Genomic DNA, 55,605 nt, shown 5'->3' with positions numbered 1-55,605 from the left:
GCCGCCGCGCACACCGCGCGGGCGATCCGTGCCACGTCCGCGTCCTCGGTCACATACGGCGGCATCGTGTAGACGAGGTCGCGGAACGGCCGCAGCCACACGCCCTCGCGCACCGCGGCCCGCGTCGCCGCCGCCATGTCCACCGGGTGGTCGAGCTGGACGACCCCGATCGCGCCGAGGACCCGTACGTCCCGCACCCCGGGCAGGGCCGCCGCCTCGGCGAGCCCCTCCCGCAGCCCCTTCTCGATCCGCTCGACCCGCGAGGCCCAGTCCTGGTCGAGCAGCAGGCCGAGCGAGGCGCAGGACACGGCGGCGGCCAGCGGGTTGCCCATGAAGGTGGGGCCGTGCGCGAGCACCGGCACCTCGCCCCGGGAGATCCCCTCGGCCACCCGAGGCGTGCACAGCGTCGCGGCCATGGTGAGGTACCCACCGGTCAACGCCTTGCCCACGCACATCACATCCGGTGTCACCGCCGCGTGATCCGCGGCGAACAGCGCGCCGGTGCGCCCGAACCCCGTGGCGATCTCGTCGAAGACGAGCAGCACGTCCTGCGCGTCGCACACCTCGCGCAACACCCGCAGATAGGCGGGGGAGTGGAACCGCATCCCGCCCGCGCCCTGCACCACCGGTTCGACCACCACCGCGGCCAGTTCGTCCGCGTGCCGTTCGACCAGCGCGCGCAGATGGTCCGCGTACGCCTCCTCGTACGCGGCCGGCGGCTCCTTCGCGAACACCTGCCGGGGCAGGACACCCCGCCACAGCTCGTGCATCCCGCCCTCGGGATCGCACACGGACATCGGATGCCAGGTGTCGCCGTGATAGCCGCCGCGCCAGGTCAGCAGGCGCTGCTTGCCGGGGCGGCCGAGCGAACGCCAGTACTGCACACACATCTTGAGCGCGACCTCGACCGCGACCGAGCCGGAGTCCGCGAGGAAGACATGCTCGAGCCCCTCGGGGGACATGTCGACAAGGAGCTTGGCGAGCCGGACGGCGGGCTCATGCGTGAGCCCGCCGAACATCACATGGCTCATCCGCTCCATCTGCGTGCGCACGGCGTCGTTGAGCACGGGGTGGTTGTAGCCGTGGATCGCCGACCACCAGGACGACATGCCGTCGACCAACTCCCCGCCGCCGTCCGCGAGTCGCAGCCGCACACCGCTCGCCGACTCCACGACGAGCGGCTCCTGGCGTCCGGGCATGGGGCCGTACGGATGCCAGACATGCCGCCGGTCCAGGGCCAGCAGCTCCTCCAGGGGCAGCTCAGGCATTGGGCGCGAGATCCGTTCCGGCACCCCGGCGCCGTACGGCGACCAGATCCGTACGGGCCTGGCCCGCCTGCGCGTCGGGGACGGCGGCGGAAGCGCAACTTCCGTCACCTTCGGCCGATTCGCACCCGCCCGCCGCCCGATGCTCCGGCAGCGTCACCTCATCCATGCCCTCCACCTCGAACCCGGCGTCCGCGATCATCTCCAGATCGGCGTGGCCCGCCTGGCCCTCGCTGGTGAGGTAGTCACCGAGGAAGATCGAGTTGGCGAGATGGAGGGCCAGCGGCTGTAGCGTCCGCAGGTGCACCTCACGCCCGCCCGCGACCCGCACCTCGACATCCGGGCACACGAACCGCACCATCGCCAGGATCCGCAGACACCGCTGCGGGGTCAGATTCCACTCCTTCCCGAGCGGCGTGCCCTCGAAGGGGATCAGGAAGTTGACCGGGACCGAGTCCGGGTCCAGGGCGCGCAGCGCGAACACCACGTCCACCAGGTCCTCGTCGCTCTCGCCCATGCCCGCGATCAGCCCCGAGCAGGGAGACAGCCCGGCCGCGTGCGCCTTGCGCACGGTGTCGACCCGGTCGGCGTAGGTGTGGGTGGTGCTGATGTCGCCGTAGGTCGCCTCGGACGTGTTGAGGTTGTGGTTGTAGGCGTCCGCGCCCGCGGCGCGCAGCCGCTCGGCCTGGCCGTCGGAGAGCAGGCCCAGACAGGCGCACACCTCGACGCCCTCGTTCCGCTCCTTGATCGTCCGGATCGTCTCGGAGACCCGCTCCACGTCCCGGTCGGTGGGCCCCCGGCCGCTCGCCACCAGACAGACCCGCTTGGCCCCGCCCGAGACACCGGCCGCCGCGGCCTTCGAGGCGTCGTCCGGCCCCAGCCAGGTGTACTTGAGGATGTCCGCCTTCGAGCCGAGCCGCTGGGAGCAGTAGGAGCAGTCCTCGGGGCACAGACCGGACTTCAGGTTGACGAGATAGCTGAGCTTCACCCGTCGTCCGAACCAGTGACGGCGCACCTTGCCGGCCGCCGCCACCACATCGAGTACGTCGTCATCGGACGTGGCGAGAACGGCGAGCGCCTCCTCGCGGGTCGGCGCCTCACCGCGCAGCCCCTTGTCCACCAGCGTGTTCAGCAGGTTCATGAGAGCCGATCCTGTCCTACGGAGATGCCTCGGGCCAAGGAGACTTCGTACAACAGACGCCGTTCGACGTGTGAGGTATTGCCACATCCTGGGGGGTGTGTCCGGGCGCTAGGGTCTGTGGACTGCCCACAAACACCCGGAGGTGCCATGGCGTTCGGCTGGATCGAGGAGCAGGCGCGGGCGCGCCGCCGGGCCGGGCTGGTCCGGGCCCTGCGCCCGCGCGCCGCGGACTCCCCGCTGCTCGACCTCGCGAGCAACGACTACCTCGGCCTCGCCCGCCACCCCGAGGTCATCGAGGGCGCCGCGGCGGCGGCCCGACGGTGGGGCGGCGGCGCCACGGGCTCCCGGCTCGTCACCGGCACCACGGAGTCACACACTCAACTGGAGCGCGAACTGGCCGAGTTCTGCGGCTTCGAGGCGGCCCTCGTCTTCTCCTCCGGGTACGCGGCCAACCTCGCGGCGCTCTCCGCGCTCGCCCCGCACGGCTCCCTGATCGTCTCCGACGCGGGCAACCACGCCTCGCTCATCGACGGCTGCCGCCTCGCGCGCGGCACCACCCAGGTCGTCGCCCACGCCGACCCCGAGGCCGCCCACAAGGCCCTGCTCACGCACCGGGGACCCACCGTCATGGTCACCGACACCGTCTTCTCGGTGGACGGCGACGCGGCTCCGCTGGCTCAACTCGCCGCCGTCTGCCAGGAGTCCGGAGCCGGAATGGTCGTCGACGACGCCCACGGCCTCGGTGTCCTCGGACCCGGCGGCCGGGGCGCCCCGCACGCGGCCGGGCTCGCGGGCGCGCCGGACGTCGTCGTGACGGTGACGCTGTCGAAGGCGCTGGGCAGCCAGGGCGGTGCGGTGCTCGGCCCGGCGCCGGTGATCGACCATCTCGTCAACACGGCCCGGACGTTCATCTTCGACACCGGGCTCGCCCCGGCCGCCACCGGCGCGGCCCTCGCGGCGCTGCGCGTGCTGCGCCGCGAGCCCGAGCGCGCCGCACGCGCCCGTACGGTGGCGGCGACCCTGCACGCCCGCCTCGCGGCCGAGGGCCACGAGGCGGTGCGACCGGACGCCGCCGTCGTCTCGGTGCGGGCGCCCTCCCCTCAGCAGGCCGTGGCCTGGGCGGCCGACTGCCGCGCGGCGGGCGTCGCCGTCGGCTGCTTCCGCCCGCCGTCGGTGCCCGACGGCGTGTCACGGCTGCGTCTGACCGCCCGCGCGGACCTCACGGACGAACAGATCGGGCACGCCGTACGCGTGATCGGCGAGGCACGCCCGTGAGCCGACACCCGTAGCCGGGGACACGGCGCGGGCGGGCTCAGCGGACCCGCCCGTACCACACGCTCTTCGTCCAGATCTTCTGGAGCTTGACCACGTCCCCGGTCTTCGGGGAGTGCCAGATCTTTCCCTTCCCGGCGTAGATGCCGACGTGGTAGACGTTCCGGCCCGAGTGGAAGAACACCAGGTCGCCCGCCTTGCGGTGCGCCCCGGAGACATGGTGTGTCTTGTTGTACTGCGCCGAAGCGGTACGGGGCAGATGCTTGCCCGCCTTCTTGTACGCGTAGAGCGTGAGCCCGGAGCAGTCGAAGCGATGCGGTCCGCTGGCGCCCCACTGGTAGGGCGACCCCTTCTCGGCCGCCGCGATCCGCAGCGCCTTCGTCGCCACCGTGCCGGAGGCCGCGTGGGCGGTGGCCCCGGGGGCCACGATGCTGCCGCCGACGGCGGCGATGGTGAGTGCCGAGGCCGTACCGGCCCGGGTCAGCAGCGATGGGACACGATTGAGCGCAGTCATGCGTCACCCTTCGTCAGCCGCCTGTGAAGGATGACCTGTCGGATTCGGGCTGGCGAAGTAGCCCGGCCGCTCGCGCGGCTTCACCCCAAGGACCTCCGGATCGCTCCGGTGGCCCGCCTTGCCGGGTCCTCCACTCCTGCCGATCCACTTCCGTCGACCGGTCGTCCGGGCGGCGGCAGGACTCGGCGTCCGCCCGGACCGCCCCGCCGAGGTGGCGGGGGCTTGTCGTCAGGAAGGGATCTTCACGCAAGGAAGTCGGAAAATCACAATGGAATCGTGATTTTGTGGCGTTCCTCACCACCCACCCGTTCGGGTGGACACTGCTGCGCTGGAGGGACCCTGACGGGGTGTACGACGCCCGGACCTGCACCGCAGCACCCCGCGCCGCCTCACGGACAGGCGAGTCGGGCGGCTCGTCCGGGCTCACGGACGGAGGACGGCCTCCACCGCTCGGGGGTAACCCGATCGGTCCGTTTCACCGCGGACGTGTCGTGCTACACGGAGGGTTGACCCGCCGTCAGTGCGCTTCGGGTGGTACCGCGAGACGGGCCGTACGGCGTTCGCCGTCGAGCACCCGCAGGGCCCGCGCGAGCGTCGGGGCGTGCAGCTCGCTCTCCCCGCGCTCGTGCATCAGCGTCAGCGCCTCGCGCAGCGCCATCGCCTTGCTCACCAGGGCCTGGGCGGCGCGCAGCCCTCCGTAGGTGGGCCCGGCCTGTGCGGGGTTGATGCGGCCGAGCAGATCGACCACGTCGAGGTATCGGTCGATCAGCTCCGCCTCGGCGCGGGTCAGCGCGGGCAGCGGGGGAAGTTCGGGCAGCACCGGGGCTCACCTCGCGTCGGTCGTACGGGACGCCCTGCGGTTCGGTACGACATGGTCGACCAGCCCGTACGCGACCGCCGCCTGCGCGTCGAGGATCTTGTCGCGCTCGATGTCGGCGGTGATCCGCTCGCGGCTCTGCCCGGTGTGCCGCGCGAGCATCTCCTCCAACTGCCCCCGCGTACGCAGCAGTTCCTCGGCCTGGATGGCCAGATCACTGGCCTGCCCCTGCACGGGCTCCGCGAGGGACGGCTGGTGGATCAGTACGCGCGCGCCGGGCAGGGCGAGCCGCTTGCCGGGGGTGCCCGCGGCGAGCAGGACGGCCGCGACCGACGCGGCCTGACCGAGACAGATCGTCTCCACGTCGCACCCCACGTACCGCATCGTGTCGTAGATCGCGGTCATCGCGCTGAACGAGCCGCCGGGGGAGTTGATGTACAGCGAGATGTCCCGGTCCGGGTCCAGGTACTCCAGGTGCATGAACTGCGCCATCACGTCGTTCGCCGAGGTGTCGTCGACCGGCGCCCCCAGGAACACGATCCGCTCGTCCAGCAGCTTCGCGTACGGATCAAGGGTCCGGTGTCCATAACCGGTGCGCTCGGTGAACTCGGGCAGCACATGGCGGGCGGACGGTCGGATCATGGCTCGCGCCTCCTCGGGATCGCTCGGTATCGCTCCGGATCGCTCTGTAAAAAATGTACAGGACGTACGTTCTCGCGGTCGAGCTTTCGCGATCTTTCGCGGAGAAGGGCTGGCCAGAGCCTCGGTCTAAGCTGGGGGTATGGCCTACGAGATTCCGGTGACGCAAGCCAGGGCTGAACTTGCCGATCTGATCAACCGCGTCGTGTACGGCGACGAGCGTGTCGTCGTCACGCGGCACGGCAAGCCTCTCGTCGCCCTGGTCTCCGCCGCCGACCTCGAGCGGCTCGCCGAGCTGGACGCCGCGGAGGAGCAGGTGGTCAGCTCGGTCTCCAGCGTCCGCGAGGTGGCCCCGGCCCCGCAGGAGCGCCGCCGCTTCGGCATCGCCGCCGAGCACCGGGGAACCGGCGCGTCCTGACGGTGACCGCGCCCGGTCCGCGCCGTTCCAAGGCGCGTCAGACCGATGTCAACAGCGTTGTGCGAGAGGGGACTTGACCCTCGTTCCGCTCAACGCGCCTTCGTGTACCGGTTATCGGATTGGTAAAGAAGCCAGGTCCCCCTCTGTTCCGTTGACCTGACAACAGACAAGATCCCCCGTATCTATCGAAACGATGTGCGGGGAGGTCCCTCTTGAGGGGAATCAGAGCGACGAGGCGAGCGACCGCGCTCGGCTCCGCGGGGGCGCTCGTGACGGCCACGCTGATAGCCGGCGCCCTGGCGCCGTCGGCCGCCGCGGACGCGGGCCAGGGTCAGGACCGAGAGGCGCGCGGCGCCGCGATCGCCGCCGAGCGGGCCGCCAAGGCCGGGATCGACTGGAAGGACTGCCCGGCCGACTGGGGGCTGGCGACGCCCATCCAGTGCGGCTGGGTCACCGTTCCGCTCGACTACGCGCACCCGGACGGCCGGAAGATCAAGCTCTCCGTCGACCGCATCGGGAACACGGGCAGCAAGGCGGAGCGCCAGGGCGCCCTCGTCTACAACCCCGGCGGCCCCGGCGGTTCCGGCATGCGCTTCCCGACGCGTGTCACCACCAAGAACGCGGTCTGGGCCAACGCGGCGAAGGCGTACGACTTCGTCGGCTTCGACCCGCGCGGCGTCGGCCACTCCGCGCCCATCTCCTGCGCGGACCCCCAGGAGTTCGCGGCCGGTCCCAAGGCGGACCCGGTGCCCGACTCCGAGGCGGACAAGCTGGCCCAGCGCAAGCTCGCCCGTGAGTACGCGGAGGGCTGCGCCGACCGCACCGGCCTCGCGATGCTGCAGCAGATGACCACGCCCAACACCGCGCGCGACCTGGACGTCATCCGTGCCGCGCTGGGCGAGAAGAAGCTCAACTACCTCGGCGTGTCCTACGGTACGTACCTCGGCGCCGTCTACGGCACGCTCTTCCCGGGCCACGTCCGCCGCATGGTCGTCGACAGCGTCGTCAACCCCTCGCGCGAGAAGGTCTGGTACCAGGCCAACCTCGACCAGGACGTCGCCTTCAACGGCCGCTGGAAGGACTGGGAGAACTGGGTCGCGGCCAACGACGCCACCTTCCACCTCGGCACCACGCAGCAGGCGGTCGAGGCGAAGTGGCTCGACCTGCGCGCCACGGCGAAGAAGAAGCCCCTCGGCGGCCTCGTCGGCCCCGCCGAGCTGATCAACTTCTTCCAGAGCGCCCCGTACTACGACTCCTCGTGGGTGCCGGTCGCGACCGTCTTCAGCAAGTACGTCGCCGGTGACACGCAGGCCCTCGTCGACGCCGCCGCACCCGACCTGTCGGACACGGCGGGGAACATCTCGGACGAGAACGGGAACGCGGTCTACACGGCCGTCGAGTGCACCGACGCCAAGTGGCCCACCAACTGGCAGACCTGGAACCGGGACAACACCCGGCTCCACAAGGACTACCCGTTCATGACCTGGGCCAACGCCTGGATGAACCTGCCGTGCGCCACCTGGCCGGTCAAGCAGCAGAACCCGTTGAACGTGAAGACGGGCAAGGGTCTGCCGCCGGTCCTGATCGTGCAGTCCACGCGTGACGCCGCGACGCCCTTCGAAGGCGCGGTCGAACTGCACAAGCGGTTCAAGGGTTCCCGCATGATCATCGAGAAGGACGCGGGCTCCCACGGCGTGACCGGTCTGGTCAACCCGTGCATCAACAGCCGGGTGGACACCTACCTGTTGACCGGCAAGACGGACGGCTCCGACGTGACGTGCACGCCGCACGCCACCCCGAAGCCGTAAGTCACCGAGTGACGTGAGAGGGGCGGCCGGATCTCCGGCCGCCCCTCTTCTCCGTCCCGGCCCGTCTCATATGTCGTCCTCCCGCTCGAAGAACAGGGGTTGCTCGGGGGACGGGGTCTCATCGGACGGGTGACCGCGCTCCTGCTCCTGCTGATGCTGGAGTTCCTGCCGTGCCTGCTCCTGGGCGCCGAGGGTCTCCTCGGTCATGTCCCTGATGTGGCCCGAGTCGTCCATCTGGCGATCACTTCTCCGGTCGGTCATGTCGGCTCACTCCTCGATGACGATGCGGGCGTCGTCAGACGGGCCGCGACCCCCGTCCACGAGGCCGGGCTGTCCTGGAGCCCGATGACCGCGGCTGCCAGTTCCCGGCTCACGCGCTCCGGCGGGGCCTCGCCCGCCACCGCGTCCACCAGCTCCTGCGCGACCCGGTGCAGCTTGGTGTTGGTCTTCTGGGAGACGGTGACCAGCACGCTCCAGGCCTCCCGGGCGCTCAGCGTGAAGGAGGCCATCAGGACGCCGCGTGCCAGGTCGATCACCGGCCGCGTCTGCATGGCGCGCCTGAGCTGGACCAGCTCGATCCGCAGATCCCGCTCGGGCTCGTCGGCCCGCGTGTCCTCCGGCGCGGAGACCTGCGCGGGGGCCGGGGGGATACGGGGAACACAGTGGTGTCCCCGCATGGGGAGCCTGGGCGCGCTGTCGCCCGCGCCGCCGGCCAGATCGAACAGGGAGCGCGTACCGGTCAGCGAGAGCAGCCTGCCGACCGCCGGACCGGTCGCCGTGAGCGCGAGCGTCTTGGCGTCCCGCAGCGCCCGGCGGCGTACGAACAGCAGAGCGTTGAGGCCGGAACAGTCGCAGAAGTCCACTCCGGCGAGATCGAGGTCGACACCGCTGGCCGAGACCCGCAGGGCGTCGTGCAGGGCGTCCCGCAGTGTCTGTTCCGTGCCGATGTCGAGTTCACCCGCGACCAGGACGGACGTCCGGTCGCCCGCGCCGTGCGACTCCACCGTCAGACAGGGCGATGGCAGGCTCGGCGGGGGAAAGGCCCGTGCGGTACGAGGGGCTGCCCCGCAGGGCCCGTCGAACCGGGGAAGTAGGCGCTTGACCATGAGAGCCTCCCGAGCTCTTTCGCTCGCACGCCCCCTTGTCAGGCTCGACCCCTCCCGCATCGGATGTCAAGGGATACCTGAATTCCGATTCGTCCCTTTCGATTCGTGAATGACCGCGCCTACCCTCGAGAGCATGGGTGGAGTATCCGAGCCGCGCATCGGATGGACGTTCCTCACCAACCACGCACGCGTGCTGGTCACGATCGCCGAGGGCCGAAGAACCCGTATCCGCGACATCGCGGCGCACTGCCGACTGACGGAGCGGGCCGTCCAGAAGATCATCTCTGATCTGGAGCAAGGCGGTTACCTCACGCACACGCGAGTGGGGCGCATCAACACGTACCGTATCCAGGCGGACACGCACCTGCGGCATCCGGCCGAGGAGGGCCTGACCGTCTCCGATCTGCTGACCCTCCTCGCCCGGCGCGACGCGCGGTCCCATCACCGTGACCCGCAGCCCGATCACCGCGATGCGCAGCCCAACCACCGTGACCCGCAGCCCGGTCACCGGCCGGCGCAGGCCTGACCGGGGCGACCGGGGCCTCGCGACCCCGGAGAACTCGCCCCGGTACTCAGGGAGTTCAGGCCGTCAGGACCTTCTCCAGCGCGCCCAGCGCGGACCGGATCTCCTCCTCCGTGACCGTCAGCGGAGGCGCGATGCGGATCGTGGAGCCATGGGTGTCCTTGACCAGGATGCCCTCGCGCATGAGACGTTCGCTGATCTCGCGGCCCGTACCGACCGCGGGGTCCACATCGACGCCCGCCCACAGCCCGCGCGCGCGGAAGCCCACGACACCCTTGCCGACGAGCGCTTCGAGCCCGTCCCGCAGCACCACACCCGACTCGGCGGCCTTGCGCTGGAACTCGCCCGTCCGCAGCAGGTCCACCACCGCCGAACCGACCGCCGCGGCCAGCGGGTTGCCGCCGAACGTCGACCCGTGCTCGCCCGGCTTCAGCACCTCCATGACCTCCCGGCGCGCGACGACCGCCGACACCGGCACGATCCCGCCGCCGAGCGCCTTGCCGAGCAACAGGACGTCCGGCACGACCCCTTCGTGGTCCACGGCCAGGGTCCGGCCCGTGCGGCCGAGGCCCGACTGGATCTCGTCCGCGATGAACAGGCACCCGGCACGGCGGGTGAGGTCGCGGACGCCGGTGAGATAGCCCTCGTCGGGAATGATCACACCGGCCTCGCCCTGGATGGGCTCGATCAGCACGGCGGCCGTCGTCTCGTCGACCGCCGCCTCCAGCGCGGCGAGGTCGTTGTACGGCACGACCCGGAAGCCGGGGGTGAAGGGGCCGAAGCCCGCGCGGGCCGTCTCGTCCGTCGAGAAGCTGACGATCGTCGTCGTACGGCCGTGGAAGTTGTCGGCCGCCACCACGATCGTCGCCTGGTCGGCGGGCACGCCCTTGACCTCGTACGCCCACTTGCGGGCCACCTTGACGGCGCTCTCCACCGCCTCCGCGCCCGTGTTCATCGGCAGCACCATGTCCAGCCCCGTCAACTCGGCCAGCGAGGCGGCGAATTCGGCCAGCCGGTCGTTGTGGAAGGCGCGGGAGGTGAGGGTCAGCCGGTCCAACTGGCGGTGGGCCGCCTCGATCAACACGGGGTTGCGGTGCCCGAAGTTGAGGGCCGAGTACCCGGCGAGCATGTCGAGATAGCGGCGGCCCTCGACGTCCTCCACCCAGGCGCCCTCGGCGCGGGCGACCACCACCGGCAGCGGATGGTAGTTGTGCGCGAGCACCGGCTCCTCGGCCCGGATCAGCTCGGCGGACGACTCCGTACGGACGGGTGCGGTCATCAGCGGATCTCCTGTGTGCAGCACTTGATGCCTCCGCCGGCCTTGTGGAACTCGGAGAGGTCGACGGGGACGGGTACGTAGCCCCGGTCCGCGAGCCGGTCGGCGAGGGCGGTCGCGGTCGGGGAGATGAAGACATGCAGTCCGTCCGAGACGGAGTTGAGGCCGAAGGCCAGCGCGTCCTCGCGGGTGGCCAGCACCGCGTTCGGATACAGCCGCGCCAGCACCTCGCGGCTCCCGGGCGAGAACGCGTCCGGGTAGTAGACGATGTTGTCGTCGTCGAGGACGAACAGCGCCGTGTCGAGGTGGTAGAAGTACGGGTCCACCAACTGCAGGGTGATCACCGGGACTCCGAAGAACTCCTGGACCTCGCGGTGCGCCTGCCAGGTCGTACGGAAGCCGGTCCCGGCCAGGACATGGCGGCCCGCGGGGACCAGGTCGCCCTCGCCCTCGCACACCGACTCCGGGCGGTGGACATCGAAGCCCGCCGCCTTGAACCAGGTGTCGTACGCGGTGGACTCGGGGCGGCGTTGCGCGGCGTGGAAGAGAGAGCCGAAGACCCGGCCCTCGAGGACGAGCGCGGAGTTGGCCGCGAACACCATGTCCGGCAGACCGGCCACCGGCTCCACGCTCTCCACGGTATGGCCGTGGGCGCGGTAGGCGCCGATCAGCGCCTGCCACTGGTTCTGGGCGAGATCGAGGTCGACCCGGGCGTCGGGGTGCATCCACGGATTGATCGCGTACTGCACATCGAAATGCCTGGGCTCGCAGACGAGGAAGCGCCGCTGACGCGGCGCACGGGTCTCGGGCACAGAAAGGCTCCTCCACTTCCTGCGGTGACTGCGCGGATTGACACCACGGTAGGAACTGAGGGAGATCGCCGACAAGCGACGAAAGCTGCGTATGCGCGCACGATCGCTGCGTAGTTGCCGAGGTCAGCGCACGTCTGCTGCGTGCCCCGGCGTGTCCTGCGGCGCGGGCTGGCTGGCGCCCGCCTCCGGGCTCTCGGGCAGCAGATGGGTCAGCACCATGTAGCTGACCGTCTTCCGGATGAACGGCTGGGTACGGATCCGCTCCAGCACCTCCTCGAAGTGCTCCACGTCCGTCGCCCGCACATGCAGCAGCGCGTCCGCGTCACCGGTCACCGTCATCGCCGCCGTGATCTCGGGGTGGTCGCGCACGACCTCCGCCAGCCGCCGGGGCGGCGCCGCGCCCTCGCAGTACACCTCGACATACGCCTCCGTGCGCCAGCCCAGTGCCGACGGTTCCACCGTGGCCGTGAACCCGGTGATCACCCCCGTCTCGCGCAACCGGTCCACCCGGCGCTTGACCGCCGTCGCGGACAGCCCGATCAGCGCGCCGATCTCCGCGAAGCTGCTGCGCGCGTTCGCCGTCAACGCGGTGATGATCTTGCGGTCGAGTTCGTCGAACGCGGTCAGCCTGCTGCTCATGGCGGAACTGTAACGACAGCCCGGCCACCACGGTCACACAGCGACAACGTCCCTGTCCCGCGCATGTGCAGACGTACGGATTGCTCCTACACTCCACGTTCATGCTGCGCGCCCTTGCCGTCGACGACGAACGTCCCTCGCTCGAGGAACTCCTCTATCTGCTGAACGCGGATCCCCGGATCGGCAGCGCGGAGGGCGCGAGCGACGCGACCGAGGGGCTGCGGCGCATCAATCGCGCCCTGGAGTCCGGGCCCGACGGCCCCGACGCGATCGATGTCGTCTTCCTCGACATCCACATGCCCGGCCTCGACGGACTGGAGCTGGCCCGGCTGCTCACCGGCTTCGCCAAGCCACCGCTGGTCGTGTTCGTCACCGCCCACGAGGGCTTCGCCGTACGGGCCTTCGACCTCAAGGCCGTCGACTACGTCCTCAAACCCGTACGCCGCGAACGGCTCGCCGAGGCCGTACGCCGCGTCGCACACCTGAGGGACGCGGCGCAGCTCATCCCGGTGCACGAACCCGACCCCGACCACATCACCGTCGAACTCGGCGGCGTCAGACGGTTCGTGCCCGTCGAGGACATCACCCATGTGGAGGCCCAGGGCGACTACGCCCGGCTGCACACCGCCCAGGGCAGCCACCTCGTCCGGATCCCGCTGTCCACCCTGGAGGAGCGCTGGCGCTCGCGCGGGTTCGTCCGCATCCACCGCAGCCACCTCGTCGCCCTGCGCCACATCGAGGAACTCCGCCTGGACACCGGCGCGGTGAGTGTCCTCGTCGGCCCCGTCGAACTCCAGGTCAGCCGACGGCACGCCCGCGATCTGCGGGACCTGCTGATGCACCGGACCACGGGACGGTGAGACCGGCCGTGTCCCAGGACCCCGGCGACCGCCGTGTCGTCGTCACCGGGCCGCCCCGGCGCAGCCGCCGCACCTCCGGCTACTACCGGCCCCGTACCGAGATCGACGAGCAGACCACCCTCGGCCACACCTACGTCCGCTCCCTGATGCGCAGTCAGCTCAGGGCCGCGCTCACCGTGTCGGCCGTACTCGTCCTGCTGGTGGGCCCCCTGCCCCTGCTCTTCGCCGCCACCCGGAACGCCGGGCTGCAATGGACCGTCCTCGGCTGCTGCCTCTACCCGCCGCTCGTCCTGCTCGCCCGCTGGTACGTACGCCGCGCCGAGCGCAACGAGCGGGACTTCGTCCGTCTCGTCGAGGACCGCTGAGGCACGACCGTGAACCAACTCGCCGTTCCCGCGGTCGCCCTCGTCGTCGTGGCGACCGTCCTCGTGGGCGCCTTCGGCCTGCGCATCTCCCGCACCACCTCCGACTTCTACGTCGCCTCCCGGACCGTCGGCCCCCGCCTGAACGCCGTGGCCATCAGCGGCGAATACCTCTCGGGCGCCTCCTTCCTGGGCATCGCGGGGCTCGTCCTGGTCCAGGGCCCCGACATGCTCTGGTACCCCGTCGGCTACACCGCCGGCTATCTGGTCATACTCCTGTTCGTCGCCGCCCCGCTGCGCCGCTCCGGCGCCTACACCCTGCCCGACTTCGCCGAGGCCCGGCTCGCCTCGCAGCCCGTGCGACGGCTCGCCGGGGCCTTCGTCGTCGGGGTCGGCTGGCTCTATCTGCTGCCCCAACTCCAGGGCGCCGGGCTCACGTTGGCCGTACTGACCGGGGCACCCGACCCGCTCGGCGGGATCATCGTCGCCGTCGTGGTGGTCGCGACCGTCGCCGCGGGCGGCATGCGCAGCATCACCTTCGTCCAGGCCTTCCAGTACTGGCTCAAGGTCACCGCCCTGCTCGTGCCCGCGCTCTTCCTGGTGCTGGCCTGGCAGAGCGACGGAGCGCCACGCGGCGCCTTCGCCGAACCGCCGACCTTCCGTGACCACCGCGTCGTACGGATCGACGACCGCCTCGACCTGAGGCTGTCCCGCCCGCTCGACGCCACGGCCACGGGCACGATCGACGGCCGCCGCTACCGGGGCGAGCGCGTGGACCTCGCCCCGGGCGTCCACCGCCTCGACCGCGGCACCCGGCTGACCTTCGCCCCCGGTGACCCCGTCCCCACCGCCACCCACGGCAGCAACGGCGGCATGTCGACCTCGCTGGCCTCCGGACGCCAGGAGCGCCCGCTGTACGCCACCTACGGACTGATCCTCGCGACCTTCCTCGGCACCATGGGCCTGCCGCACGTCGTCGTCCGCTTCTACACCAGCCCGCACGGCGTCGCCGCCCGCCGCACCACCGTCGCCGTACTCGCGCTGATCGGCGCCTTCTATCTGCTGCCCCCGGTCTACGGCGCGCTCGGCCGGCTCTACGCCCCCGAACTCTCCCTCGCCGGGGACGCCGACGCGGCCGTCCTGCTGCTGCCCCAGCGGATGATCCCGGGGCTCGGCGGGGACCTGCTCGGCGCGCTGGTCGCGGGCGGGGCCTTCGCCGCGTTCCTGTCCACCGCCTCCGGGCTGACCATGGCGGTGGCCGGGGTGCTCACCCAGGACGTCCTGCCGTCCCGTGGTGTGCGGCACTTCCGGCTCGGCACGCTGATGGCGATGGCGGTGCCGCTCGCGGCGAGCGTGCTGGTGGGCGGGCTGCCGGTCGCCGACGCGGTGGGCCTCGCCTTCGCCGTGTCCGCGTCGTCGTTCTGCCCGCTGCTCGTCCTCGGCATCTGGTGGCGGCGGCTGACCCCGCCCGGCGCGGCGGCCGGGATGCTCGTCGGCGGCGGCTCGGCGTTCGTGGCGGTGACGGCGACCATGGCGGGCTGCCCGGTCGACGGCACCCTGCACGCCCTGCTCGCCTGGCCCGCGCTCTGGTCGGTGCCGCTCGGGTTCCTCACCATGGTGCTGGTCTCCCTGGCCACACCGGGACGGATACCGGCCCGCACGGCGGCGATCCTCGCGCGGTTCCATCTGCCCGAGGAAGTACGTGCAGAAGTACGGGCGGACGTACGGGCGGACGTACGGGCAGAAGTACCGGCGGACGTACGGGCAGAAGTGCGCGCGGACGGACGGGCGGAGGCCAAGGGATGAGCGGCTTCCTCGCGGGCCTGTGCGTGGCCGTCCTCCCCCTGCTGGCGGCCGGCTTCTGGCTGGGCCGCCGCACCGCACGCCCGGAGAGCCTCGGCGGGCTCGGCACCCCCGTCGAGCACGCCACCTTCCAGACCCTGCACACCGCCTCCCTGGCCGCGCCCCCGCTGCGGGCCGGACTCACCGAGGAGACCGCCCGCAAGTCCGCGCGGCGGCTGCGCACCCTGCTGGGCACCGACGCGCTGTGCCTCACCGACCGGGAGGCCGTACTGGCCTGGGACGGCGTGGGGGAGCACCACCGCGAGGAGGTGCTGCGGCGGCTCGCCGGGCCCTGGGAGACCGGCCGCGGCGAGGCCTTCCGGCTGAGCTGCGACACCCCGGACTGCCCGCTGCGCTGGGCCGTCGTCGCCCCGCTCACCGTCGACGACCGGGTGCACGGCGCGCTGGTGGCCTGCGCGCCCCGCGAGTCCGCCGTCCTCGTCCGGGCCGCGGGCGAGGTCGCCCGATGGGTGTCCGTGCAACTGGAGTTGGCGGACCTCGACCGCTCCCGTACGCGGCTGATCGAGGCCGAGATCAAGGCGCTGCGGGCCCAGATCTCCCCGCACTTCATCTTCAACTCCCTCGCCGTGATCGCCTCGTTCGTACGAACCGACCCCGAGCGCGCCCGCGAACTCCTCCTGGAATTCGCCGACTTCACCCGCTACTCGTTCCGGCGGCACGGCGACTTCACCACGCTCGCGGACGAGTTGCACGCCATCGACCACTATCTGACGCTGGTACGGGCCCGCTTCGGCGACCGGCTCTCGGTCACCCTCCAGATCGCGCCCGAGGTGCTGCCGGTCGCCCTGCCCTACCTCTGCCTCCAGCCCCTGGTCGAGAACGCCGTCAAGCACGGCCTGGAGGGCACCGTCGACAAGCGGCACATCAGCATCACCGCCCAGGACGCGGGCGCCGAGGCCCTCGTGGTCATCGAGGACGACGGCGCCGGAATGGACCCCGCGCTGCTGCGCCGTATCCTCGCGGGCGAGGTCAGCCCCTCCGGCGGCATCGGCCTGTCCAACGTCGACGACCGGCTGCGCCAGGTCTACGGCGACGACCACGGGCTCGTCATCGAGACGGCGGTGGGCGCGGGCATGAAGATCACGGCGCGGTTGCCGAAGTACCAGCCGGGGGTGCACTCGGCGGGACGGCTGCCCCGGGACTGAGGCTCAGGTGTGGTCGGAGACCACCATGCCGAGGGTGAGCAGGCCGAGGACGGCCCAGCCGAACCACAGCCAGCCGTTGCCGCCGAGCGCCACCGTGTAGGCCGTCACCGCGACGAGTCCGCCGATGGTGAGCACCCCCATCGCCTTCGTCGAACCGGGCATCGCGACACCCTCCTCAGGGTTGGTTCCCCTCATGGTGCCCCGTTTCGCACCCGCTGCACTCGACAAGTCACAGGCTCGTCGCACCGGTTGCCGCGCCCGACCCCCCGGCGCCGCACAACACGAAGGGGGCCGCCCGGCTCCTCGGCCGGGCGGCCCCCTTCGCGCGATCTCAGTGGCTGCGCGCGTTGAGCGAGGCCAGATAGGCGTTGTACGCCTTGAGTTCCTTGTCGCCGTCGCGATCGGCGGCCCGGTCCTTGCGCCGGGCCTGCCGCTGCTCGGAGCCGTGCCACTGGTACAGCAGCGCGATCAGCACGAGGACGGAGGGGATCTCGCTGAACGCCCAGGCGATGCCGCCCGCCGCGGTCTGGTCCGCGAGGGCGTCGATACCGAGCGAGGCGGCCGGGTTCTGGTAGGTGCCGATCATCGGCGTGGTCGCCATCATCAGCGCGATACCGAAGAACGCGTGGAACGGCATGCCCGCGAACAGCTCCAGGATCCGCATCAGATGGCTCGGGCGGTTCGGGCCCGGGTCGACGCCCATGATCGGCCAGAAGAACACCACGCCGACGGCGAGGAAGTGGATCATCATCGCGATGTGCCCGGTCTTGGACTCCATCAGGAAGTCGAAGAGCGGCGTGAAGTACAGCACGTAGAGGCTGGCGATGAACATCGGGATCGTGAACAGCGGGTGGGTGATCACGCGCATGTAGTGGCTGTGCAGCAGCATCAGCAGCCATTCACGCGGGCCCTTGTGACCGCGGCCCGCCGTCGGCAGCGCGCGCAGCGCCAGCGTGGTCGGGGCGCCGAGCAGGACCAGGATCGGCGAGAGCATGCTGATCACCATGTGCTGCACCATGTGCACGCTGAACATGACCATGCCGTAGTCGTTCAGCTTGGTGCACATGACGAGCATGATCGTCAGGACGCCGAGGACGAACGCGACCGTACGGCCCACCGGCCACTTGTCGCCGCGCCGGGTGAGACGTACGACACCCCACCCGTACAGACCGAGCCCGAGCAGACAGGAGATGAGGAAGAACCAGTCGGGGGACCACTCCATTCCCCGGCTCAGCGTGAACGGCGGCAGATCCGTTGTCATCCCGTGCATGCCATGCATGTCATGCGCGCTGTGATCCATCCGCCAGCTCCTGTTTCATGGGTGTTGTGGACTGTTCTGTCCGCAGCAGAGTAGAACCGCCCCCCAGAGTAGAACCGCCCCCGGTCGCGGCTACGACCGGGGGCGGGTGCGTACGCCCGTCAGGGGCGCGCTATGTCACAGGGCTTCGGCGCTGTCACAGCACGCACTCCGCCTCGGCGTACCGCTCGTCGGGGACCGTCTTCAGCGTCTGGACCGCCTGCGCCAGGGACACCATCACGATGTCGGTGCCGCGCAGCGCGGTCATCATGCCGAACTCGCCGCGGTGCACGGCCTCCACGGCATGCCAGCCGAAGCGCGTGGCGAGGACGCGGTCGTACGCCGTCGGGGTGCCGCCGCGCTGGACATGCCCGAGGATCACCGGCCGCGCCTCCTTGCCCAGGCGCTGCTCCAGCTCCAGGGAGAGCTGGCGGGCGATCCCCGCGAAGCGCTCATGGCCGTAGACGTCCCGGCCGCCCTCGTCGAAGTCCATCGTCCCCGGCCGGGGCTTGGCGCCCTCGGCGGCCACGACGATCGCGAACCGCTTGCCGGCCGCGAACCGCTCGCCGACGCGCGCGGTCAGCTCCGCTATGTCGAAGGGCCGTTCGGGCACGACGATCGCGTGGGCGCCCGCGGCCATGCCGGAGTGCAGCGCGATCCAGCCGGTGTGGCGGCCCATGACCTCCACGATCAGCACCCGCTGATGGGACTCGGCGGTGGTCTTCAGCCGGTCCAGCGCCTCGGTGGCCACGCCCACGGCCGTGTCGAACCCGAAGGTGACGTCCGTGACGGCGATGTCGTTGTCGATGGTCTTCGGTACGCCGACGATCGGCAGCCCGTGGTCGGACAGCAGCCGGGCCGCCTTGAGCGTGCCCTCGCCGCCGATCGGGATGATCGCGTCGAGGCCGAGCTGCGCGACATGGTCCCGCGCCCGCTCCACCCCGTCGCGCAGATGCTCGGGGCGCACCCGAGAGGAGCCGAGGATCGTGCCGCCGAGCGCCAGGATGCCGCCCACCGCGTCGAGGTCGAGCTTGAGGTGGTCGCCCTCCAGAAGGCCCTTCCAGCCGTCCCGGAAGCCGATGACCTCGTCGCCGTGGTCGACGACGGCACGGTGCACGACGGACCGGATGACGGCGTTCAGCCCGGGGCAGTCTCCGCCGGAGGTGAGCACGCCAATGCGCATGGACCCAGGATCCCTTCTTCACATGGGCCGGGGCCGGACCACGCTGTCCGGATCGATCCCCGCCACCCTACGGCGGCAGGCGGCGGGACGACACCGTTCGTCCGACTGCTGGACGCCCCCGCTCAGGTGTGCGGACGGGGCGTCAGAGGGGCACCGGTCGCCCGGTGTTACGCGGTCTGCTGCTGCGCCGCCGCGATGCGCTCGTCGCGCAGCGCCTCGTACCAGCGGTCGTCGACCGGCGGCAGGGCGTTGACGTCCAGCGCCAGCTTCAGCAGCAGATCGGCGATCAGCGGGTTACGGGCGAGCACGGGCCCGTGCATGTACGTACCGAAGACCGTGTCGTTGTACGCGCCCTCCGTGCCGTCCCCCGTGCCGTTGCCCCGGCCCTGGCGGACCTGCGCGAGCGGGCGGGCGGTCGGGCCGAGGTGGGTGACGCCCTGGTGGTTCTCGAAGCCGGTGAGCGGCGGCAGGCCGAGGCGCGGGTCGATGTCGCCGAGGACGTCACCGACGCAGCGCTCGCCCTCGCCGCGCGACGAGACCACGTCGAGCAGGCCGAGGCCCGGCTCGCGCTGCCCGAGGTCGTTGATGAACTCATGGCCCAGGATCTGGTAGCCCGCGCAGACGGAGAACACGATCGCGCCGTTCTGCACGGCCTGGTACAGATGCCCGTCGCGGCGCAGCCGCTCGGCGGCGAGCCGCTGCGGACGGTCCTCGCCGCCACCGATCAGATAGATGTCGCCGGAGGTCGGGACCGGCTGGTCGCTGCGCACGTCGAGGCGGGCCACGTCGAGACCGCGCTGCCGGGCCCGGCGCTCCACGACGAGCGCGTTGCCCTGGTCGCCGTAGGTGCTCAGGAGGTCGGGGTAGATCCACACCAGCCGGAGGCTGCTGTCACTCATCGATGATCGTCCTTCAGGGGTCGGTGCGGTGATCAGTTGCCGACGCGGCGGCGCAGGTCCTGGAACGCGGTGTAGTTCGCGATGACCTCGATCCGCCCGGGCGGGGCCTGCTGGACGGCCTGGTCGAGGCTGTCGCAGACCTGGAAGTGCTGGTTCGCGACCTCGAGCCGCACGGCGAGGTCCAGCTTGCGGTCGCCGAGGACGAAGATCGGGTGGCCGGTGAGGCGCGTGTAGTCGACGTCCCACAGCCAGGAGGTGTCGGTGCCGTCGGCGCCGCGCGCGTTCACGGCCAGGATCACCGGGGTCGGCGGCGGGTCGATCAGCGAGAACGTCTCCAGCCAGCCGGCCGGGTTCTTCGCCAGCAGCAGCCGCAGATCGCGCTCCATGAACTGGACCACGTCATAGCGCCCGGCCACCGCCTGCACCTGGTACATGCGCTCCAGCGCGACCTGCGGAGGCACCCCGAAGACGGCGGCGACGGCCGTGGAGCTGGCGGCGTTGGCCTTGTTGGCGCGACCCGGCAACTGAAGGTGGATCGGCCAGGCCGAGCCGTGCGGGTCGAGGACGTGGTCGCCGGACAGCGCCCAGCTCGGGGTCGGCCGGCGGAAGCCGCACTCGCCGCAGTACCAGTCGTCACCGGGGCGCTGCATCACACCGCCGCAGGACGGGCAGGACCAGGCGTCGTCCTTCCACATCTGCCCGGCGGCCACCCAGACCACGTTGGGCGAGGAGGACGCGGCCCACACGATCAGCGGGTCGTCGCAGTTGGCGACGATGACGGCCTTGGAGCCCGACAGGCCCTCGCGCCAGTTCTCCGCGAGCATCCGGGTCTCGGCGGCGCGGTCGAGCTGGTCGCGGGAGAGGTTGAGCAGCGCGATGCACCTCGGGGCGGTGTCCCGGGCGACCCGGGCGAGATACTTCTCGTCCACCTCTATGACCCCGAACTTGGCGTCCGAGCCGCCCGCCAGCGCCGAGGTGATACCGGCGGGCATGTTGGCGCCGAGCGCGTTGGAGACGACCGGGCCCGCGGCGCGCAGCGCCTCCGCGATCAGCCGGGTCGTCGTCGTCTTGCCGTTGGTCGCCGAGACCAGGACGACGTCCAGGTGCGTGGCGAGCCGGGCGAGAAGATCGGGGTCGAGTTTGAGCGCCACTCGGCCGCCGATCACTGATCCGCTGCCACGTCCCGCTGCGCGCGATGCCGCAGCGACCGCCTTGCCCGCGGTCACGGCCAGCTTGGCCCGCGGCGTCAGCGGGTCCGAGTTGCCTGCCATCAGTTCCCGATCCTCCTTGCGTACGGCGCGCAGCCCTGTCCCGGCAACGTGCGGATCTCAGCCTATCGAGATCCGGTCACACTCCCGAATCGCGGCACCGGCCCGGTGCCCGCGCGACATGCGAGGACCGTACCCTTGCCGCCATGCGACACCGTTCCATCCCGGGCGCCCACGGGCGAGTCCGGCCCCTCACCCTGCTCGGTGACCGTGTTCTGCACAAGCCCTGCGAGGAGGTCACCGCCTTCGGCCCCGAACTGGCCCGGCTCGTCGAGGACATGTTCGCCACGATGTACGCGGCGCGGGGCGTGGGCCTGGCCGCGAACCAGATCGGGGAGGCGTCGCGGGTGTTCGTGTACGACTGCCCGGACGACGAAGAGGTACGCCATCTGGGACATGTGGTCAACCCACGGCTGGTGTCGGCGGACGGTGTGGTGGTGCGCGGACCGGAGGGATGTCTGTCCCTGCCGGGTCTCGAGGCCGGGACGGAACGCTACGACGAAGCGGTCGTCGAGGGCTTCACGGTGACGGGTGAACCGGTGCGGGTGCACGGCACGGGGTGGTTCGCGCGGTGTCTCCAGCACGAGTGCGACCATCTGGACGGCGGTCTGTACGTGGACCGGCTCGACGACCGCCGCCGACGCCGGGTGATGCGCCAGGCGGCCAAGGCATCCTGGCACCGCGAGGACGCGTCGCGGCGCTGAGGGTGCGTCAGAACCCCGGACCGCCCGCGCGGTCCCCGGCGACGGCCAGCCGCCCCCACAGCAGATCCGCCAGGCTGTGCACCAACTCGGCCCGCGAGCAGGGCTGTTCGCCGAGCCACCAGTCCCCGGCGGCATGCATCATGCCGACGATGCCGTGCCCCCATACCCGGGAGAGGCGGCGGCTGTCCGGGCCGAGGTCCACCCGCTCCTCGATGACCTCGGCCAGCTCCTCGCCCATGCGGCGCAGCAGCGGAATGGAGTGGCGGCCCGTGTCGAAGCCCTGGTCGCTCGGTGCGCCGCCCTCCGCCGGATGCATCAGGAAGCGGTACACCTGCGGCCGTGCCTCGATCGCCGCGAGATAGGTGTCCAGCGTGGCCTCGACCCGCTCGCGCCGGGCGGCCGGGGCGTCCAGCGCGGCCCGCAGCGAGTCGAGCAGCGCGTCCGTGTGGCGCTTGGCGAGCGCGGCGTACAGCCCGCCCTTGTCGCCGAAGTGGCGGTAGAGGATCGGCTTGGTGATGCCCGCCTCGGCGGCGATGGCGTTCATCGAGGCGCCGGGGCCGTCGCGCAGCACCACCCGGTCGGCGGCCTCCAGCAGCTCGCGGCGCCGCTGGTCGGCGGACCGCTGCTGATCGGTCCGCTGCCTGGTATCCATATCTCTCCCCACCCGTGGTGATCACTGACGCCTGCGCAAACTAACACCGAAGGTCGGGGCGGCAGCGAGCGAGCTGCCGACTCCGCCGACGGGCGCTCATGGACGGTCCGGGAGTTGACTTCTCCTACTGGCCGGTAACAGACTGCGGTTACCGCAAGTAACATGCTAGCGCAGCACTGGAGGGGACATGGCCGAGTTCACCATGGAGCTCAACGACGAACAGAAGGAGGTCCGGGACTGGCTGCACGGCTTCGCCGCCGATGTGATCCGTCCCGCCGCCGCCGAATGGGACGAGCGTGAGGAGACTCCCTGGCCGGTCATCCAGGAGGCCGCGAAGACCGGCATCTACTCCCTCGACTTCTACGCCCAGCAGTACTTCGACCCCACCGGCCTCGGCATCCCCACGGCCATGGAGGAGCTGTTCTGGGGAGACGCGGGCATCGCCCTGTCGATCGTCGGGACCGGCCTCGCCGCCGTGGGCGTCCTCGCCAACGGCACCGACGAACAGATCGGCACCTGGATCCCGCAGATGTACGGCGACGTCCAGGACGTCAAGGTGGCCGCGTTCTGCTCCTCCGAGCCCGACGCCGGCTCCGACGTCGCCTCGATGCGCACCCGCGCCGTGTACGACGAGGCCAAGGACGAGTGGGTGATCAACGGCACCAAGACCTGGGCGACCAACGGCGGTATAGCCAACGTCCATGTGGTCGTCGCGGTGGTCGACCCCGAACTGGGCTCCAAGGGCCACGCCTCCTTCATCGTCCCGCCGAACACCCCCGGCCTCACCCAGGGGCAGAAGTTCAAGAAGCACGGCATCCGCGCCTCGCACACCGCCGAGGTCGTCCTCGACGGCGTCCGCGTCCCCGGCTCCTGCCTGCTCGGCGGCAAGGAGAAGCTGGACGAACGGCTCGCCCGCGCACGGGAGAAGGCGAAGAAGGGCGGCGGCGAGAGGGTGAAGAACGCGGCGATGGCCACGTTCGAGGCGTCCCGTCCGGCCGTCGGCGCGATGGCCGTCGGCACCGCCCGCGCCGCGTACGAGGTCGCCCTCGACTACGCGAAGACGCGCGAGCAGTTCGGCCGCCCGATCATCGACAACCAGGGCGTCGCCTTCCGACTCGCCGACATGCGTACCCAGATCGACGCAGCCCGGCTGCTGGTGTGGCGCGCCTCCTGGATGGCCGTCAACGGCAAGCCGTTCACGGCGGCCGAGGGCTCGATGTCGAAGCTGTTCGCCAGCGAGACCGCGAAGAAGGTCACCGCGCAGGCGATCCAGATCCTCGGCGGCAACGGCTACACCCGCGAGTACCCGGTGGAGCGGATGCACCGCGACGCGGCCATCTACACCATCTTCGAGGGCACGAGCGAGATCCAACGGCTCGTCATCGCCCGGACGTTGTCCGGGATGCCGATCCGCTAGCCGCCTCGGACCCCCGCCCGCGAGCGCTACCGGTGCCGCAACGGCGTGAGTTGCTCGATGTCGTAGCGCCTGCGCAACGCCTCGATCGCCGCCAGATCCGGCGGGCCCCCGTCGCGCAGGATCTCCAGCAACTCCTCGAAGTAGCGCTCGTGGTCCGGGGGAGGGGACGCCTGGAAGAACATCTTCGCGGGGGCCTCGGTGGGGTTCGCGAACGCGTGCGGACAGCCGGGGGGTACGACGATGACCGTGCCGGGCGTCGCCCGTACCACCCGGTTGCCCGACCGCGACTCCCACGTCTGCCAGCGGTCGGGCGTCCGCACGCGCGGCTCGAAGGCGAGCACGTCCAGTTCGCCTTCCAGTACGTAGAACAACTCCTCGCTGCGCGTGTGCACATGGGCGCCGACATCGAAGCCCGGGGGCACCAGCACCTCGAACGTGGACGAGATGCGTGAGTGCGAGCCGGTCACCTTGAACGTCACCTGCTGGGCCGGCGTCTGCACGACCCGCCCGTGCCCCGGCGGCACGAGCAGGCCCTCGACCGCCGCGAGCCCTTCCGTCGCCGTCATCGGTCGCTCACTTCTCCGGCCGGGCGCTCTGGGCGACCTGCCAGCGGCCCAGCGCCATCTCCGCGGTGATGCCCGGCCCGAACCCCGCGAGCAGCCCGCGCGAGGTGTGTTCGGCGCCGCCCGCCTCGAAGAGCCGCCGCAGCGCGTCCAGGACGACCGCGCTCGCGATGTTGCCGTACTCGGTGAGCGTGGCCCGGCTGAACCGGAAGGCCTCCGAGGGCACCTCCAGGAACGTACTCAGATCGTCCAGGATCCGCGGCCCACCGGCGTGCACGATGTAGAAGTCCAGGTCGGACGCGTCCCAGCCGTGGTGTCTGGCCAACTCCCGCAGGGCCGGGGCGAGCGGCTCCATGGTGCCCGGCACCCGCTTGTCCAGGAGGAAGTGGAACCCGGTGGCCCGCACGTCGTACATGATCCATTCTTCGGTCTTGGGGATCAGATACGAGCCGTTGAGCTCCAGCCGGACGCCGGTGCCGCCCTTGCCGCGGACCACCGCCGCCGCGATGCCGTCGCCGAACAGGCCGTTGGACAGCAGCGATCCGATGCCCAGGTCGGTGGGCTGGTAGCACAGCGAGCAGAACTCGCAGGCCACGATGAGCGCGTTGGCGTCCGGGTAGGCGGTGCAGAAGTCATGCGCCCGGTTGATGGCCGCACCGCCCGCGGCACAGCCCAACTGGGCTATCGGTATCTGCCGGGTGTCGCTCTTGAAGCCCATCGTGTTGATCATCCAGGCGGTCAGCGAGGGCATCATGAACCCGGTGCACGACACATAGATGATCACGTCGATGTCGGAGGGCCGCAGTTCGGCGTCGTCCAGCGCCCGCTGGACGACCGCGGGGACCCGGGCCTTCGCCTCGGCCTCGTAGAGCTTGTTGCGGTCCTCGAACCCCGGGTGCTTCAGGGTCTCCTCGATGGGCTGCACGATGTGCCGGGTGACCACCCCGGTGTTCTCGATCAGCCGTAGCGCCAGCGGGAGTTGGGGGTGGTCGGCGTGGCGGGAGCGCGCCAGGTCGAGCGTCTCCTCCATCGTGATCACGTGTTCCGGCACGGAAACCGCGGGTCTGCACAGAGTCGCCATGGAGCGCGCCTTCTTTCGCCTTGGCGGAGGACTTCCCGTCCCCCGGCGGAAGGGTGGGTGACCCCTCTTCGGGTGACCCACCCACGATCACCCCGGGGCGCGCGGATATCTCGTCGGACTACTCCACTTCAGCGATCCACCCAGAGTGAGGTCCCCGGTACGCGAGCGGTGCGCGTACGTCCCGGCCCGGCGCGGCGAGCGGTCAGCGCAGCGAACTGTGCGCGATGCACGCGACGTCGATCCGATCGGCGAGCTTCGCCAGCTCGATCGTCAGCGCGGCCACCGTGTCCTCGTCGAGCCCGTCGTCCCCGTCCTCCACGAGGCGCAGCCACCGGCCGCCCACCGTGCGCAGCAGCTTGCTGACATCGGCCGCCGCCACTTGCAACGTGCCGCGGTCGTCCACGATCAGCGGTAGGGTCACTTCGCGGTTCACAGGAGCGATCGTAGCCGCGGAACGCTCACGCTCCGTGCCATATGGTGGTGATGTTGCAGAACTCCCGGATTCCGTGCCCGGACAGCTCGCGGCCGTAACCGGACCGCTTGACGCCGCCGAAGGGGAGGGCGGGGTGCGACGCGGTCATCCCGTTGATGTAGACACCGCCCGCCTCCAGATCCCGTACGAAGCGGTCGAGCTCGGTGCCGTTGTGCGTCCACACGTTGGAACTCAGCCCGAACGGCGCGTCGTTCGCGATCGCCACCGCCTCGTCCAGGTCCGCGGCCCGATAGAGGGTGGCGACCGGGCCGAAGGCCTCCTCGTGGTGGATCCGCATGGGCGGGGTGACGTCGGCGAGGACGGTCGGCGGGTAGTACCACCCCGGCCCGTCGGGACGCTCGCCCCCGCACAGCACCGTCGCGCCGTTCTCCACCGCGTCGACGACGAGCTCCTCCAGATCGGCCCGGCCCCGCTCGCTGGAGAGCGGCCCGACGTCGGTCTCCTCCGCCATCGGGTCGCCGGTCCGCAGCGCCTTCATCCCGGCCGTGAACCGCTCGGCGAAGGCGTCGAACACATCCGCGTGCACGATGAACCGCTTGGCCGCGATGCAGGACTGCCCGTTGTTCTGCACCCGGGCCCGCACCGCGACCTCGGCGGCCTGGTCGAGGTCCGCGGACGGCATGACGACGAAGGGGTCGCTGCCGCCCAGCTCCAGGACCGTCTTCTTGACCTCGTCCCCGGCGACCGACGCGACGGCGCGGCCCGCCGGTTCGCTGCCGGTGAGGGTGGCGGCCCTGACCCGCGGGTCGCGCAGCACCTTCTCCACCGCGCCCGAGCCGATGAGCAGGGTCTGGAAGCAGCCCTCGGCGAAGCCCGCCCTGCGGTACAGGTCCTCCAGATACAGCGCGGTCTGCGGGACGTTCGAGGCGTGCTTGAGCAGCCCCACATTGCCCGCCATCAGCGCGGGCGCCGCGAACCGGACCACCTGCCACAGCGGGAAGTTCCACGGCATCACGGCGAGCACCGGGCCGAGGGGCCGGTAGCGCACGATCGCCCACGCCGCGCCCGAGTCCTTCACGTCCTGCTCGGCGGGCTGCTCGTCGGCCAGCAGTTCCTCGGCGTGCTCGGCGTACCAGCGCATCGCCTTGGCGCACTTCGCGGCCTCCGCGCGGGCCTGCCTGATCGGCTTGCCCATCTCGGTGGTCATCACCCGGGCGACGTCCCGCTGGTCCTCGTCGAGCAGGTCGGCGGCCTTGCGCATGCGCAGCGCCCGTTCGGCGAACGTGGTCGTGCGATGGGAACGGAACGCGCTGTCGGCGGCGGCGAGCCTGCGTTCGATCTCCTCCGCGCCCAGGGCGTCGTACGTCGCGAGCGTCTCGCCGGTCGCCGGGTTCACGGTGGCGATGGGCATGGGCCGACCTCCTGGGAACGGACTCTGCTTCGACCTTCCCGCGCGACGCTTACCGGCGCAACGCGACGGTGTTCCCGTCCGCGTGCGCGACGCTGCTTCCGCTCGTCTGCGCGGGGCGCTTCCGTCCGCCTGCGCGGGCTGTTCCGGTCCACGTGCGCGGCGGTGCTGTGCCCGTCTGTGCGGGGTGTTCCGGTCCGCGTGGGTGGCGGTTCCTTGTGTCCGTCTATGCGGGGTGCTCTCGTCCGCGTGCGTGGCGGTGATTCCGCTCGCCTGTGCGGGCCGTGGCGACGCCCCGGTGTCCCGGCCTCGTCCCGGTCGCCCTGCTGGTGGCGGGTCTTCCGTCCGCCTGCGCGACGGTGCTCGTGCCCGTCTGCGCGGAGTGCTCCCATCCATCTGCGTGGGCGGCGCTTCCGCTCGCCTGTGCGGGGCGCTTCCGCCTGCCTGCGCGGGTGTGCTCGCGCCCGCGTGTGTAGCGGTGTTTCCGCCTGTCTGCGCCGGGTGCTCCCGTCCGCCTGGTGCGGCGGTGATTGTGCCCGTCTGCGCGACGGTGCTTCCGTCCGTCTGCGTGGCGGTGCTTGTGCCCGTCTGCGTGGGGCGCGTCCGTCCGTCTGTGTGGTGGCGCTCCCGCCTGCCCGCGCGGGTGTGCTCGCCCGCCTACGTCGCCGCGCTCAGGTCGCGTGCTCCGGCAGTCGGTCGAGAAACGCGGCCTGTGCGGACACGATGACCTGCCGGGCCCGGTCGAGCCCCATCCACTCCACCCGGTCCAGCTCGGGGAACTCCTGGGCGCGCCCCGACCTCGGCGGCCACTCCATCGTGAATGTCCCGGGCGTCACCGCCGCCGGGTCGAGGTCCGCCTCGAGTGCCCAGACCGTGACGATCTTGCCGCCGGTCTGGCGCACCTCACCGAGCGGTATGGCTTCCCCGGCGGGCGGCGGCAGCCCCAGCTCCTCCTGGAACTCGCGGCGCGCCGCGTCCCACGCGGACTCCTCGGGGTCGTACTCGCCCTTGGGCACGGTCCACGCGCCGGCCTCCCGGCGGGCGAAGTACGGGCCACCCATATGACCGAGCAGCACCTCAGTGCCACCGTGCTCGGTGCGCCGGAACAACAGCAGCCCGGCGCTGTGCCTGCCCCGCTTGCTCATGACCGCCACGCTAGCTGGCGCCGTGCGACCTGTGCAGGACCGTTCCGTAACGGCAAGCGACCGCTTAGTATGCGAGCGACCCCGCTCCGACGCAGCAGTCCCGTCCCGTGGAGGCCCCGTAATGCAGGCATGGCGCGTGTACGAGAACGGCGAGCCGAGCGAGGTGATGCGGCTCCAGGAGGTGGAACGGCCCACGCCCGCGGACGGCCAGGTCCTGCTGCGGGTACGGGCCGCCGCCGTCAACTTCCCCGACGCGCTGCTGTGCCGCGGCCAGTACCAGATCAGGCCGTCGCTGCCGTTCACACCGGGCCTCGAGGTCTGCGCCGAGACCGAGGACGGACGGCGAGTGATCGCCAACCCCGCGCTGCCGTACGGCGGTTACGCCGACTACGCCGTCGCCGACGCCGCGGCCGTCCTGCCCGCGCCCGAGGCGTTGGACGACGCGGAGGCCGCCGCTCTGCACATCGGCTACCAGACCGGCTGGTTCGGTCTGCACCGCAGGGCCGCGCTGGAGCCGGGCGAGACCCTGCTCGTCCACGCCGCCGCGGGCGGGGTCGGCAGCGCGGCCGTACAGCTCGGCAAGGCGGCGGGCGCGACCGTCATCGGCGTGGTCGGCGGGCCCGACAAGGCCGCCGTCGCCCGAGCGGCGGGGTGCGACGTCGTGATCGACCGGCGCGCCCAGGACGTCGTCGCCGCGGTGAAGGAGGCCACCGGCGGCCGGGGCGTGGACGTCGTCTACGACCCGGTGGGCGGTGCGGCCTACACCCAGTCCACGAAGGTCATCGCCTTCGAGGGGCGGATCGTCGTCGTGGGCTTCGCGAGCGGGTCCGTACCCAGCCCGGCCCTGAACCACGCCCTCGTGAAGAACTACTCGATCCTCGGCCTGCATTGGGGCCTGTACCACGCCAAGAACCCGAAGCTGGTCCAGCACTGCCACGAGCAGCTCACCGAACTGGCCGCCCGGGGTGCCGTCAAGCCGCTGGTGAGCGAGCGGGTGCCGCTGGCCGACGCCGCGAACGCCGTGCAGCGTGTGGCCGACGGGACGACCACGGGCCGGATCGCCGTGCTGTCGGAGAACGGAGACGCCGTATGACCGATGCCACCGAACTGCGCGCACGCACACGGGAGTTGCTGACGGCGTACCCTCCCGCCACCACCGACCGCCTCGACTTCCTCAGGGCCCGCTTCGACGCCGGACTCGCCTGGGTGCACTTCCCCGAGGGCCTCGGCGGCCTTGGCGCCCCGCGCGCCCTCCAGGCCGTCGTCGACGCGGAGTTGGCGGCCGCGGACGCACCCGACAACGATCCGCGCCGGATCGGCATCGGCCTCGGCATGGCCGCGCCGACGATCCTCCGCTTCGGCACGGAGGAGCAGAAGCGCCGCTTCCTCAGGCCGCTGTGGACTGGGGAGGAGGTGTGGTGCCAGCTCTTCAGCGAACCCGGCGCCGGATCCGACCTCGCGGCGCTCGGCACCCGGGCCGTCCGCGACGAGGGGACCTGGGTGGTCAACGGCCAGAAGGTGTGGACGTCCAGCGCCCATGCGGCCCGCTGGGCCATCCTCATCGCCCGCACCGACCCGGACGTGCCCAAGCACCAGGGCATCACCTACTTCCTCTGCGACATGACCGACCCCGGCGTCGAGGTCCGGCCCCTGCGACAGATCACCGGCGAGGCCGAGTTCAACGAGGTCTTCCTCACCGACGTCCGCATCCCCGACTCCCGCCGTCTCGGCGAGATCGGCGACGGCTGGCGGGTCGCCCGGACCACGTTGATGAACGAGCGCGTGTCCATCGGTGGTATGCGCCTCCCCCGCGAGGGCGGCATGATCGGCCCCGTCGCGCAGACCTGGCGCGACCGCCCCGACCTGCGCACGCATGACCTGCACCAGCGCCTGCTGGAGCTGTGGGTCGAGGCCGAGGTCGCCCGCCTCACCGGCGAACGGCTACGCCAGCAGCTCGTCGCGGGCCAGCCGGGCCCCGAAGGCTCCGGCATGAAGCTCGCGTTCGCCCGCCTCAACCAGGAGATCAGCGGCCTCGAAGTCGAACTCCTCGGCGAAGAAGGCCTGTTGTACGACGACTGGACCATGCGCCGCCCAGAGCTGGTGGACTTCACCGGCCGGGAGGCCGGCTACCGCTATCTGCGCGCCAAGGGCAACAGCATCGAGGGCGGGACCAGCGAGGTCCTGTTGAACATCGTCGCCGAGCGCGTCCTCGGCCTGCCCGCCGAGCCGCGTACCGACAAGGACATCTCCTGGAAGGACCTGGCCCGATGACGACGCAGCCCGACCTGCTGTACTCGGAGGAGGAAGACGCGCTGCGCGCCGCAGTCCGGGATCTGCTGACGGATCACTGCGACCCGGCGGCCGTCCTCGCCCGTATCGCGTCGGACGCCCCGCACGACCGCTCGCTGTGGAAGACGCTCGCCCAGCGCATGGGACTCGCCGGGCTGCTGGTGCCGGAGTCCCTCGGCGGCCAGGGCGCCACGCATCGCGAAGCGGCTGTCGTACTGGAGGAGTTGGGACGGTCCGTCGCCCCGGTGCCCTATCTCACGAGCGCCGTCGTCGCGACCGAGGCGCTGCTCGCCTGCGGGGGAGAGGAGGCCGCCGGGCTCCTCGCGCGACTGGCGTCCGGACAGACCGTGGCGACTCTCGCGGTCGGACCGGCTGCCCGGCCGGGCAGCGCCCACCCGGTCGTACACCATGAACAAGGCGTGCTGCATGGCGAGTTGACCGCCGTGGCGGACGCGGCCGTAGCCGACGTACTGCTGGTCCCGGCGCGGGACGGCGGCCTGTACGCGGTGCACACGGACGCCGTGACCCTCACCCCGAAGGTGTCCCTGGACCTCACCAGGCCACTGGCCGCCGTCACCCTCGACGGGGCGCCCGGCCGCCGACTGACCGACGACGCCGGACCGGTCGTACAACGCGCCCTGCGTACCGGCGCCGGACTGCTGGCCTCCGAGCAACTCGGCCTCGCCGACTGGTGCTTGACCGAGACCGTGCGCTATCTGAAGGAGCGCAGGCAGTTCAACCGGCCGGTCGGAGGCTTCCAGGCGCTCAAACACCGGCTCGCCGGGCTGTGGTTGGACATCGCCGGGCTGCGCGCCGCCGCACGCAACGCCGCCGACGCGCTCGCCACCGGCAGCGAGGACACCGACCTCGCCGTGGCCGTCGCCCAGGCGTACGCGGCACCCGTCGCCGTACGAGCCGCCGAGGAGGCACTGCAACTGCACGGCGGGATCGGTATGACCTGGGAGCACCCGGTCCATCTGTATCTGAAGCGGGCGAAGTCGGACTCGATCGCGTACGGAACAGCGGGCGCCCATCGCGCCGCAGTGGCCGAACTGGCCGATCTGCGCGCGCCCTGAGGCTGCCCGACAGGCCAAGAGATGTGCGATGAGATGTGCCACGAGCGGGTGGAACCACACGTTCGGCGGACACGTCAGCCGCACGGACCAACCCTCCATTACGCCAAACTTGCGACCGAAAGCCGCAAAGCGGGTGTGGTGGAGGAGAACGACGATGGCCATTTCCATCTCTGTGGTGCTGCTGCTCCTGTTCTTCGCGGTGGTCTTCATGCGCAACGGCGGGTTGAAGATCTCGCACGCCATGATCTGCGTTCTGCTCGGCTTCTATCTGGCCAGTTCGAGCATGGCCCCGACCATTCACCAGGGCCTGGCGGCGACGGCGGACCTGGTCAGCGGCCTGCGCCCCTGACCCTCAGGGCGTGGAGAACACGCCGATCCCGTTCGGAACCGGGCGTTGGGCACCCTTGCTGGGGTGATTGCGTACGGTCGCCACGCGCGCCTTCGGGGCCCGGGTGACCATCGTGGTGGATCCGCCGCCGTCGAGGTTGAACCCGTCCGTGGCACCCAACTTCCTCAGCGTGCTGGCGAGTTCGGCGACGGTGAGGCCGCCGCGATACCGGGGCCCGCCGTCGAGGGCGAGGAGCAGCAGCCGGTGCCCGCTGTCCGTGATGCCTACGGCGGTGCGTACGGCGGACGTCGAGGCGTCGAGGCCGGACAGTGGTGTGCCGTGGCGCAGTACGGGGAAGCCGCCGACGGCGAAGGAGTACCGGACGCGGGACGTGGTCGCCACCAACCGGTGCTGCACCTGGGCCCGTTCGCCCTTGAAGAGTCCGCGTAGCGTCCGCGCTCCGGCCTCGCGGCCCACGAGTACCGTGGTTCCGGCCGGGATGGGCCCGCTGCCGGGCCGGGCGGCCGTGGCGACGATCCGGCCCTTCCTGATCGTCACCTCGTAGGTGTCCTTGCCGCACGGCGCGGCCCGGTGGCTGTCGGTGCCGCAAGTGGCCCGCCTGCGCGACACGCTGCCCCAGTCCGAGGTGTACGCCCCGATCGACCCCTGCGGCAGGGCGAACTGATTGAGCCCACCGAGCTTCAACCGCCCTCGCGGGGTGCTCACGGACCCGGACAGGGTGAGCCGGTCGAGCCGGGCCGTGCGGTCCGTGCCGACCCCGAGTACGTCCTTGGTACTCGTACCGGGCGGCAGGACGGGCCCGAACCGCTGCCCGTTCGGGACAGCGGCCTTCAGCGGGCGCCCGTCCGCGATCGCGGGCCCGTCGGACGCGCCGGTCGCCGCGACGCCCGGGTGCTCGCTCTCGGTGATGTCGAAGAAGTCACCGTTGACCCCCGCGACCGCGCGCTGTGCGTCGGCGAGCCGTGAGACGGTGGCCCGCGCCGCCACGGCCTTCGGACGCAGCAGCCCGACCCGTACCCGCGGATCGCGCAGATCGACGGTGAGCAGGTGCGCGCGGGCCACCCCCTTGGCCGCGGAGATGTCGAACTCGCTGTACAGAACGCCCGGCGCGATCGTCCGCGCCCGCGGTGCACCACTGGCCGGGCCCGCCCCCACGAGGGCCGCGCCGACCAGCACACTCGATACCGCGAGAGCCGTGAGCGCCCTGTCGATCCGCCTGCTCCGACGTGCCATCGCTCCCCCTGACGCCTCGTCAACTCTTCGGAGACCAAGGGGCAGCGCACCAGGCAGACCCCCGGACTGCATGCCCTTCGGGCACCGATGACATGGGAACGGGCGAGAGGAATCACCCCTTCGAGTGCTTCCACCCCAAGCCCGCCCACACTGCCCTCGGTTATGACATAGGCCACCCCGCCCAGGCGCCCTGCCCCGCGACGTCCGATGCGGGGTGAGATGCCCCGGCTCCGGTGCGGTAATGTTTACCTGCGCAGTCACGCGGGTCACCGCGAGAACGCATCGGGACGTGGCGCAGCTTGGTAGCGCACTTGACTGGGGGTCAAGGGGTCGCAGGTTCAAATCCTGTCGTCCCGACAGTGATGTCGGATGTTCCGTCCGCGGATCAGGGGCTCTCTTCGGAGGGCCCCTGACGCGTTGGTGGGGGTGGGCTGGGAGCCCCCGTCTGCTAGCGAGGGTGTGGCTGGGGCGCTGGGCGTCGTATGGGCCCCAGGAAGGCGGGCGGATCAGCGCAGGCCGGCGAAGAGGTCGTTCTCGGGCACAGACACGCCGGTGGTGTCCTGGACACGTACGAAGGTCTCGACGCCCATCAACTCGGTGAACCGTTTCTGGCCCATCTTGAGGAAGAAGATGTTCTCGCCCTGGCTGGCGTGTGCGGCCAGCGCATCGAGCTTCTGAGCGCCGAACGCGGTGGTATCCACCCAGGTGGTGATCTCCTCGTCGGGGAGTCCGATCTCGGCCATCGCGGCGGCCTCGGCGGGATCCGGCTCCTCCCGGTCCGCACCGAACTCGCGCATGATCTCCCCGAACCGCTGCATCTGCGAGCGGGGCGCCGTCGTCCAGTACACCTTCGGAGTCTGCGCGGTCATCGTCAGCGCCGCCATCGTGATGCGGTTCGCCTGGATGTGGTCGGGGTGGCCGTAGAAGCCGTTCTCGTCATAGGTGACGACTACATCGGGTCGGTGGCGGCGCATGAGTTCCGCGAGCCGGGCAGCGCCCTCCTCCACGGGTGTCTGCCAGAAGGATCCGGGTGCGTCGTTGGTCGGCCAGCCCATCATCCCGGAGTCGGCGTAGTCCAGCGTCTCCAGATGACTGACCTTCAGGATGTCGCAGCTTGCCTCGAGCTCTCGACGTCGCATCAAGGCGACGGCCGCCGGATCGTGCCCGGGATCGCCCGGCTTGATGCCGCCCGGTCCATCACCGCAACTGCCGTCGGTGCACGTCACGAGGACCGTGCGGATGCCCTCCGCCGCATACCGCGCGAGGACGCCTCCCGTCCCGGTGGCCTCGTCGTCGGGGTGAGCGTGCACCGCCATGAGCGTCAAGGGCCGGTCATTCATGAAAACAGTCCTCCTGTGCGGCAGGCCTCGGACCGAGTCCGGGGCAGGTGTGCAAGCGGTCGCCCCGAATCGGGTGATCGGGCGCATCGCGGGCCCTGGGGCTCCGGACCGCGTCGGTGCCGCCCACGCGGCGCCGGTACCTCGGCGAGTACAACGCTGCCGGAAGGATCGGTTGTTCCCGCCATGTACGCGAACGAGGCGCCTCACCACGTCGGTTGAGGGCCCGATCGCGGCCCGCACTCACCTGCCGAAGAAGTGCCGAGCGGAGTCGTGCTCTCTCCGGGATCCTCCTTGCTCCGCCCACTGAGTGTCCCGCGCGGTCCTCCGCGTCCAGACGTGATCAACCGCGCACGTACACGTGACCGTCTGTGTGCGCACGCAGGCGCGGGCGAACGCCTCCTCCGAGGGGCCCGCCCGCGCCTGCGCTGTGGCCGCTACTTCCCGGCGCCGCGCGGGAGTTGCCCGCCGTCGAAGTACGCCAAGAGCTCCGGGTCGAGCTTCGGAACGTCGTACGGCACGCCCCCTTCGCGCAGCGAGCGGGTGGCGAGCGCGCCCGCGGCCACGCTCATCCGGGCCGCGACCGGCGACGTGTCGGTGAGCCCGCCCTCGCGCACGAAGCGGCAGAACTCGCCGATGATGCGTTCGTCGGCGCCGCCGTGCGAGCCCTTCGCCTCGGGGACGCGGTACACGACATCGGCGTCGGAGCGGTAGCCGGTCGGGCCGGAGTTCCAGACGCGCACCTCGTCGCCGGGGCGGTCCCCGAAGTTCTCCAGGCGGCCCTCGGTCCCGATGACCGTGTAGTTGCGGAAGTAGTCGGGGCTGAAGTGGCACTGCTGGTAGGCGGCGATCACGCCGTTGTCCAGGCGCATGTTCATCACCGACACGTCCTCGACGTCCACCACGTGGTGGAGGTCCTTGCGCGCGGTCGGCGGCCAGTCGAACTCGCGCAGCCAGCCGTCGGGCCGCGGGGTGTCCGGCTCCCTGCGCGGCAGGTCGCCGTAGACCATCAGGTCGCCGAGGGCGTTGACGCGCTGCGTGTAACCACCGGCCAGCCAGTGCACGACGTCGATGTCGTGCGCGGCCTTCTGCAGCAGCAGCCCGGTGGTGCGCCGTCGGTCGGCGTGCCAGTCCTTGAAGTAGTAGTCACCTCCGTACGAGACGAAGTGCCGTACCCACACGGTCTTCGGCTCGCCGATGTCGCCGCGCGCGATGATGTCGCGCATCTGCCGGACGACGCCCATGTGCCTCATGTTGTGGCCGACGTAGAGGCGGGTGCCGGTCTCGTAAGCGGTACGCAGGATGGTGTCGCACTGCTCGACGGTGATACCGAGCGGCTTCTCGACGTACGCCGGCTTGCCCGCTTCGAGGGCGTCGCAGGCGATGGCTTCGTGGGTGTCGTCGGGGCTTGCCACGATGACGGCGTCGATCGTGGGGTCGTCGAGGAGGCACCGGTAGTCCTCGACGGCCACCGCTCCCTCGTACAACGCGGGTACTTCGGCGCGGATCTCGGGATCGAGTTCGGCGACCGCCGCCACGACCGAGCCCTTGCCGGGCCGATGCGCGGCGGTCGCCAGATTCCGTCGCAGTCCGAGCCCGATGACTCCGATACGCAAATCGTCCACGTGCGGGTGTCCTGTTCTGGGTTTGCTGTGCGTGGGAAGGTGCCGACGGGTGCTACTTGGCCGCGGCGATGGCCTGCTCGAACTCGTGGCGCATCGCGTTGCCCGCGGTCCGCTGCCACTTGGGCAGGATGTCCTTCTTGAACGAGGCCAGCGGCTTGCGGCCGGCGACGATGTCCTTGACGGCGGTGTAGACCTGGTCGCTCGAGGAGGCGCCCTTGTTCGCGTTGGTGTCCGAGAAGAAGCCCGTGGTCGGGTTGATCCTGGCGATCTTCATCAGCTCGACCTCCGTCTCGTGGACGCCGCGGGTGATGTCCGGCTTGCCGGGCAGGTAGAGGGTCTGCGGGGCGTTGCCGAAGAAGTTGATGGCCTGCCGGGTGGTGAGGACCTCGGCGTTGCCCTTCTTGTTCAGCACCACGTCGCCGTCCTTGGTGCGGTCGTAGTGGGTGCCTTCGAGACCGTTGTCCAGAAAGAGCCGCTCCTCGGTGCCGAAGGGGGCGCTCAAGTAGTTCATGATCTGGAGCAGGGTCTCGATGCGGTCCTTGCTCACGTTCTTGTTGATGGCGGTGAAGCCGACGGAGCCGTAGCCGTAGCCCCAGGTGGGGGTGATGCCCTTCTCGGCGGCGAAGGGGACGACGACCTTCTCCGGCCAGTCGTACATGTTGCTGTCGTTCAGGAAGCCCGGGAAGGACTGGACGTGCAGGCCCAGGAACCCGCCCTCCATCTTCTCCAGAGTGGTCGGCAGGTTCGGGTCCGGCCAGAACAACTGCGCGTTCTGGCACTTGAGGGCGAACTCCAGACCCGCGTGGAACTCGTCGGTCTCGAAGAAGTAGGTGAGCTTGCCGCCGTCCATGCGCCAGCCGTTGGGCGCGCCGTGCCAGTAGGAGAACTGGAGAATGTGGTTCACATACGAGGGCTCGAGGACGTACTTCTTACGCTTGACGTCGAGGAGATCCTTCGCCTTGTCGAAGAAGTCCTGGGCGCTGTCGAACTGCACGCCGCCGACCGGCTTCCAGAAGTCCTCGTTCGCGACGTAGACCTGTCCCATGCGGCCGTACGGGACGGCGAGGCCCCAGATCTTGCCGTTGAAGACGGCTGTCTTCCAGGCGAACTCGGGGATGTTGGCGAGGTTCGGGTACTTCTTGACCGCGTCGCCGGAGAGGTACCCGGTGAGGTCGTGGAATTTCGCCTCCAGGAGGGCCGGGACGTTCTTCAGGCCCTGGTTCGGCGGGAACCACATCAGGTCGGGCATGTCGTCGCCGGCGATGGTCGCGTTGAACTTCGCGCGGTAGACGTCGTCGGCGCCGAGGCCGTTGACGATCGTCATCTTCAGGTCGGAACCCAGGCGCTTGTTGAGCTCCTGCCAGTACGCGTTGCGGTCCATCGCCGGAGCCGCGGTGGTGAATGTCTCGGTCAGCGCGGTGACCGGCTTGCCGTCACCCGGCTTCTTGCTCACGCTGCGCACCGGGGACTTGGGATAGCGCAGGTAGGCGGGGTCAAGGCCCTGGGCGTTGCCCGGCAGGTCCGGGGCCGGGACGTTGGCGGGGACGTACGTCGGCAGCTTGAGCTTGGCCGACGCCTTCGCGCCGCCGCCCGACGCGGCGCCGGAACCGCAGGCGGTGAGGGTGCCCGCACCGGCGAGGGTGAGGCCGGCGATGCCCGCGGCGCCGAGGAATCCGCGGCGGTTGAACTCTTTGGAGGACATGGCTCTCCTAAGGAACACGGAACGTGGAGCGGATGAGGGTGACTGCTTGGGCCCGGTGACGGATCAGGCCTTGATGGCGCCGGTGAGCACGCCCTTGACGAAGTACTTCTGGAGGAAGGGGTAGACGGCGATGATCGGCAGCACAGCGAGGATCAGCACGGCCATCGACAGGGAGGTGCTCGCGGGCAGCACGCTCACGCCGAGCGCCTTCGCGTTGAACGTGTCGCCCTGCAGGACGTACGAGCGCAGGACGACCTGGAGGGGCAGCTTGTCCGGGTCGTTGATGTAGAGCATCGCGTTGAAGAAGCTGTTCCAGTACGTCACGGCGTAGAACATGCCGACCACGGCGATCACGGCCTTGGACAGCGGCAGCACGATCCGGCACAGGATGGTCAGCTCGCCGGCGCCGTCGAGGCGGGCCGCCTCGTGCAGTTCGTCGGGGATGCCCTGGAAGAACGCCCGTACGACGATGATGTTGAAGGCGTTGAGCAGGATCGGCAGGACCATCGCCCCGTAGGTGTCGAGCAGTCCGAGCTGGTCCACCACCAGGTAGTTGGGGATGATGCCGGGCGTGAAGAGGAACGTGCCGACGACGATCAGGAGCAGCGGCTTGCCCGCGAAGGTGCGGGGCCGCGAGAGCCCGTACGCGAGAGCGATCGTGCACAGCAGACTCAGCGCCGTGCCGATCACGGTGACACCCACGCTGACGAGCGCGGCGCGGGTGATCACGCCTCCGGAGAGGACGACGCGGTACGCCTCGAGGGTGGGATGCGAGGGGAAGAGGACGTAGCCGCCGTTCGCGGCGAGTTCGGCCTTGGTGGAGAGGCTGGTCCCGATGGCGAGCAGGAACGGGTAGCCGACCGCCACGATCATCGCGATGATGACGAGGAACTTGAGCGTCTGCGCCGCCGGGTTGGGCTGTTCCATCCATGCCGGGCGCTCGGTGGAGCGGCGGCGCTTCCTGATGCCGCCGCGGCTCGAGCGGGGCATCGTGGTGGATATGGGCTCGGTGCTCACTGGTAGACCCCCTGCTCGCCGAGGCGGTGTGCGACCTTGTTGGCGAGAACGATCATGACGAAGCCGATGACGCCCTTCATCAGACCGGCGGCGGTGGACATGCCCCAGTCGCCGTCGACGACGCCATGGAAGTAGACGTAGGTGTCGAGGACTTCGGAGGCGTCCGCGCCGACGTTGTCGCGCTGGAGGAGGATCTGCTCGAAGCCGACCGACAGGATGTCGCCGAGGCGAAGGATGAGCAGCATGATCATCACGGGCCTGATGCCGGGCAGCGTGATGTGCCACATGCGGCGCAGCCAGCCCGCTCCGTCCATCGCCGCGGACTCGTAGAGCGAGGTGTCGATGGAGGCCATCGCGGCGAGGAAGATGATCGCGCCCCAGCCGGCGTCCTTCCAGACGTTCTGGGAGGTGATCAGGTAGATGAACGTGTCGGGGTTGTTCATGATGTTGCCGACGTGTACGCCGTGGTCGTTCAGGTAGCTGGTGAGCGTGCCCGCGCCGCCGAAGACCTGCTGGAACATGCCGACGACCACGACCCACGACAGGAAGTGGGGCAGATAGACCACGGTCTGCATCAGTCGGCGGGTCTTGTTGCTGATCAACGAGTTGAGGAAGAGCGCGAGGGCGATCGGCGCGGGGAAGTAGAGGATGAGCTGGACGGCGCTGATCTCCAGTGTGTTCCAGACGGCCGTCCAGAACTCCGGCTCATCGAGGAGGGCCTTGAAGTTGGCCCAGCCGGTGAACGGGCTCCCCTTGAAGCCGAGGTAGGGCTGGTAGTCCTGGAAGGCGATGCTGTTGCCCGCGAGCGGCAGATAGAAGAAGACCGCGAAGTAGAGGATGCCCGGCACGCACAGCAGGAGCAGTGTCCGGTCCTTCCTCAGTCGCTCCCGTAGGGGCTGCCGACCGGTGGGCTTTCGCGCCCCCTTCGTGCTTGATGCGTTCTTGCTGCCCCACGTCCCGGGTTCCTCGGGCTGTTGGCCAGGCGGGATCTGGGATGTGGGCTTCGGTGATGCGGACGCAGCGGCCGACACCTTCACCTCCTGCGTCGAGTGGCGAGCGAGGGTTGAAATTCCTGGGGCCCTCGCGGGGGCTGCGGCCCGACGTGCGAGGTACCGGAATCTTTACGTCAATCCGCGGGTAGTGACAAGAGTTGTTTGCAAACTGTTTGAATCTTGCTGCTTCACGCATGCACGCGCAGGCAATGAACACCGCCGCAGCAGCCGCACCCAGGTGTGCGCGGCCGCAGCAGCCGCGCACACTTGGGCGAAGCGGTCGGTCTCTGTCTGACGGCAGCGGCACCACGCAGGCCGGCCTGCGCCGACACCTTCTTCGTGGCTCTCCCGGACTTCTCCGGGGCACGAGGCAGCGCAGGGGTGGGTGGTGTGGACACCGGGTCTCAGTGCCCGGAGGCGAGCGAACCCCGACTGGGCCGCTGACGCGGCGGCAGCCCGGGGCCCGGAGCGCGTCAGACGGCGATCACCGTGACGCCCGCCTCGGTGAAGCGGGCGGAGGACTCGGTGGTGATACCGGTGTCGGTGACCAGCACGTCGACCTGGCCGAGGCTGCAGACACGGGCGAAGGCCCGCTTGCCGATCTTGGAGGAGTCGGCCGCGACCACCACCCGCTGGGCCCGCTCGGCGAGCAGCCGGTTGGTCCTGGCTTCGCCCTCGTGGTGGACGTAGGCCCCGCGCTCGATGTCGATCGCGTTGACCCCGAGCACGGCGATGTCCAGGGTGATCTCCTCAAGCACCCCGTTGGCCAACGGGCCGGTCAGCTCGTAGGACTGCGGCCGGGCGACACCGCCGGTCACCACGATCTTGATCTGCGGGCGGACCACCAACTCGGCCGCGATGTTGAGGGCGTTGGTGACCACCGTGAGGGCCGACGGACGCCCCGCCCCGATCGTGGTGTCGGTGGCGATGTCTGCCCGCACCGCGAGCGCACGGGCCACCTCGGTGGTCGTGGTGCCGCCGGTCAGCCCCACCACCTGGCCCACTGCCACCAGATCCGCCGCGGCCCGGCCGATCCGCTGCTTCTCCGAGGTATGACGCGCCGTCTTGTAGCGCAGCGGCAGCTCGTAGGAGACCCCGTGCGCGACCGCGCCACCGCGGGTACGGGTGAGCATCTGCTGCTCGGCGAGCTGGTCCAGGTCGCGGCGGATGGTCGCGGCGGAGACGCTCAGCGCGGCGGCGGCGTCCTCGACCTCCACCCGCCCGTTCTGGGCCACCAGCTCCAGCAGCGCGCTCCACCGGGCATCCCTGGACACGGGCACTCTCCTCACTCTGCGGCTTTCCGCCGCCAAGGGTCGCACAGAGCCTCACCCTCAGTGGCAGTCTGCAACGGCAATGCTTGATCTTGATCATAAGGCCCGGCTATCGTGCGTAAACGAGCATTGAAAACGAGTATTGATCACCCAGGACGGAGTGCAGAGATGTCCCATGTCGAGGTTGAGACAGCCAGCCAACCGGAGTGCTGGCGACGCGCGGCAGACCTGGCTCCCTCCCTGGGAGACACGCTGCCGGCAGCGGGCGAGCGGATCGCCGTCGTCGGCTGCGGCACCTCGTTCTACATGGCCCAGGCCTACGCCGCGCTGCGCGAAGGCTCCGGCCAGGGTGAGTCCGACGCCTTCGCCGCCTCGGAGTTCCCCGGCGGCCGCGGCTATGACCGGGTGGTGGCCCTGACCCGTTCCGGCACCACGACCGAGGTGCTGGAGCTGCTGACGCGGGTCCGCGGCACCACCCGCACCTCAGCGATCACCGCGGACCCCGAGACCCCGGTGATGACGGCGGCCGACGACGTCATAGTCCTCGACTTCGCCGACGAGCGGTCCGTGGTGCAGACCCGCTTCGCCACCACCGCCCTCACCCTGCTGCGCGCCCATCTCGGCCTGCACACCGACTCCGTCGTGAGGGACGCGGAGACCGCGCTGGCCGAACCGCTGCCCGAGGGCCTGGTCGGCTGTTCGCAGTTCACCTTCCTCGGCCGGGGCTGGACGGTCGGCCTGGCCAACGAGGCCGCGCTCAAGATGCGTGAGGCGTCGCTGTCCTGGACCGAGTCCTACCCGGCGATGGAGTACCGGCACGGCCCCATCAGCATCACCACCGACACCACCGCCACCTGGATGTTCGGCGAGGCCCCCGAGGGTCTCGCCCAACAGGTCCGGGGCACCGGCGGCCGCTGGGTGGAGGGCCGACTGGACCCGCTGGCCGAACTGGTCCGTGCGCAGCGGCTGGCGATCGCGGTGTCGGCCGCCCGGGGCCTGGACCCGGACAGCCCGCGCCATCTGACGCGCTCCGTGATCCTCGCCGACGGCTGACCACCATGGCGCACGTCATCGCTCTCGACGTCGGCGGCACCGGCATCAAGGCCGCGCTGCTCGACCAGGCCGGGCAGGTCGTCCAGCCCTCCTGGCGCCCCACCGGCCGGGAACGCGGCCCGGAGGCCGTGGTGCGCGGCATCATCGACTTCGCCGCGGACTTGCACCGCGAGGCGGCCGAGGCCGGGCACCCGGTGTCCGCGGTCGGCCTCGCACTTCCGGGGATCGTGGACGGGGCCGCCGGGCGCGGCGTCCACTCGGCGACCATCGGCTGGCGGGACGCTCCGTTCGGCGACCTGCTCTCCGAGCGGACCGGCCTCCCCACCGCCGTGAGCCATGACGTGCGCGCGGGAGGCGTGGCCGAGGCACGGCTGGGCGCCGGGCGCGGGCAGCGCCGCTTCCTGTTCGTACCGGTCGGTACCAGCATCGGTGCGGCCCTCATGACGGACGGTCAGGCGGAGCCCGGTGCCCACAACCGGGCCGGTGAGATCGGCCACCTCGTCGTGCGGCCCGGCGGGGAGCGGTGCGTCTGCGGCGCCGCCGGATGCGCGGAGAACTATGCGTCGGCCGCCGCCGTCGAGCGCCGGTACGCCGCCGCGACCGGAGAGCGCGCCGACCCGGCGTCGATCGCCCGGCGGGCGGCCGACGGCGAACCGGCGGCCGTCGCCGTCTGGGACGAGGCCGTCTCCGTCCTCGCCGACACGCTGCTGCTCTGCTGCACGGTGGTGGACCCGCCGCTCATCGTCCTCGGCGGAGGGCTGGCCGAGTCCGGCGACCTGCTGCTCGCCCCCCTGCGCGCACGGATGGCCGAGCGGGCCATTGTCCCGGTGGTACCGGACCTCGTCCGCGCGCAGCTCGGCGACCGGGCGGGCTGCCTGGGCGCCGGACTGCTGGCCGGGGACCTGCACCGGGCGCACAAGGCCGGAAGGGGCGCGGAACAGTGATCGTCACCGTGACTCCCAACCCGGCCCTGGACATCACCTACACCGTGCCGGGCTTTCGGCCGCACACCACCCACCGGGTGGCCGAGGCCGCCGCGCAGGCGGGCGGCAAGGGCGTCAACGTCGCCCGGGTGCTGCACGCGTTGGGCCGCAGGACCACTGCCGTACTGCCACTCGGCGGCGCGACCGGCGCGGCGGTCGAGGCGGATCTCGTCCGGTCGGGGATCCCCCACCTCCGCGTACCGATCGACGGCGAGACCCGCCGTACCGTCGCCGTCGCGGACACCGCCGACACGACCATGCTCAACGAGGCCGGGCCGGAGGTCGGCGCGGCGGAGTGGGCGGCGCTGCGCGGCCGGGTGCGTGACCTGCTGCCGGAGACCCGGGTGCTGGTCGTCTCCGGCAGCCTGCCGCGCGGCCTGCCCGAGGACACCTGCGCAGACCTGGTCCGGCTCGCCCGGGACCTCGGGGTGCCGGTGATCCTCGACGCGGACGGCCCGGTGCTGCGGGCCGGTCTGGCCGCACAGCCCACGGTCGTCAAGCCGAACGCCGCCGAGCTGCTCACCGCGACCGGCATCCAGGACCCGGCGGAGGCCGCGACCACCCTGCTGGCGGCGGGGGCCGAGACGGTGGTGGCCTCGCTCGGGCCGGACGGCCTGCTGGCCGTCACCCCGGAGGGCTGCTTCCGAGCGCGGCCCCCGGAGCGGGTGGCGGGCAACACCGCCGGGGCGGGTGACGCGGTGGTCGCGGTACTGGCGGCCGGACTTGCCGACGGCGCGGCCTGGTCCGACATGCTCGGCGACGCGGTCGCGCTCTCGGCGGCGACCGTGCTGGCTCCGCGCGCCGGGGTGTTCGACCCCGACGCCTATCGGCGCTTCGCGGCGGCAGCCACGTGTGCCATGTCGACCTGACGTATTGTCACTTCCTCTCCCTGGAGCCCTCATGCCCCTAGCAGCCACCGGCACGCTGGTAGCCGAAGCGGCCGCCGGACACCGCGCCGTCGCGGCGTTCAACGTGATCACCTTGGAACACGCCGAAGCCATCATCGAGGGAGCCGAGACCGCCGGGGCGCCGGTGATCCTCCAGATCAGCGAGAACGCCGTGAAGTTCCGCCACGGCCGACTCTCACCGATCGCCCGCGCCGCCGGTGAGGCGGCCCGCCTGGCCGCCGTCCCCGTCTCCCTGCACCTGGACCACGTCCAGAGCCCCGAGCTGTTGCGCCAGGCGGCCGACTGCGGGTTCAGCTCGGTGATGTACGACGCGGCGCACCTGCCGTACCAGGAGAATGTGGCCGCCACCCGTGACGCGGCCGACTGGGCACACCGGCAGGGGCTGTGGTTGGAGGCCGAACTCGGGCAGGTCGGCGGCAAGGACGGGGCGGCCCCGCTCAGCGCCCACGCCCCCGGCGCCCGCACCGACCCCGACGAGGCCCGCGCCTTCGCCGCGGCCACCGGCGTCGACGCACTGGCCGTCGCGATCGGCAGCTCCCATGCCATGACCACCCGCACCGCACGCCTGGACCACGACCTGCTGGCCCGGCTACGCGGTGCGCTGGACGTGCCGCTGGTCCTGCACGGGTCCTCCGGGGTCTCCGACCCGGAGCTGCGCGGTGCGGTCGCCGCCGGAATCACCAAGGTCAACATCGGGACCGCCCTGAACAGCGCACTGACCGCGGCGGTGCGGGCGCATCTCGCGGCGGACACCCGCGGCGTCGACCCCCGGGCCTACCTCGCGGAGGGCCGCCGCGCCATGGCCCGGACGGTCGCCGAGCGCATCATCGCCCTCGGCGGAGCGGACACCACCCCGGCACGCACGGCTCAGTAGGGCCTGTCCGGTGGCTCTTCCCCCTGGTCGGCGCCGACCCGACCCTGCTGACCGCCGTCCGAGCCGGACCCCGCCGACCACAACCGAAAGCACCACACATGAACACACGACCAGCACTGACCGTTGACGGCCGTCGCTTCTTGCGCGGCGGCCGTGAGCACCGCGTGGTCTCGGCCGCCGTGCACTACTTCCGCATCCACCCCGACCTGTGGCACGACCGACTGGCACGGCTGCGGGCCATGGGCTGCAACACCGTCGAGATATACATCGCCTGGAACTTCCATCAGCCCACCGTCGGCCCGGCCCGTTTCGACGGCTGGCACGACGTCGCCGCGTTCATCCGCGAGGCCGACGCGCTCGGACTCGACGTCATCGCCCGCCCCGGTCCCTATATCTGCGCCGAGTGGGACCTCGGTGGCCTGCCCGCCTGGCTGCTCGCCGACGAGTCCCCGCACCTGCGCACCGCCGACCCCGCCTACCTGGCCGCAGTGGACCAGTGGTTCGACCAGCTCATCCCCGTCCTTGCCGAACTCCAGGCCTCACAGGGCGGCCCCATCGTCGCCGTCCAGGTCGAGAACGAGTACGGCAGCTACGGCAACGACGCGGACTACCTCGAGCATCTGAAGAACGGTCTCATCGCCCGGGGCATCGACTGCCTGCTCTTCACTTCCGACGGCCCTCAACCGCGCATGCTGGCCGGCGGAACGCTGCCCGGGGTGCTCGCCACCGTCAACTTCGGCTCCCACCCGGAGGAAGCGTTCGCCGAGCTCGCCGAGTTCCGGCCCGACACCCCGCTGGTCTGCATGGAGTTCTGGAACGGCTGGTTCGACCACTTCGGGGAAGCGCACCACGTCCGCGATGTCGACGATGCCGCTGAGGCGCTGGACGGAATCCTGGCCGCCGGGGGATCGGTCAACATCTACATGGGCCACGGCGGCACCAACTTCGGCTGGTGGGCCGGCGCCAACCACACCGGCAAGACACTCGCCGACTCCGGCTACCTGCCCACCGTCACCAGCTACGACTACGACGCCCCGATCGGCGAGGCAGGCGAGCTGACGGAGAAGTTCCACCGGTTCCGTGAGGTCATCGGCCGCTATGTGCCACTGCCCGAGGGCGAGTTGCCTACGCGTCCGCGCCGCGTCCGCCCGCAGAGCGTAGCCGCCGTTCCCGTCGCGGCCTTGCGCGACAGCCTGGATCTCCTCTCCACCCCGCTGCGTCGCCCGGCTCCCGAACCGATCGAGAAGCTCGGCCACCACCACGGGCTGGTGCACTACCGTCACCGCGTCAAGGGACCCGGCGGACCCGCCAAGCTGACCGTCGAGGGGGTCCGGGACCTCGCGCAGGTGTTCCTCGACGGACGGCTGGTCGGCGTGCTCGAACGCGACGACCCGGCACCCACGGTCGAGCTGGTCGTCCCCGAGGGCGGCGCCGAGCTGGAGATCCTCGTCGAACCCTTCGGCCGGGTCAACTACGGGCCGCACCTGGCCGACCGCAAGGGCCTGATCGCAGGCGTGCGGCTGGACTACCAGCACCTGTTCGGCTGGGACGTGCGCGTCCTGACCCTCGACGACCTGAGCGTCTTGTCCACCACCCCGGCCGTCGAGGTTGCCGACGGCCCCGTCTTCCACCGTGCCGTCGTCGATCTGCCGGAACCGGCGGACGCCTTCCTCGCCGTCCCGGACAGCGACCGCACCCTGGTCTGGCTCAACGGCTTCCTTCTCGGCCGCCTGTGGACCGAGAAGGGCCCCCAGCGCGCCCTCTACGCCCCGGCGCCACTGTGGCGGGCAGCGGGCAACGAGATCCTCGTGCTCGACCTCGGTGGAACCAGCGCCCCGCTCACGGTGGAACTGCGCGACGAGCCCGACCTTGGGCCGACCACCGCACCGCCGCGGCACTGAGGCGAGGCCCCGAAGGATGCCTGGCTGAAGTGGCGCGGCCTCCGGAAGGCGTCCGCGACGGGATGTTCGCGTATCCGTGCACGCCGACCACGCTGGGGCTCAGGCCGGTGTCCTGGTCGGCGTGTTCGCGAGCCCGTCCGGCCGGTGTCGGCCGTCGACCGGCAGGGCGGCGGCCGGAGTGCGGGCCCTTTCCAGCCACTCCACGTAGGCCGGTGCCTCCCGGGCCACGGCCCAGTAGGACTCCTCCAAGTACGGGTAGACCTCGTCCAGTTCGGCCTCGGTGCGGGCGGCCAGCAGCAGCCGCACGCCGATGGGGTCGCCCTCCAGCGGGCGGATGGCCAGATCGGGGCGGGGGTGGGCGGTGGGCTGGCTGACGGTGACGACCTCGCCGATCGCGGCCAGCGAGTACGCGGTGAGGTAGTCGCCGTGCAGCATCTCCGACCGCAGGCCCGCCGACCGCAGGGCCCGGAACAGCGCGTCCCACTCGCCGTCGACGGTGGCATCGACCATCCAGCGGTCACCGGCCAGGTCGGCCATCCGCACCCGGTCGCGCGAGGCCGCCGGGTGGTTCGCGGCGAGCGTGACGAACTGCGGCTCGCGTTCGACGAGGACGCGGACGTGGAGACCGGGCGGCATCCGCAGCGGGCTGCCCTCGACCTCGTGCACGAACGCCATGTCGAGCCTGCCGGCGGCGACCATGGCCAGCAGCGAGTTGGCGGAGACGTTCATCTGGAGCGTCGGCTCGATCCGCGCCGCCCCGGTCCGCAGCCGGTGCAGCCAGCCCGGGATGGCGCGGTTCGCCGTGGCGCCGATGCGCAGCCGGAAGCCGCAGGCGGCGCGGGCTGCCGCGGCCCGGGTCTCCGTCACCATCGCCGCGAACTCCGTCACCAGCGGCCGGGCCCGGCTGAGCACCACCAGGCCCAGCGGGGTGGGGTGGCAGCCCGTGCGGCTGCGGACGAACAGTGGGGCGCCGAGGGCGTTCTCGATGCGCCGCAACTGGGTGCTCAACGAGGGCTGCGCCATGCCGAGTTCCCGCGCCGCTCGGTGCAGACTGCCGGTGTCGGCGATGACGCAGAGCACGCGCAGGTGCCTGACCTCCAGCTCCATGGGGGGAGCGTAGAGCGGGGCTCCGTGTGACACCAGGTGTTCAAGTGCCTGCGAATGCGGATGAGTTGGACCCTGATAGCCCGGCGCTATCCCCGATTGCCATCATCCCGGGACCCGTTCAGGCGTCCGACACTTCCTGGCAACCGATCGTTCCACCCCACAGGACGAGTAGGAGCCCCCCATGACGTCGTTGCGTACCAGCGCCGGGCAGAAGAACTCCAGGAGACTCACGGCTCTCGCGCTCGGTCTCGGACTGGCCGCGGCGGCCCTGGGCACCGCGGCCCCGGCGGGCGCCCAGCCCCAGGGCGCCGACCGGGCCCCGGCCCGTAGCGCCGCCGGTTACGTCGGTTCCGCCGAGAACACCGACAACAAGGCCTTCTTCGACGCGGTGCTGAAGTCCGTCGCCCAGCGGCAGGCCGCACAGCCCTCCCTCAAGACGGTGACCGTCTACTACAACGCCTCCCAGGCACCCAGCTTCCGCTCGCAGATAGCGAGCGCCGCCTCGATCTGGAACAGCTCCGTGTCGAACGTGAAGCTCCAGGCGACGTCGGGCAGCGCCGACTTCGCCTACTACGAGGGCAACGACCCGAGCGGGTCGTACGCCTCCACCAACGGCCATGGCAGCGGCTACATCTTCCTGGACTACGCGCAGAACCAGCAGTACGACTCGGTCCGGGTGACCGCCCACGAGACGGGCCATGTGCTGGGCCTGCCCGACCACTACAGCGGCCCGTGCAGTGAGCTGATGTCGGGCGGTGGCCCCGGCCCGTCCTGCACCAACCGCTACCCGAACACGACCGAGCGCTCTCGCGTCAACCAACTGTGGGTGAACGGTCTGGCCAAGGCCCTCGCCAAGGCCGGTGTGCGGCGCTGACCGACCGCGCCACTGGCCTTCCGGCCGTGACCTCACCACGCGCGTACGGACCGCGGCTCCCCACCGCGGTCCGTACGTCTGTCACGGAGCAGGCGGCTTCGCGGGAGTGGAGTCCGCGAGGGTGTCGGCTGCCGCGAGGTAGCCGGCGAGAAGGGCGTGTGCGACCTCGCTGACCGCGGTGTCGTCGGGCAGGAAGGCGGCGGAGTGCAGACCTTCCTGGTCGCCCGTGGTTCCGACGAACATCATCAGCGAGGGGAAGTGCGCGGAGTAGTAGGAGAAGTCGTCGGAGCCGGCCGATCTGAGTTCGGGCGCCGGGCGGAGCCCCAGCTCGCCGAGCAACGGCGCCGTCGCCGAGGCAAGGGCCGGGTCGTTGACCAGTACGGGCTCGCCGTGGACGAAGGAGACCTCGGCCCGGCATCCTTGCGTGCGGGCGATGAGCTGGGCCGTCTCCCTCATCTCCCGCTGTACGGCGCTACGTTGGTCCGCGTCCATGGCGCGCAGGGTGCCGCGTGCGCTCGCCACGTCCGGTACGACGTTGGCCGCGCTTCCGGCATCGAGCCGGGTGACGCTGAGGACCAGCGGTGACATGGGGTCGGTGCGTCGGCTGACCAGAGTCTGCAGGGCGACGACGACATGGGCGAGCGTGGTGACGGGGTCGTGCGTGAGGTGAGGGTAGGCCGCGTGGCCCCCTTGCCCGTGCACGGTGATCGTGAACTCGTCGGAGGAGGCGTTGACCGCGCCGGGCGTGCAGGCGACGGTGCCCGGTGCCAGCAACGGCTGGACGTGGGCGCCGATGACCGCGCGGCACTGTTCACGCAGGAGGATGCCGTCCTCGACGATGTCCAGCGCGCCCGAGGGATAGGCCTCCTCGCGCGGCTGGAGGATCAGCAACAGCGGTACGGCGCCGACGTGGTCCACCGCGAGGGCCAGCGCCGTCGCGGCCGCCATGTGGACGTCGTGGCCGCAGGCGTGCATGACGCCGCCGCGCCGCGAGGCCCAGGGCACTTCGGTGCGCTCGGTCACGGCCAGGGCGTCCATCTCCCCGCGTACGGCGATGGCGGGCCCCGCGCCGCCGACGCGCACGACGGCCCCGGTGTCGGCGGTCTTGACCACGGCGCAGTGGGCAGGCAGCGCCTCGATCACCGTGTCGCGGGTCTGGGCCTCGTCGCCGGACAGGCGCGGCTCGGCGTGGAGTCGGCGGCGCAGGGCGAGCGCGTCGGGCAGACGTCGGCGCAGCTCCTCGGCCAGGCGGGTACGGGCTGAGGCGTCCATGGTCATCGGGCCTCCGTCAGACCGTAGACACGCCGGGCGTTGTCCCGGCCGGTCAGCCGGACGACGCGGGCGGCCTCATCGGGGTGCCAGTCCCCGTCCTCGACCCACCGGCCGAGCGCGCGGCGCATCCCTCGACGCCAGAGCAGGGCGCCCAGGTAGTGCAGTTCGGGCGGGCCCCACGCGTCCGACGAGAAGAGAACCTTGGAGAAGGGAGCGAGTTCGAGCGATTCGGCGATCAGCGCGTCGGAGCGAGCGCCCGTGTAGTTGACGCCGAGTCCGACGTCGAAATAGACGTGCGGGAAGATCTGCGCGAGGTAACCGGCGCCGCGCTGGTACGGATAGCAGTGCAGGAGCAGCAGATCGACGCCGTGGGGCTGGACGTTCTTGATGAACCGCGTGAGCAACAGCGGGTCGCAGCGGTGCAGTTCCACGTCGGCGTCGCCGTAACCGGCGTGCAACTGGATCGGCAGACCGCGGTCGACGCCCGTCCACAGGGCGAAGCGCAGCAGTACGGGGTCGGACACCCGGTACGTCCCGGTGGCTTCCGCTTCCCGCAGCCAGGTCCCGGCGGCGCGCACGGTCTCGGCGTCGGTGGGGCGGTCCGGGTCGAAGTCGAAGCCGTGACGGTAGGCGATGATGCTCTTCACACCGACCGCGGTCGCGGTTCGCTCGGCGAGCACGGCACGGAACCGTCCGGGGAGTTCGGCGGCGGTGGCTCCGCCACGGGCGACGTCTTCCAGTACCGATTCGAGGCGTACGACCTCATGGGCCGCTTGCCCGGAGGCCTCGGCCATCTCCGCCACGCCGAGGATCGCCTCGCCCTTGTGTCCCGTCTCGACGAGGTAGTCGCCGATTCCGCCGGCGGTCAGGAGGCGGCGCGTGACCTCGGCGGGTCCGAGGGCGGCGCGGGCGGCCAGGTAGGACTCTGCCGAGGCATGCGGTTCGAGGTCCAGGAGCGGGGCGCACCAGCGGCGGATCGCGAAGCCGAGCTGGGAGTCGAGGTGGGTCGTGCCGGGCGGTGCGGGCCAGTCGGACTCGGTGAGCATCAGCTCGAACTCGGCACGGTCCGTGTCGCCGCGCAGCGCGCCGTGGACATGGTGGTCGACGAGCGGCGTGGTACGCAGCGCGGCTTCGAGCGTGGGGTGGGCTTCAGTGGACACGTGCGGTCTCCCGGGCGCGGGCGGCATCGCCGTCGAAGCCGTCCAGATGGGCGAGTTCACCATGACGGACGGCGAGGTGGGTGGTGAGCAGGTCGGGGTCGAACCAGGAGCATGCGACCTTGTCGGCCTCCAGCGCCTGGAGTGCCTCCGGCAGGGTGCGCGGCAACGCGGGCACCGCGGCGAGATCGCTCGCGTCGGCGTTCTCCGGCCACACCTTCGGCCGCGGGTAGTCGGCCGGGTCGCCGTGCAGACCCGCGAGCCCGGCGCGGACGAGTACGCCGAGCGCCAGCCAGGGGTTGGCGGTGGCGTCGGCCGCCCGGTACTCGAGGTTGAACTGGCGGGCGGAGTCACCTCCGCCGAGCCGGGACGTGGGGCAGATCCGCAGCAGGGCCTCGCGGTCGCGTTCGGCGAGATAGACACCGCCGGCGCTCCAGCGATGCGGGGTCAGTCGCAGGTACGAGGTGGGGCTGGGCGCGGTCCATGCCGTGAGCGCGCGAGCGTGGCGCAGGATACCGGCGGCGAAGCGGACGCCCGGTTCGGACAGGCTGCCGGGTTGCGTGGGGTCGTAGAGGACGGGACGTCCGTCGGCGTCCTGGAGGCTGAGGTGGATATGGACGCCGTTGCCGGATCCGTCGGGGTCGGGCAGGGGTGCGAAACCGGCCCGCAGGCCTCGTCGGGTGGCGAGGTCGCGGACCAGTTCCCGCAGCAGCACGGCCCGGTCGGCGGCGGTGAGGGCGTCCGTGGGACGCAGGGTGATCTCGAACTGGTCCTCGCCGTACTCGGGCAGCCAGTTCTCGGGCCGCAGCCCGGCCCCGTCGAGGAGAGCGAGGAGGTCGGACCCGAACGGCTCCGCGGCGCGCAGCCGTTGCAGGGAGAAGGGGCGGGTCGCGGGAAGGCCTTCAAGGGTGAATTCGTGCTCGAAGGACGCGGTGACGCTCAGGCCCGTCGTCTCGCGCAGTTCGTCGAGAGCGGTGCGCAGGAACGTGCGGGGACAGCAGGCCCAGGGCTCGCCGTCCAACTGTGTCTGGTCGGCGAGGTAGAGGCGCAGACCGGGCTTGCCGGCGTCCGGGTCCGCGGGGATGTCGGTCCGGGTGGACTCGGCGGGCAGCAGACGAAGGTCGCCGGTGGAACCGAACGCGGCGCCGGGCGCGATGGGCCCGAAGGACGTGATGCCGAGGTTGGCGGGGACCCAGCCGGTGCCGCTCCGCAGGACGTCCTCTTCGTCGGAGTGGGGCACGGCACGGCCTCTGACCTGTCCTGACAGGTCGCAGGTCGCGACGAACACGGTGGCGGGATCGGACATCGACGGCTCCTGAACGGGTGCTGTGGTGCGGGAGGTTGCTCGCGAGAGCGGCATGGCTACGAGGACAGGCCGGTGGGTTGTGCGGGGTGGGGCGAGGGCGCGCCGGGGGCCTGGTCGGCCGGTGCCGGTTGGACGGGGTCGGCGTCGGCCGCGTCGGCCTGTTCCGCGCGCAGGCTGTCCCCGATGCGCTGGGCCCGCTCGGGGGCCAGAACCACGATGGCCGCTCCGGCCAGACACCAGACGCCCGCTATCCACGGGAAGTAGCTGTAGGGGGCCTCCTGGCCGGTGGACTGCTCGGTGAAGACGAAGACGAGGTAGGCGATGGCAGCGAGCGGCACCACCACTTCCCAGCGGGGGATGCCGCCCCGGCCGGAGAGTGTGAAGGCGATGACTCCCGCCCCGGCGACCGCGTAGGCGACGAGGAGGCAGAGCACTCCGACGGTGGCGAACCAGTAGTAGGTGTCGAAGGCGCTGGTTCCGGCGGCCCAGACAGCGGCGCACAGCAGTACGCCGATGACGCCGGTGGAGCGCAGCGCGGGGACGGGGGCGTGGGTGCGCGGGTGGGTGCGGGCCAGTCGGCGCGGGCCGAATCCGTCCCGGGCCAGGGCGAAGCACAGGCGCGAGGCAGCCGCTGAGGAGGACAGCGCCCCGGCGAACGCGGCGGCGGCTGCGGTGAAGGCGATGACCAGGGCGAACCAGGTACCGATGTACTGCCCGGCGAGGGTGGACAGCGCCGACTCGGCGGAGGTGAAGGCGGCGATGCCGCGGTCGTCGGTGCCGAAGCCGATGGTCTCGGCGAACATCACGCCCACGTACAGGATGCCGGTGAGCACGATGCTGCCGACCAGCGCTCTGGGGATGTTGCGCTTGGGGTCGGCGGTCTCCTCTCCCAAGGACGTGCAGGCCTCGAACCCCGCCCAGGAGAGGAAGGCGAACACGGTGGCGCTGACGATGGCGCTCGTGCTGTGGCCTCCCGTGGTGAAGGGGGACAGATCGAAGCCCTGGCCGCGGGGCGCGCTGCCGGTGCCGACGCGGACCATGACGACGGCGCTCAGCACCAGCATCGCCAGGATGCCGATGCCTTCGATCAGCAGAAGTGCGCGCGCGGTGATGCGGGTGTCACGTGAGTTGAGGACGGTCACACCGACCGCGGCGATCAGCGAGATGACGATCCAGGGGCCGCTGTCGTGGATCCCGAGCGCGGCCAGGAAGGCGCGCACGAAGACGCCGGTGGCGGCCAGGGTGCAGGCGAGGAAGGCCAGGTACGTTCCGAGCAGGGCGAATCCGCCGAAGAATCCGGCGCGCGGGCCGATGGTGCTTCCGGCCAGGGCGTATACGGAGCCGGCGTGGCTGATGTGCCGCGTCAGGCGCCAGAACCCGTAGCCGACGAGGGCGACGCCGAGCAGGCCGAGGAGGAAGACGAGCGGGACGGCGGTGCCGACCGAGCCCGCGACCCCGGCGCCGTTGAGTCCCATGGCGAGCGTCGGGCCCATCATGCCGACGGAGAGCGCCCAGGCCTCCCAGAGTCTGAGCTTGCGTTGGGGCCGGTGATCTGCTGGCACGGAGGCTCCCTGGCGGGCGGGGCCGCTGCGTACGGCCCGGACGCTGACATGAAATATCCATTCCAGGTGGGGCGTCAATAGGTTGTCCACGGTGAAACAGTCGTTTCACTCCTGGGTGTTCGCCTGCTCCGGAGACCCGCTCTGCTCCTCAGTCCACGTCCTGTTCAGGCCCTCAGCCCAGGTCCGCTTCAGACCCGAGTTCCAGGTCCGCGAGCGCGTCGTCGACCGCGCGCATCCGCTGGGTCGCGGCAGCCCCGAGCCGCGCCTGCACAGCGGCCACCAGCGCCTCCGTCAGCGCCAGGGGTGCCACCAGGCTGTCGAACGGGCTGGGCGCCTCCACCCGAGTGGGCAGCACGACGTCCGCGAACTGCGCGACCGGTGACAACCACGGGTCGGTGACCAGCACGACGGTCGCCCCACGCCCATGGGCGAAGCGCGCCAACTCGACGGTGCCCCGCTGATACCGCCTCAGATCGAAGACCACACACACGTCCCGTGGCCCCAGATCGGCCGCCAGGCCCTCGTCGCGTCCCGGCCCCCGCACATGCAGCAGCGTGTCCGGGCGCATCAGCCGCAGATGCAGATCGAGATACTCCGCCAGCATGGAGGTGAACCGCCCGCCGAAGCCCACGATGCGCCTCGACGTGTCACACAGCAGCTCCGTGGCCCGCTCGAAGTCCTCGGCCGGCAGCGCGGCGAAGGTCTGCTTCAAGGCGGCACAGCCCACATCGGCCGCCACCTCGACCAGTTCCGACGTGTTCGAGGCGTCCGTGATCATCGCGGGCAGCGTCAACGGCGAGGCCCTCCGCGCCTGTACCTCGTCGCGCAGCGCCGCCTGGAAGTCCCGGTAGCCGGCGAACCCGAGGCGGGCCACGAAACGCACCACGGTCGGAGCGCTCGCACCGGCCCGCGCGGCGAGTGCCGAGGTCGACTCCAGCCCTGCGGCCGGATAGCGGCCGAGCAGCGCCTTCGCGATCTTCCGCTCACCGGCCGAGAAGGAGTCCTGCGCACGGCGCACCCGGTCGGCCACCGTCTGCGCGGGCGCGCGTGATGTGTCGCCATGGTCTTCAGGGGTGGGCATTCGTTCCTTCTCTCCGCTCGCTGCACGATCGATCTCCCGCAGGTCGCCCATCGTGGCCGAACCGCGCCTTGGATCGTGTCACCTCGTCCCGTCCGCCACCTAGTCGACGGCGGGGGACTCCGTCCG

General features: G+C 71.0%; 54 protein-coding genes and 1 tRNA gene (1 of these 55 running past the window's edge). 21 read left to right on the top strand and 34 right to left on the bottom strand.

The genetic code is table 11. The features are described 5' to 3' along the window. Positions 1-1,268, bottom strand: partial view of an adenosylmethionine--8-amino-7-oxononanoate transaminase gene (locus ACZ60T_RS05350; protein ID WP_469664562.1) — the 5' portion only. Its footprint begins 13 nt before the window's first position; the window shows 1,268 of its 1,281 coding nt (coding positions 1-1,268); it begins with the start codon at positions 1,266-1,268; its stop codon lies off the left edge, out of view. Next, complete coding sequence (bioB, locus tag ACZ60T_RS05345) at positions 1,261-2,406, bottom strand: biotin synthase BioB (RefSeq protein ID WP_469664560.1); 1,146 nt, start codon at positions 2,404-2,406, stop codon at positions 1,261-1,263. Before bioB ends, ACZ60T_RS05350 begins: the two co-directional genes overlap by 8 nt. A 147-nt stretch (positions 2,407-2,553) precedes the next feature. Between bioB and ACZ60T_RS05340 the strand changes: the two genes are divergently transcribed. Beyond that, positions 2,554-3,681: an 8-amino-7-oxononanoate synthase gene (locus ACZ60T_RS05340; RefSeq protein WP_469664558.1), complete on the top strand. Its 1,128-nt coding sequence runs from the start codon at positions 2,554-2,556 to the stop codon at positions 3,679-3,681. Positions 3,682-3,718: 37 nt separating this feature from the next. Here the strand turns inward: ACZ60T_RS05340 and ACZ60T_RS05335 are convergent, their stop codons facing one another. The 3 genes from ACZ60T_RS05335 to ACZ60T_RS05325 form a co-directional block, all read right to left on the bottom strand. Then, positions 3,719-4,192, bottom strand: a complete 474-nt coding sequence (locus ACZ60T_RS05335) for a C40 family peptidase (protein WP_365629672.1) — start codon at positions 4,190-4,192, stop codon at positions 3,719-3,721. Between the two features lie 517 nt (positions 4,193-4,709). Further along, positions 4,710-5,012 (bottom strand): hypothetical protein, encoded by a 303-nt coding sequence (locus ACZ60T_RS05330; RefSeq protein WP_365629669.1) that lies wholly within the window; start codon positions 5,010-5,012, stop codon positions 4,710-4,712. 6 nt (positions 5,013-5,018) lie between these two features. Further along, positions 5,019-5,651, bottom strand: coding sequence for an ATP-dependent Clp protease proteolytic subunit (locus tag ACZ60T_RS05325; protein WP_469664555.1), 633 nt, complete (start codon positions 5,649-5,651; stop codon positions 5,019-5,021). A gap of 139 nt (positions 5,652-5,790) precedes the next feature. Here ACZ60T_RS05325 and ACZ60T_RS05320 point away from each other — a divergent pair, with 139 nt between their 5' ends. Both ACZ60T_RS05320 and ACZ60T_RS05315 read left to right on the top strand, forming a co-directional pair. After that, complete coding sequence (locus tag ACZ60T_RS05320; RefSeq protein WP_365629663.1) at positions 5,791-6,066, top strand: type II toxin-antitoxin system Phd/YefM family antitoxin; 276 nt, start codon at positions 5,791-5,793, stop codon at positions 6,064-6,066. 212 nt (positions 6,067-6,278) lie between these two features. Beyond that, entirely contained in the window at positions 6,279-7,874 is a 1,596-nt protein-coding gene (locus ACZ60T_RS05315; RefSeq protein ID WP_365629660.1) for an alpha/beta hydrolase, read from the top strand. A 66-nt stretch (positions 7,875-7,940) separates the two neighbouring features. Here ACZ60T_RS05315 and ACZ60T_RS05310 read toward each other — a convergent pair whose 3' ends face one another. Together ACZ60T_RS05310 and ACZ60T_RS05305 are read right to left on the bottom strand one after the other, a co-directional pair. Continuing rightward, positions 7,941-8,135 (bottom strand): hypothetical protein, encoded by a 195-nt coding sequence (locus ACZ60T_RS05310; RefSeq protein ID WP_469664553.1) that lies wholly within the window; start codon positions 8,133-8,135, stop codon positions 7,941-7,943. Next, positions 8,132-8,878 carry an ANTAR domain-containing protein gene (locus tag ACZ60T_RS05305; protein ID WP_469664552.1) on the bottom strand — a complete coding sequence of 249 codons (747 nt, stop codon included), beginning with the start codon at positions 8,876-8,878 and terminating at the stop codon, positions 8,132-8,134. The genes ACZ60T_RS05310 and ACZ60T_RS05305 overlap by 4 nt, the downstream gene beginning before the upstream one ends. A gap of 235 nt (positions 8,879-9,113) precedes the next feature. On the opposite strand from ACZ60T_RS05305, the gene ACZ60T_RS05300 reads away from it, so the two are divergent. After that, a complete protein-coding gene (locus ACZ60T_RS05300; RefSeq protein WP_469664550.1) occupies positions 9,114-9,506 on the top strand; it encodes a helix-turn-helix transcriptional regulator in 393 nt (130 codons plus the stop codon). A 55-nt stretch (positions 9,507-9,561) separates the two neighbouring features. On the opposite strand, the gene rocD is transcribed toward ACZ60T_RS05300, so the two are convergent. The 3 genes from rocD to ACZ60T_RS05285 all read right to left on the bottom strand — a co-directional run bounded on the left by rocD (position 9,562) and on the right by ACZ60T_RS05285 (position 12,230). Beyond that, positions 9,562-10,782 carry an ornithine--oxo-acid transaminase gene (gene rocD / locus ACZ60T_RS05295; RefSeq protein ID WP_365629648.1) on the bottom strand — a complete coding sequence of 407 codons (1,221 nt, stop codon included), beginning with the start codon at positions 10,780-10,782 and terminating at the stop codon, positions 9,562-9,564. Then, positions 10,782-11,591 (bottom strand): dimethylargininase, encoded by an 810-nt coding sequence (gene ddaH, locus ACZ60T_RS05290; RefSeq protein ID WP_365629645.1) that lies wholly within the window; start codon positions 11,589-11,591, stop codon positions 10,782-10,784. Before ddaH ends, rocD begins: the two co-directional genes overlap by 1 nt. Positions 11,592-11,714: 123 nt before the next feature. Beyond that, positions 11,715-12,230, bottom strand: coding sequence for an Lrp/AsnC family transcriptional regulator (locus ACZ60T_RS05285; protein WP_365629642.1), 516 nt, complete (start codon positions 12,228-12,230; stop codon positions 11,715-11,717). 101 nt (positions 12,231-12,331) lie between these two features. Here ACZ60T_RS05285 and ACZ60T_RS05280 point away from each other — a divergent pair, with 101 nt between their 5' ends. The 4 genes from ACZ60T_RS05280 to ACZ60T_RS05265 are packed head-to-tail and all read left to right on the top strand — an operon-like array spanning position 12,332 to position 16,460. Beyond that, the gene (locus ACZ60T_RS05280; protein ID WP_365629639.1) at positions 12,332-13,090 is read left to right on the top strand and encodes a LytR/AlgR family response regulator transcription factor; all 759 of its coding nucleotides are present in this window, start codon (positions 12,332-12,334) and stop codon (positions 13,088-13,090) included. 8 nt (positions 13,091-13,098) lie between these two features. Further along, complete coding sequence (locus ACZ60T_RS05275) at positions 13,099-13,455, top strand: hypothetical protein (protein WP_365629636.1); 357 nt, start codon at positions 13,099-13,101, stop codon at positions 13,453-13,455. A 9-nt stretch (positions 13,456-13,464) separates the two neighbouring features. Beyond that, a complete protein-coding gene (locus tag ACZ60T_RS05270) occupies positions 13,465-15,258 on the top strand; it encodes a sodium/solute symporter (protein WP_469664546.1) in 1,794 nt (597 codons plus the stop codon). Continuing rightward, a complete protein-coding gene (locus ACZ60T_RS05265) occupies positions 15,255-16,460 on the top strand; it encodes a sensor histidine kinase (RefSeq protein WP_365629630.1) in 1,206 nt (401 codons plus the stop codon). The genes ACZ60T_RS05270 and ACZ60T_RS05265 overlap by 4 nt, the downstream gene beginning before the upstream one ends. A 3-nt stretch (positions 16,461-16,463) precedes the next feature. On the opposite strand, the gene ACZ60T_RS05260 is transcribed toward ACZ60T_RS05265, so the two are convergent. The 5 genes from ACZ60T_RS05260 to ACZ60T_RS05240 all read right to left on the bottom strand — a co-directional run bounded on the left by ACZ60T_RS05260 (position 16,464) and on the right by ACZ60T_RS05240 (position 21,110). After that, on the bottom strand, positions 16,464-16,622 hold the full coding sequence (locus ACZ60T_RS05260) for a hypothetical protein (protein WP_252424069.1): 159 nt from the start codon (positions 16,620-16,622) through the stop codon (positions 16,464-16,466). 169 nt (positions 16,623-16,791) lie between these two features. Continuing rightward, the gene (locus ACZ60T_RS05255) at positions 16,792-17,760 is read right to left on the bottom strand and encodes a cytochrome c oxidase assembly protein (RefSeq protein ID WP_469664543.1); all 969 of its coding nucleotides are present in this window, start codon (positions 17,758-17,760) and stop codon (positions 16,792-16,794) included. A gap of 154 nt (positions 17,761-17,914) precedes the next feature. Continuing rightward, positions 17,915-18,940, bottom strand: coding sequence for a 6-phosphofructokinase (locus tag ACZ60T_RS05250; protein WP_365629626.1), 1,026 nt, complete (start codon positions 18,938-18,940; stop codon positions 17,915-17,917). Between the two features lie 167 nt (positions 18,941-19,107). Then, positions 19,108-19,839: a type 1 glutamine amidotransferase gene (locus ACZ60T_RS05245; RefSeq protein ID WP_365629623.1), complete on the bottom strand. Its 732-nt coding sequence runs from the start codon at positions 19,837-19,839 to the stop codon at positions 19,108-19,110. A 32-nt stretch (positions 19,840-19,871) separates the two neighbouring features. Then, positions 19,872-21,110, bottom strand: coding sequence for a MurT ligase domain-containing protein (locus ACZ60T_RS05240; protein WP_365629620.1), 1,239 nt, complete (start codon positions 21,108-21,110; stop codon positions 19,872-19,874). Positions 21,111-21,253: 143 nt separating this feature from the next. On the opposite strand from ACZ60T_RS05240, the gene def reads away from it, so the two are divergent. Then, positions 21,254-21,811 (top strand): peptide deformylase, encoded by a 558-nt coding sequence (gene def, locus ACZ60T_RS05235; protein ID WP_469664540.1) that lies wholly within the window; start codon positions 21,254-21,256, stop codon positions 21,809-21,811. Between the two features lie 7 nt (positions 21,812-21,818). Here the strand turns inward: def and ACZ60T_RS05230 are convergent, their stop codons facing one another. Beyond that, complete coding sequence (locus tag ACZ60T_RS05230) at positions 21,819-22,463, bottom strand: TetR/AcrR family transcriptional regulator (protein ID WP_365629614.1); 645 nt, start codon at positions 22,461-22,463, stop codon at positions 21,819-21,821. Between the two features lie 187 nt (positions 22,464-22,650). Here ACZ60T_RS05230 and ACZ60T_RS05225 point away from each other — a divergent pair, with 187 nt between their 5' ends. Then, complete coding sequence (locus ACZ60T_RS05225; protein WP_469664538.1) at positions 22,651-23,880, top strand: acyl-CoA dehydrogenase family protein; 1,230 nt, start codon at positions 22,651-22,653, stop codon at positions 23,878-23,880. Between the two features lie 26 nt (positions 23,881-23,906). Here the strand turns inward: ACZ60T_RS05225 and ACZ60T_RS05220 are convergent, their stop codons facing one another. The 5 genes from ACZ60T_RS05220 to ACZ60T_RS05200 all read right to left on the bottom strand — a co-directional run bounded on the left by ACZ60T_RS05220 (position 23,907) and on the right by ACZ60T_RS05200 (position 28,510). Next, positions 23,907-24,446, bottom strand: coding sequence for a cupin domain-containing protein (locus ACZ60T_RS05220; RefSeq protein WP_469664536.1), 540 nt, complete (start codon positions 24,444-24,446; stop codon positions 23,907-23,909). 7 nt (positions 24,447-24,453) lie between these two features. Then, positions 24,454-25,605: a type III polyketide synthase gene (locus ACZ60T_RS05215; protein ID WP_365629605.1), complete on the bottom strand. Its 1,152-nt coding sequence runs from the start codon at positions 25,603-25,605 to the stop codon at positions 24,454-24,456. 121 nt (positions 25,606-25,726) lie between these two features. Next, a complete protein-coding gene (locus tag ACZ60T_RS05210) occupies positions 25,727-25,957 on the bottom strand; it encodes a DUF6213 family protein (protein ID WP_252424086.1) in 231 nt (76 codons plus the stop codon). 25 nt (positions 25,958-25,982) lie between these two features. Further along, entirely contained in the window at positions 25,983-27,368 is a 1,386-nt protein-coding gene (locus ACZ60T_RS05205; RefSeq protein ID WP_469664533.1) for an NADP-dependent succinic semialdehyde dehydrogenase, read from the bottom strand. 668 nt (positions 27,369-28,036) lie between these two features. Beyond that, a complete protein-coding gene (locus tag ACZ60T_RS05200; protein ID WP_469664531.1) occupies positions 28,037-28,510 on the bottom strand; it encodes an NUDIX hydrolase in 474 nt (157 codons plus the stop codon). A gap of 121 nt (positions 28,511-28,631) precedes the next feature. Here ACZ60T_RS05200 and ACZ60T_RS05195 point away from each other — a divergent pair, with 121 nt between their 5' ends. The 4 genes from ACZ60T_RS05195 to ACZ60T_RS05180 all read left to right on the top strand — a co-directional run bounded on the left by ACZ60T_RS05195 (position 28,632) and on the right by ACZ60T_RS05180 (position 32,224). Beyond that, the gene (locus ACZ60T_RS05195; protein ID WP_469664529.1) at positions 28,632-29,603 is read left to right on the top strand and encodes an NADPH:quinone oxidoreductase family protein; all 972 of its coding nucleotides are present in this window, start codon (positions 28,632-28,634) and stop codon (positions 29,601-29,603) included. After that, positions 29,600-30,781, top strand: a complete 1,182-nt coding sequence (locus ACZ60T_RS05190; RefSeq protein WP_469664527.1) for an acyl-CoA dehydrogenase family protein — start codon at positions 29,600-29,602, stop codon at positions 30,779-30,781. Before ACZ60T_RS05195 ends, ACZ60T_RS05190 begins: the two co-directional genes overlap by 4 nt. Further along, the gene (locus tag ACZ60T_RS05185; protein WP_469664525.1) at positions 30,778-31,875 is read left to right on the top strand and encodes an acyl-CoA dehydrogenase family protein; all 1,098 of its coding nucleotides are present in this window, start codon (positions 30,778-30,780) and stop codon (positions 31,873-31,875) included. Before ACZ60T_RS05190 ends, ACZ60T_RS05185 begins: the two co-directional genes overlap by 4 nt. Before the next feature lie 154 nt (positions 31,876-32,029). Continuing rightward, on the top strand, positions 32,030-32,224 hold the full coding sequence (locus ACZ60T_RS05180) for a hypothetical protein (protein WP_365629585.1): 195 nt from the start codon (positions 32,030-32,032) through the stop codon (positions 32,222-32,224). Between the two features lie 3 nt (positions 32,225-32,227). Here ACZ60T_RS05180 and ACZ60T_RS05175 read toward each other — a convergent pair whose 3' ends face one another. Continuing rightward, entirely contained in the window at positions 32,228-33,457 is a 1,230-nt protein-coding gene (locus ACZ60T_RS05175) for a phosphodiester glycosidase family protein (RefSeq protein ID WP_469664523.1), read from the bottom strand. 283 nt (positions 33,458-33,740) lie between these two features. Between ACZ60T_RS05175 and ACZ60T_RS05170 the strand changes: the two genes are divergently transcribed. Continuing rightward, positions 33,741-33,814, top strand: a tRNA-Pro gene (locus ACZ60T_RS05170). Positions 33,815-33,963: 149 nt separating this feature from the next. On the opposite strand, the gene ACZ60T_RS05165 is transcribed toward ACZ60T_RS05170, so the two are convergent. From ACZ60T_RS05165 to ACZ60T_RS05140, 6 genes are all read right to left on the bottom strand, one after another. Further along, the gene (locus ACZ60T_RS05165) at positions 33,964-34,797 is read right to left on the bottom strand and encodes a PIG-L family deacetylase (protein ID WP_469664521.1); all 834 of its coding nucleotides are present in this window, start codon (positions 34,795-34,797) and stop codon (positions 33,964-33,966) included. Between the two features lie 434 nt (positions 34,798-35,231). Next, the gene (locus ACZ60T_RS05160) at positions 35,232-36,419 is read right to left on the bottom strand and encodes a Gfo/Idh/MocA family protein (protein WP_469664519.1); all 1,188 of its coding nucleotides are present in this window, start codon (positions 36,417-36,419) and stop codon (positions 35,232-35,234) included. Between the two features lie 52 nt (positions 36,420-36,471). Then, positions 36,472-38,121: a type 2 periplasmic-binding domain-containing protein gene (locus tag ACZ60T_RS05155; RefSeq protein WP_469664517.1), complete on the bottom strand. Its 1,650-nt coding sequence runs from the start codon at positions 38,119-38,121 to the stop codon at positions 36,472-36,474. Positions 38,122-38,184: 63 nt separating this feature from the next. Further along, positions 38,185-39,111 carry a carbohydrate ABC transporter permease gene (locus ACZ60T_RS05150; protein ID WP_469664772.1) on the bottom strand — a complete coding sequence of 309 codons (927 nt, stop codon included), beginning with the start codon at positions 39,109-39,111 and terminating at the stop codon, positions 38,185-38,187. A 23-nt stretch (positions 39,112-39,134) separates the two neighbouring features. Further along, positions 39,135-40,175, bottom strand: a complete 1,041-nt coding sequence (locus ACZ60T_RS05145; RefSeq protein WP_469664515.1) for an ABC transporter permease — start codon at positions 40,173-40,175, stop codon at positions 39,135-39,137. Between the two features lie 428 nt (positions 40,176-40,603). Beyond that, the gene (locus ACZ60T_RS05140) at positions 40,604-41,404 is read right to left on the bottom strand and encodes a DeoR/GlpR family DNA-binding transcription regulator (protein WP_365629552.1); all 801 of its coding nucleotides are present in this window, start codon (positions 41,402-41,404) and stop codon (positions 40,604-40,606) included. A 165-nt stretch (positions 41,405-41,569) separates the two neighbouring features. Here ACZ60T_RS05140 and ACZ60T_RS05135 point away from each other — a divergent pair, with 165 nt between their 5' ends. From ACZ60T_RS05135 to ACZ60T_RS05115, 5 genes are all read left to right on the top strand, one after another. Further along, positions 41,570-42,454 carry an SIS domain-containing protein gene (locus tag ACZ60T_RS05135; RefSeq protein WP_469664513.1) on the top strand — a complete coding sequence of 295 codons (885 nt, stop codon included), beginning with the start codon at positions 41,570-41,572 and terminating at the stop codon, positions 42,452-42,454. Between the two features lie 5 nt (positions 42,455-42,459). After that, entirely contained in the window at positions 42,460-43,398 is a 939-nt protein-coding gene (locus ACZ60T_RS05130; protein ID WP_469664511.1) for an ROK family protein, read from the top strand. Further along, positions 43,395-44,306: a 1-phosphofructokinase family hexose kinase gene (locus tag ACZ60T_RS05125; protein WP_469664509.1), complete on the top strand. Its 912-nt coding sequence runs from the start codon at positions 43,395-43,397 to the stop codon at positions 44,304-44,306. Before ACZ60T_RS05130 ends, ACZ60T_RS05125 begins: the two co-directional genes overlap by 4 nt. A gap of 31 nt (positions 44,307-44,337) precedes the next feature. After that, positions 44,338-45,219 carry a class II fructose-bisphosphate aldolase gene (locus tag ACZ60T_RS05120; RefSeq protein ID WP_469664507.1) on the top strand — a complete coding sequence of 294 codons (882 nt, stop codon included), beginning with the start codon at positions 44,338-44,340 and terminating at the stop codon, positions 45,217-45,219. 98 nt (positions 45,220-45,317) lie between these two features. After that, positions 45,318-47,120, top strand: a complete 1,803-nt coding sequence (locus ACZ60T_RS05115) for a glycoside hydrolase family 35 protein (RefSeq protein WP_469664505.1) — start codon at positions 45,318-45,320, stop codon at positions 47,118-47,120. Positions 47,121-47,219: 99 nt separating this feature from the next. On the opposite strand, the gene ACZ60T_RS05110 is transcribed toward ACZ60T_RS05115, so the two are convergent. After that, positions 47,220-48,227 carry a LysR family transcriptional regulator gene (locus tag ACZ60T_RS05110; RefSeq protein ID WP_469664503.1) on the bottom strand — a complete coding sequence of 336 codons (1,008 nt, stop codon included), beginning with the start codon at positions 48,225-48,227 and terminating at the stop codon, positions 47,220-47,222. Between the two features lie 181 nt (positions 48,228-48,408). Between ACZ60T_RS05110 and snpA the strand changes: the two genes are divergently transcribed. Further along, positions 48,409-49,101, top strand: coding sequence for a snapalysin (snpA, locus tag ACZ60T_RS05105; RefSeq protein WP_365629531.1), 693 nt, complete (start codon positions 48,409-48,411; stop codon positions 49,099-49,101). An 81-nt stretch (positions 49,102-49,182) separates the two neighbouring features. Here the strand turns inward: snpA and ACZ60T_RS05100 are convergent, their stop codons facing one another. From ACZ60T_RS05100 to ACZ60T_RS05080, 5 genes are all read right to left on the bottom strand, one after another. After that, positions 49,183-50,373, bottom strand: coding sequence for a M20 metallopeptidase family protein (locus ACZ60T_RS05100; RefSeq protein WP_469664501.1), 1,191 nt, complete (start codon positions 50,371-50,373; stop codon positions 49,183-49,185). A gap of 2 nt (positions 50,374-50,375) precedes the next feature. After that, positions 50,376-51,533, bottom strand: coding sequence for an amidohydrolase family protein (locus ACZ60T_RS05095; RefSeq protein WP_469664499.1), 1,158 nt, complete (start codon positions 51,531-51,533; stop codon positions 50,376-50,378). Continuing rightward, entirely contained in the window at positions 51,523-52,836 is a 1,314-nt protein-coding gene (locus ACZ60T_RS05090) for a type I glutamate--ammonia ligase (protein WP_469664497.1), read from the bottom strand. Before ACZ60T_RS05090 ends, ACZ60T_RS05095 begins: the two co-directional genes overlap by 11 nt. A 56-nt stretch (positions 52,837-52,892) precedes the next feature. Continuing rightward, entirely contained in the window at positions 52,893-54,398 is a 1,506-nt protein-coding gene (locus tag ACZ60T_RS05085) for an APC family permease (RefSeq protein ID WP_469664495.1), read from the bottom strand. A 172-nt stretch (positions 54,399-54,570) separates the two neighbouring features. Further along, positions 54,571-55,479, bottom strand: a complete 909-nt coding sequence (locus tag ACZ60T_RS05080) for a MurR/RpiR family transcriptional regulator (protein WP_365629509.1) — start codon at positions 55,477-55,479, stop codon at positions 54,571-54,573. Positions 55,480-55,605: the final 126 nt, after the last annotated feature.

Source organism: Streptomyces sp. NPDC104371 (assembly GCF_055583785.1).
Note: the sequence above shows the minus strand (reverse complement) of the source record. Positions and strands in the feature narration are given on the sequence as shown.

Bases quoted from the DNA above. Each gene is read 5' to 3' on its own strand.
- bioB (WP_469664560.1), bottom strand. From the start codon at position 2,406: ATGAACCTGCTGAACACGCTGGTGGACAAGGGGCTGCGCGGTGAGGCG.
- ACZ60T_RS05340 (WP_469664558.1), top strand. From the start codon at position 2,554: ATGGCGTTCGGCTGGATCGAGGAGCAGGCGCGGGCGCGCCGCCGGGCC.
- ACZ60T_RS05335 (WP_365629672.1), bottom strand. From the start codon at position 4,192: ATGACTGCGCTCAATCGTGTCCCATCGCTGCTGACCCGGGCCGGTACG.
- ACZ60T_RS05325 (WP_469664555.1), bottom strand. From the start codon at position 5,651: ATGATCCGACCGTCCGCCCGCCATGTGCTGCCCGAGTTCACCGAGCGC.
- ACZ60T_RS05320 (WP_365629663.1), top strand. From the start codon at position 5,791: ATGGCCTACGAGATTCCGGTGACGCAAGCCAGGGCTGAACTTGCCGAT.
- ACZ60T_RS05310 (WP_469664553.1), bottom strand. From the start codon at position 8,135: ATGACCGACCGGAGAAGTGATCGCCAGATGGACGACTCGGGCCACATC.
- ACZ60T_RS05300 (WP_469664550.1), top strand. From the start codon at position 9,114: ATGGGTGGAGTATCCGAGCCGCGCATCGGATGGACGTTCCTCACCAAC.
- rocD (WP_365629648.1), bottom strand. From the start codon at position 10,782: ATGACCGCACCCGTCCGTACGGAGTCGTCCGCCGAGCTGATCCGGGCC.
- ACZ60T_RS05285 (WP_365629642.1), bottom strand. From the start codon at position 12,230: ATGAGCAGCAGGCTGACCGCGTTCGACGAACTCGACCGCAAGATCATC.
- ACZ60T_RS05280 (WP_365629639.1), top strand. From the start codon at position 12,332: ATGCTGCGCGCCCTTGCCGTCGACGACGAACGTCCCTCGCTCGAGGAA.
- ACZ60T_RS05265 (WP_365629630.1), top strand. From the start codon at position 15,255: ATGAGCGGCTTCCTCGCGGGCCTGTGCGTGGCCGTCCTCCCCCTGCTG.
- ACZ60T_RS05260 (WP_252424069.1), bottom strand. From the start codon at position 16,622: ATGCCCGGTTCGACGAAGGCGATGGGGGTGCTCACCATCGGCGGACTC.
- ACZ60T_RS05255 (WP_469664543.1), bottom strand. From the start codon at position 17,760: ATGGATCACAGCGCGCATGACATGCATGGCATGCACGGGATGACAACG.
- ACZ60T_RS05250 (WP_365629626.1), bottom strand. From the start codon at position 18,940: ATGCGCATTGGCGTGCTCACCTCCGGCGGAGACTGCCCCGGGCTGAAC.
- ACZ60T_RS05245 (WP_365629623.1), bottom strand. From the start codon at position 19,839: ATGAGTGACAGCAGCCTCCGGCTGGTGTGGATCTACCCCGACCTCCTG.
- ACZ60T_RS05240 (WP_365629620.1), bottom strand. From the start codon at position 21,110: ATGGCAGGCAACTCGGACCCGCTGACGCCGCGGGCCAAGCTGGCCGTG.
- def (WP_469664540.1), top strand. From the start codon at position 21,254: ATGCGACACCGTTCCATCCCGGGCGCCCACGGGCGAGTCCGGCCCCTC.
- ACZ60T_RS05230 (WP_365629614.1), bottom strand. From the start codon at position 22,463: ATGGATACCAGGCAGCGGACCGATCAGCAGCGGTCCGCCGACCAGCGG.
- ACZ60T_RS05225 (WP_469664538.1), top strand. From the start codon at position 22,651: ATGGCCGAGTTCACCATGGAGCTCAACGACGAACAGAAGGAGGTCCGG.
- ACZ60T_RS05220 (WP_469664536.1), bottom strand. From the start codon at position 24,446: ATGACGGCGACGGAAGGGCTCGCGGCGGTCGAGGGCCTGCTCGTGCCG.
- ACZ60T_RS05205 (WP_469664533.1), bottom strand. From the start codon at position 27,368: ATGCCCATCGCCACCGTGAACCCGGCGACCGGCGAGACGCTCGCGACG.
- ACZ60T_RS05200 (WP_469664531.1), bottom strand. From the start codon at position 28,510: ATGAGCAAGCGGGGCAGGCACAGCGCCGGGCTGCTGTTGTTCCGGCGC.
- ACZ60T_RS05195 (WP_469664529.1), top strand. From the start codon at position 28,632: ATGCAGGCATGGCGCGTGTACGAGAACGGCGAGCCGAGCGAGGTGATG.
- ACZ60T_RS05190 (WP_469664527.1), top strand. From the start codon at position 29,600: ATGACCGATGCCACCGAACTGCGCGCACGCACACGGGAGTTGCTGACG.
- ACZ60T_RS05185 (WP_469664525.1), top strand. From the start codon at position 30,778: ATGACGACGCAGCCCGACCTGCTGTACTCGGAGGAGGAAGACGCGCTG.
- ACZ60T_RS05180 (WP_365629585.1), top strand. From the start codon at position 32,030: ATGGCCATTTCCATCTCTGTGGTGCTGCTGCTCCTGTTCTTCGCGGTG.
- ACZ60T_RS05175 (WP_469664523.1), bottom strand. From the start codon at position 33,457: ATGGCACGTCGGAGCAGGCGGATCGACAGGGCGCTCACGGCTCTCGCG.
- ACZ60T_RS05165 (WP_469664521.1), bottom strand. From the start codon at position 34,797: ATGAATGACCGGCCCTTGACGCTCATGGCGGTGCACGCTCACCCCGAC.
- ACZ60T_RS05155 (WP_469664517.1), bottom strand. From the start codon at position 38,121: ATGTCCTCCAAAGAGTTCAACCGCCGCGGATTCCTCGGCGCCGCGGGC.
- ACZ60T_RS05150 (WP_469664772.1), bottom strand. From the start codon at position 39,111: ATGCCCCGCTCGAGCCGCGGCGGCATCAGGAAGCGCCGCCGCTCCACC.
- ACZ60T_RS05135 (WP_469664513.1), top strand. From the start codon at position 41,570: ATGTCCCATGTCGAGGTTGAGACAGCCAGCCAACCGGAGTGCTGGCGA.
- ACZ60T_RS05130 (WP_469664511.1), top strand. From the start codon at position 42,460: ATGGCGCACGTCATCGCTCTCGACGTCGGCGGCACCGGCATCAAGGCC.
- ACZ60T_RS05120 (WP_469664507.1), top strand. From the start codon at position 44,338: ATGCCCCTAGCAGCCACCGGCACGCTGGTAGCCGAAGCGGCCGCCGGA.
- ACZ60T_RS05115 (WP_469664505.1), top strand. From the start codon at position 45,318: ATGAACACACGACCAGCACTGACCGTTGACGGCCGTCGCTTCTTGCGC.
- ACZ60T_RS05110 (WP_469664503.1), bottom strand. From the start codon at position 48,227: ATGGAGCTGGAGGTCAGGCACCTGCGCGTGCTCTGCGTCATCGCCGAC.
- snpA (WP_365629531.1), top strand. From the start codon at position 48,409: ATGACGTCGTTGCGTACCAGCGCCGGGCAGAAGAACTCCAGGAGACTC.
- ACZ60T_RS05100 (WP_469664501.1), bottom strand. From the start codon at position 50,373: ATGGACGCCTCAGCCCGTACCCGCCTGGCCGAGGAGCTGCGCCGACGT.
- ACZ60T_RS05090 (WP_469664497.1), bottom strand. From the start codon at position 52,836: ATGTCCGATCCCGCCACCGTGTTCGTCGCGACCTGCGACCTGTCAGGA.
- ACZ60T_RS05080 (WP_365629509.1), bottom strand. From the start codon at position 55,479: ATGCCCACCCCTGAAGACCATGGCGACACATCACGCGCGCCCGCGCAG.